Annotated in this window: 46 protein-coding genes and 4 pseudogenes (1 of these 50 only partly in view); 24 read left to right on the top strand and 26 right to left on the bottom strand. The window is 44.1% G+C overall.

Going from position 1 to position 46,937, the window contains the following annotated elements:
• Nucleotides 1-441: 441 nt before the first annotated feature.
• From ACERC7_RS00495 to ACERC7_RS00485, 3 genes are all read right to left on the bottom strand, one after another.
• Nucleotides 442-1,071: an ATP-binding cassette domain-containing protein gene (locus ACERC7_RS00495; protein ID WP_373658179.1), complete on the bottom strand. Its 630-nt coding sequence runs from the start codon at nucleotides 1,069-1,071 to the stop codon at nucleotides 442-444.
• On the bottom strand, nucleotides 1,064-3,052 hold the full coding sequence (locus tag ACERC7_RS00490; RefSeq protein WP_373665825.1) for a DUF1430 domain-containing protein: 1,989 nt from the start codon (nucleotides 3,050-3,052) through the stop codon (nucleotides 1,064-1,066). Before ACERC7_RS00490 ends, ACERC7_RS00495 begins: the two co-directional genes overlap by 8 nt.
• Nucleotides 3,053-3,115: 63 nt before the next feature.
• Nucleotides 3,116-3,439, bottom strand: a complete 324-nt coding sequence (locus ACERC7_RS00485) for a lactococcin 972 family bacteriocin (RefSeq protein WP_373665824.1) — start codon at nucleotides 3,437-3,439, stop codon at nucleotides 3,116-3,118.
• A 338-nt stretch (nucleotides 3,440-3,777) separates the two neighbouring features.
• Here ACERC7_RS00485 and nusG point away from each other — a divergent pair, with 338 nt between their 5' ends.
• The 8 genes and pseudogenes from nusG (at nucleotide 3,778) to ACERC7_RS00445 (ending at nucleotide 12,225) form a co-directional block, all read left to right on the top strand.
• Nucleotides 3,778-4,323, top strand: a complete 546-nt coding sequence (gene nusG / locus ACERC7_RS00480; protein WP_373658175.1) for a transcription termination/antitermination protein NusG — start codon at nucleotides 3,778-3,780, stop codon at nucleotides 4,321-4,323.
• Nucleotides 4,324-4,435: 112 nt separating this feature from the next.
• Nucleotides 4,436-4,849, top strand: coding sequence for an Ohr family peroxiredoxin (locus ACERC7_RS00475; protein WP_373658174.1), 414 nt, complete (start codon nucleotides 4,436-4,438; stop codon nucleotides 4,847-4,849).
• Between the two features lie 419 nt (nucleotides 4,850-5,268).
• The gene (gene rpoE / locus ACERC7_RS00470) at nucleotides 5,269-5,850 is read left to right on the top strand and encodes a DNA-directed RNA polymerase subunit delta (RefSeq protein WP_373658173.1); all 582 of its coding nucleotides are present in this window, start codon (nucleotides 5,269-5,271) and stop codon (nucleotides 5,848-5,850) included.
• A 445-nt stretch (nucleotides 5,851-6,295) separates the two neighbouring features.
• Entirely contained in the window at nucleotides 6,296-7,780 is a 1,485-nt protein-coding gene (thrC, locus tag ACERC7_RS00465; protein WP_373665823.1) for a threonine synthase, read from the top strand.
• 56 nt (nucleotides 7,781-7,836) lie between these two features.
• On the top strand, nucleotides 7,837-9,114 hold the full coding sequence (locus tag ACERC7_RS00460) for an MATE family efflux transporter (protein ID WP_373665822.1): 1,278 nt from the start codon (nucleotides 7,837-7,839) through the stop codon (nucleotides 9,112-9,114).
• A 25-nt stretch (nucleotides 9,115-9,139) separates the two neighbouring features.
• Nucleotides 9,140-9,512 (top strand): annotated as a pseudogene (locus tag ACERC7_RS00455) (peptide deformylase).
• A 121-nt stretch (nucleotides 9,513-9,633) separates the two neighbouring features.
• Nucleotides 9,634-10,515, top strand: coding sequence for a class II fructose-bisphosphate aldolase (locus ACERC7_RS00450; RefSeq protein ID WP_373658169.1), 882 nt, complete (start codon nucleotides 9,634-9,636; stop codon nucleotides 10,513-10,515).
• Between the two features lie 675 nt (nucleotides 10,516-11,190).
• Nucleotides 11,191-12,225, top strand: coding sequence for an aldose epimerase family protein (locus ACERC7_RS00445; protein WP_373665821.1), 1,035 nt, complete (start codon nucleotides 11,191-11,193; stop codon nucleotides 12,223-12,225).
• Nucleotides 12,226-12,271: 46 nt separating this feature from the next.
• On the opposite strand, the gene ACERC7_RS00440 is transcribed toward ACERC7_RS00445, so the two are convergent.
• The 9 genes from ACERC7_RS00440 to ACERC7_RS00400 form a co-directional block, all read right to left on the bottom strand.
• Entirely contained in the window at nucleotides 12,272-12,805 is a 534-nt protein-coding gene (locus tag ACERC7_RS00440; RefSeq protein ID WP_018368836.1) for a DUF402 domain-containing protein, read from the bottom strand.
• 63 nt (nucleotides 12,806-12,868) lie between these two features.
• Nucleotides 12,869-13,645 carry a recombination regulator RecX gene (recX, locus tag ACERC7_RS00435; RefSeq protein ID WP_373665820.1) on the bottom strand — a complete coding sequence of 259 codons (777 nt, stop codon included), beginning with the start codon at nucleotides 13,643-13,645 and terminating at the stop codon, nucleotides 12,869-12,871.
• Between the two features lie 145 nt (nucleotides 13,646-13,790).
• On the bottom strand, nucleotides 13,791-15,071 hold the full coding sequence (gene serS, locus ACERC7_RS00430) for a serine--tRNA ligase (protein ID WP_373665819.1): 1,281 nt from the start codon (nucleotides 15,069-15,071) through the stop codon (nucleotides 13,791-13,793).
• 211 nt (nucleotides 15,072-15,282) lie between these two features.
• Nucleotides 15,283-15,657: a DUF956 family protein gene (locus ACERC7_RS00425; RefSeq protein WP_373658163.1), complete on the bottom strand. Its 375-nt coding sequence runs from the start codon at nucleotides 15,655-15,657 to the stop codon at nucleotides 15,283-15,285.
• Between the two features lie 101 nt (nucleotides 15,658-15,758).
• The gene (locus ACERC7_RS00420; RefSeq protein WP_373665818.1) at nucleotides 15,759-16,469 is read right to left on the bottom strand and encodes an excalibur calcium-binding domain-containing protein; all 711 of its coding nucleotides are present in this window, start codon (nucleotides 16,467-16,469) and stop codon (nucleotides 15,759-15,761) included.
• A gap of 189 nt (nucleotides 16,470-16,658) precedes the next feature.
• Nucleotides 16,659-17,570, bottom strand: coding sequence for a PTS system mannose/fructose/sorbose family transporter subunit IID (locus tag ACERC7_RS00415; RefSeq protein ID WP_373665817.1), 912 nt, complete (start codon nucleotides 17,568-17,570; stop codon nucleotides 16,659-16,661).
• 16 nt (nucleotides 17,571-17,586) lie between these two features.
• Complete coding sequence (locus ACERC7_RS00410) at nucleotides 17,587-18,384, bottom strand: PTS mannose/fructose/sorbose transporter subunit IIC (protein ID WP_373658181.1); 798 nt, start codon at nucleotides 18,382-18,384, stop codon at nucleotides 17,587-17,589.
• 260 nt (nucleotides 18,385-18,644) lie between these two features.
• Complete coding sequence (locus tag ACERC7_RS00405; protein WP_373665816.1) at nucleotides 18,645-19,634, bottom strand: PTS sugar transporter subunit IIB; 990 nt, start codon at nucleotides 19,632-19,634, stop codon at nucleotides 18,645-18,647.
• Nucleotides 19,635-19,994: 360 nt separating this feature from the next.
• A complete protein-coding gene (locus ACERC7_RS00400) occupies nucleotides 19,995-20,807 on the bottom strand; it encodes a Cof-type HAD-IIB family hydrolase (protein ID WP_373665815.1) in 813 nt (270 codons plus the stop codon).
• Between the two features lie 280 nt (nucleotides 20,808-21,087).
• Between ACERC7_RS00400 and ACERC7_RS00395 the strand changes: the two genes are divergently transcribed.
• The 5 genes from ACERC7_RS00395 to ACERC7_RS00375 all read left to right on the top strand — a co-directional run bounded on the left by ACERC7_RS00395 (nucleotide 21,088) and on the right by ACERC7_RS00375 (nucleotide 24,183).
• Nucleotides 21,088-21,324: a hypothetical protein gene (locus ACERC7_RS00395; RefSeq protein ID WP_373665814.1), complete on the top strand. Its 237-nt coding sequence runs from the start codon at nucleotides 21,088-21,090 to the stop codon at nucleotides 21,322-21,324.
• On the top strand, nucleotides 21,321-21,611 hold the full coding sequence (locus ACERC7_RS00390) for a DUF2975 domain-containing protein (RefSeq protein ID WP_373665813.1): 291 nt from the start codon (nucleotides 21,321-21,323) through the stop codon (nucleotides 21,609-21,611). Before ACERC7_RS00395 ends, ACERC7_RS00390 begins: the two co-directional genes overlap by 4 nt.
• A gap of 11 nt (nucleotides 21,612-21,622) precedes the next feature.
• On the top strand, nucleotides 21,623-21,832 hold the full coding sequence (locus tag ACERC7_RS00385; protein WP_018368826.1) for a helix-turn-helix transcriptional regulator: 210 nt from the start codon (nucleotides 21,623-21,625) through the stop codon (nucleotides 21,830-21,832).
• Between the two features lie 66 nt (nucleotides 21,833-21,898).
• Nucleotides 21,899-22,843 (top strand): class I SAM-dependent methyltransferase, encoded by a 945-nt coding sequence (locus ACERC7_RS00380; RefSeq protein ID WP_373665812.1) that lies wholly within the window; start codon nucleotides 21,899-21,901, stop codon nucleotides 22,841-22,843.
• A gap of 149 nt (nucleotides 22,844-22,992) precedes the next feature.
• Nucleotides 22,993-24,183: an acetate kinase gene (locus ACERC7_RS00375; RefSeq protein WP_373658089.1), complete on the top strand. Its 1,191-nt coding sequence runs from the start codon at nucleotides 22,993-22,995 to the stop codon at nucleotides 24,181-24,183.
• A 57-nt stretch (nucleotides 24,184-24,240) separates the two neighbouring features.
• Here ACERC7_RS00375 and ACERC7_RS00370 read toward each other — a convergent pair.
• Nucleotides 24,241-24,603: pseudogene (locus ACERC7_RS00370) on the bottom strand (transposase); the annotation flags it as partial.
• 332 nt (nucleotides 24,604-24,935) lie between these two features.
• Between ACERC7_RS00370 and ACERC7_RS00365 the strand changes: the two are divergent.
• Nucleotides 24,936-25,598, top strand: a complete 663-nt coding sequence (locus tag ACERC7_RS00365) for a hypothetical protein (protein ID WP_373665811.1) — start codon at nucleotides 24,936-24,938, stop codon at nucleotides 25,596-25,598.
• A 439-nt stretch (nucleotides 25,599-26,037) separates the two neighbouring features.
• Nucleotides 26,038-26,214 (top strand): annotated as a pseudogene (locus tag ACERC7_RS00360) (glutamate--tRNA ligase family protein); the annotation flags it as partial.
• Here ACERC7_RS00360 and ACERC7_RS00355 read toward each other — a convergent pair.
• Together ACERC7_RS00355 and ACERC7_RS00350 are read right to left on the bottom strand one after the other, a co-directional pair.
• Nucleotides 26,156-26,401, bottom strand: a complete 246-nt coding sequence (locus tag ACERC7_RS00355; protein ID WP_373658087.1) for a recombinase family protein — start codon at nucleotides 26,399-26,401, stop codon at nucleotides 26,156-26,158. The pseudogene ACERC7_RS00360 and the gene ACERC7_RS00355 overlap by 59 nt on opposite strands.
• Nucleotides 26,402-26,580: 179 nt before the next feature.
• Entirely contained in the window at nucleotides 26,581-26,955 is a 375-nt protein-coding gene (locus tag ACERC7_RS00350; protein WP_373658086.1) for a VOC family protein, read from the bottom strand.
• Nucleotides 26,956-27,172: 217 nt separating this feature from the next.
• On the opposite strand from ACERC7_RS00350, the gene ACERC7_RS00345 reads away from it, so the two are divergent.
• The 4 genes from ACERC7_RS00345 to ACERC7_RS00330 all read left to right on the top strand — a co-directional run bounded on the left by ACERC7_RS00345 (nucleotide 27,173) and on the right by ACERC7_RS00330 (nucleotide 32,496).
• Nucleotides 27,173-28,834, top strand: a complete 1,662-nt coding sequence (locus ACERC7_RS00345; RefSeq protein ID WP_373665810.1) for an NFACT family protein — start codon at nucleotides 27,173-27,175, stop codon at nucleotides 28,832-28,834.
• 111 nt (nucleotides 28,835-28,945) lie between these two features.
• Complete coding sequence (gene murD / locus ACERC7_RS00340) at nucleotides 28,946-30,310, top strand: UDP-N-acetylmuramoyl-L-alanine--D-glutamate ligase (RefSeq protein ID WP_373660476.1); 1,365 nt, start codon at nucleotides 28,946-28,948, stop codon at nucleotides 30,308-30,310.
• Nucleotides 30,303-31,379 (top strand): UDP-N-acetylglucosamine--N-acetylmuramyl-(pentapeptide) pyrophosphoryl-undecaprenol N-acetylglucosamine transferase, encoded by a 1,077-nt coding sequence (locus ACERC7_RS00335; protein ID WP_373665809.1) that lies wholly within the window; start codon nucleotides 30,303-30,305, stop codon nucleotides 31,377-31,379. Before murD ends, ACERC7_RS00335 begins: the two co-directional genes overlap by 8 nt.
• The gene (locus tag ACERC7_RS00330) at nucleotides 31,366-32,496 is read left to right on the top strand and encodes a cell division protein FtsQ/DivIB (RefSeq protein ID WP_373665808.1); all 1,131 of its coding nucleotides are present in this window, start codon (nucleotides 31,366-31,368) and stop codon (nucleotides 32,494-32,496) included. Before ACERC7_RS00335 ends, ACERC7_RS00330 begins: the two co-directional genes overlap by 14 nt.
• 161 nt (nucleotides 32,497-32,657) lie before the next feature.
• Here ACERC7_RS00330 and ACERC7_RS00325 read toward each other — a convergent pair.
• The 5 genes and pseudogenes from ACERC7_RS00325 to ACERC7_RS00305 all read right to left on the bottom strand — a co-directional run.
• A pseudogene (locus tag ACERC7_RS00325) lies at nucleotides 32,658-33,025 on the bottom strand (transposase); the annotation flags it as partial.
• Nucleotides 33,026-33,421: 396 nt separating this feature from the next.
• Complete coding sequence (locus ACERC7_RS00320) at nucleotides 33,422-34,258, bottom strand: MetQ/NlpA family ABC transporter substrate-binding protein (protein WP_373665807.1); 837 nt, start codon at nucleotides 34,256-34,258, stop codon at nucleotides 33,422-33,424.
• Nucleotides 34,259-34,269: 11 nt separating this feature from the next.
• Nucleotides 34,270-34,929 carry a methionine ABC transporter permease gene (locus ACERC7_RS00315; protein ID WP_373665806.1) on the bottom strand — a complete coding sequence of 220 codons (660 nt, stop codon included), beginning with the start codon at nucleotides 34,927-34,929 and terminating at the stop codon, nucleotides 34,270-34,272.
• Nucleotides 34,919-35,656, bottom strand: coding sequence for an ATP-binding cassette domain-containing protein (locus ACERC7_RS00310; RefSeq protein ID WP_373659235.1), 738 nt, complete (start codon nucleotides 35,654-35,656; stop codon nucleotides 34,919-34,921). Before ACERC7_RS00310 ends, ACERC7_RS00315 begins: the two co-directional genes overlap by 11 nt.
• Nucleotides 35,657-35,986: 330 nt before the next feature.
• Complete coding sequence (locus ACERC7_RS00305) at nucleotides 35,987-36,748, bottom strand: peptidylprolyl isomerase (protein WP_373665805.1); 762 nt, start codon at nucleotides 36,746-36,748, stop codon at nucleotides 35,987-35,989.
• A gap of 86 nt (nucleotides 36,749-36,834) precedes the next feature.
• Between ACERC7_RS00305 and ACERC7_RS00300 the strand changes: the two genes are divergently transcribed.
• The 4 genes from ACERC7_RS00300 to ACERC7_RS00285 all read left to right on the top strand — a co-directional run bounded on the left by ACERC7_RS00300 (nucleotide 36,835) and on the right by ACERC7_RS00285 (nucleotide 41,765).
• Nucleotides 36,835-39,150: a DNA translocase FtsK gene (locus tag ACERC7_RS00300; protein WP_373665804.1), complete on the top strand. Its 2,316-nt coding sequence runs from the start codon at nucleotides 36,835-36,837 to the stop codon at nucleotides 39,148-39,150.
• 107 nt (nucleotides 39,151-39,257) lie between these two features.
• Entirely contained in the window at nucleotides 39,258-39,536 is a 279-nt protein-coding gene (locus ACERC7_RS00295) for an HU family DNA-binding protein (protein ID WP_018368746.1), read from the top strand.
• A 102-nt stretch (nucleotides 39,537-39,638) separates the two neighbouring features.
• Nucleotides 39,639-40,943 carry an HD domain-containing protein gene (locus tag ACERC7_RS00290; RefSeq protein WP_373659232.1) on the top strand — a complete coding sequence of 435 codons (1,305 nt, stop codon included), beginning with the start codon at nucleotides 39,639-39,641 and terminating at the stop codon, nucleotides 40,941-40,943.
• Between the two features lie 168 nt (nucleotides 40,944-41,111).
• Nucleotides 41,112-41,765, top strand: coding sequence for a hypothetical protein (locus ACERC7_RS00285; RefSeq protein WP_373665803.1), 654 nt, complete (start codon nucleotides 41,112-41,114; stop codon nucleotides 41,763-41,765).
• Nucleotides 41,766-41,924: 159 nt separating this feature from the next.
• Here ACERC7_RS00285 and ACERC7_RS00280 read toward each other — a convergent pair whose 3' ends face one another.
• The gene (locus tag ACERC7_RS00280; protein ID WP_373659230.1) at nucleotides 41,925-42,767 is read right to left on the bottom strand and encodes a DegV family protein; all 843 of its coding nucleotides are present in this window, start codon (nucleotides 42,765-42,767) and stop codon (nucleotides 41,925-41,927) included.
• A 120-nt stretch (nucleotides 42,768-42,887) separates the two neighbouring features.
• Between ACERC7_RS00280 and ACERC7_RS00275 the strand changes: the two genes are divergently transcribed.
• Complete coding sequence (locus ACERC7_RS00275) at nucleotides 42,888-43,448, top strand: TetR/AcrR family transcriptional regulator (protein ID WP_373659229.1); 561 nt, start codon at nucleotides 42,888-42,890, stop codon at nucleotides 43,446-43,448.
• Between the two features lie 29 nt (nucleotides 43,449-43,477).
• Here ACERC7_RS00275 and ACERC7_RS00270 read toward each other — a convergent pair whose 3' ends face one another.
• The 5 genes from ACERC7_RS00270 to ACERC7_RS00250 all read right to left on the bottom strand — a co-directional run.
• A complete protein-coding gene (locus ACERC7_RS00270; RefSeq protein WP_373659228.1) occupies nucleotides 43,478-43,885 on the bottom strand; it encodes a hypothetical protein in 408 nt (135 codons plus the stop codon).
• Nucleotides 43,886-44,061: 176 nt separating this feature from the next.
• A complete protein-coding gene (locus ACERC7_RS00265) occupies nucleotides 44,062-44,886 on the bottom strand; it encodes a Cof-type HAD-IIB family hydrolase (RefSeq protein ID WP_373659227.1) in 825 nt (274 codons plus the stop codon).
• Nucleotides 44,887-44,897: 11 nt separating this feature from the next.
• Entirely contained in the window at nucleotides 44,898-45,551 is a 654-nt protein-coding gene (locus tag ACERC7_RS00260) for a trimeric intracellular cation channel family protein (protein WP_373659226.1), read from the bottom strand.
• A gap of 159 nt (nucleotides 45,552-45,710) precedes the next feature.
• Entirely contained in the window at nucleotides 45,711-45,905 is a 195-nt protein-coding gene (locus ACERC7_RS00255) for a heavy-metal-associated domain-containing protein (RefSeq protein ID WP_373665802.1), read from the bottom strand.
• A gap of 75 nt (nucleotides 45,906-45,980) precedes the next feature.
• Nucleotides 45,981-46,937, bottom strand: partial view of a heavy metal translocating P-type ATPase gene (locus tag ACERC7_RS00250; protein WP_373665801.1) — the end only. The gene runs 1,272 nt beyond the window's last position; the window shows 957 of its 2,229 coding nt (coding positions 1,273-2,229); the start codon falls outside the window, past its right edge; the stop codon is at nucleotides 45,981-45,983.

Here is a 46,937-nt window from a genome sequence, read left to right as displayed (position 1 = left end):
GGTTTCAGAAACTTTGAAAAGACAAAACTCGCATTTTCATTGCCATAAACATAAAACGAGAGAAGACAAGAACTGTCCTCTCTCGGTGTTAAGTGGGTCAACCCACTACAGTTGACAAAGAGCCCTTTGTTTCATATGTGCCTTTTCCATTGTTCAAAAAGCTCTACAGTCTCTGTGGTGGTCTTATCCACTAGAGACTGTAGAGCTGAAATTTGTCTACACTTCTTTTGTCAACATAAGAGGTTTTTAGTCCTTATCTTCCTTAACATACTGGTATAAACTAATGAGCAAGGAAATGAAACTCCATAGAAGAATTAACAAAATAAATAACTTCGTCGGCTGTCTTATGGATGGAAATTGTGTTAAAACTAGAAAAAGTGATTGAATGAAAATTAAACTTTGAAGAAAAATGAAAAGCAATCCAAACTTCATAAAATTATTTTACCCCCTATCCATGTTAATCATAACATCCATTTTATTATAAACATTTGGGTCATGTGTAGCGATAATGATCAGACGATTAGTTGTCTTCAGACCGAGTATGAGTTTAATAATTTCCTGAGCGTTTTTTGCATCTAGCGAAGCTGTCGGTTCATCAGCTAATAGAATTGGGGAATCTTTTAAGATGGTTTTAGCAATCGCTACTCTCTGAGCCTCTCCACCAGATAATGAAAAAATTTTTCTACTTAAATCTAAAGATAGATTTACCTCTTGTAGCGCACGGAGCATTTGCTGCTTTTTCTCTGCTTCATCCAATTTTTTACCAATAAAGGCTAAGTCTAAATTTTCTTTAATTGTTCTATTATCCATTAACCCATAATTTTGAAAAAGGTAGCTAACATAATCCTTAAAATAAACTTTTTCTTTAATATTCTTTAACGGAGTGCCATCCACAAAAACCTCTCCTTCATCAACCGATTCTAGCTTACCAATAATATTGAGCAAAGTTGTTTTTCCAGTTCCAGACTCACCTACTATACCATATGTTTTCCCTCTCTCGAAATAATAATCTGATTTTGAAAATAAGATTTTTTCCTCAAAAGACTTACTTACTTGACGAAGTTCAATCATACTGACCTCCTTTTAAATAACGGACGTAAATTCCTTTTTCTTTTTGCATAACCACAAAAAATACAATGAGTGAACATAACAGATAAGCAATAGGTACCATGACAATAGTAATAGAGAATCCTATAAAGAATGCAATGAGTGACAGACACAAATGGATGATTAGCATTAACATCAGAGGTAAGCGATGTAAAGCCAGTAAAGAATAGCCAGCCAACCGTTTGATCAAAAATTCTCTACGCCCTTGATAAAAATAGATTGTTACTAACAATTTTATTAATAGTAGTGAGCTAATACCACCAACAAGCATAACTGTAAACAAACTATTACGTTTTATTTCTAACTGTTGTATTTTTTGTAAGATGGCATATTTCCCATTTGTTAAAGCTCCTAATGCCGATGTCATCTGATGTTTTTTGATTAATTCTAAAACCTTTTCAGGCGAAGCGACTAAAATATTTGAGGGTATAAAATTTTCAACTGAAATTTTTTCAATAACTATAATGGGATACTTAACAAAAACTTCATTCGACCAAAGTTGCCCAACGCTTGAAAACACAGGAAAGACAAAGACTTTTTCTCCCCCGTTATAGCTAGCAAAACTGAGGACTGAATCTGGATAAGGGTTTTCATAGGGGATATTATCAGGTAAGAAACCTCGCTCTAAAAAGGTCCGCCATGCCTTAGACAAATTATCAAATTGATTCACCTCTTGAGGTAATAAAACAAGTCGATCATGCTCTTTCAAGTTAGCGATCCTTGCTTTTGTCTCCTTATCTAAATTCAGGGAGACTTCTTCTATAAACTGTTCATTGACATAAATAACATTCGATACGTTCTCTGGTGTTGGGGAAAAGCTCCCTTTATTTGGGGTATCAATCATAGCCATATGATCTAAGGTTGTTTCCACCGATAATGTCGGAACTTCACTTAGCAAATCACTAATAAAGACTTCCCATTGTTGGCTGTTTACCATGCCCCCGTCATCTAAAGAAGTCAGTTGATAAAAATCTGATTTATTCGACCATTCTTGGTAACCAGCAGAAAGTGTGTTTAAGTCATTCTGAATTCCTGTCGCACCATAAACACTAGACATCACCGATACTAGGCTTAGTAGCTGTATGACCAAGACTAATATAGCCATCAATCGAACGGGAACTTTTCCCTTGATGGCATGAATAATTGGTTGTTGTTGAAGGATATGATAAAACAAGTGAGACAGAAAAAAATTAATCCCTAACAATAAAATCGTCCATACTATCAAAGGAGAAGAAACAATAAAGAAAGCTATCAGGGTTAACATGCCTGTAGCGGATAAGAAACTAATAACCCCCAAAATATGGAGAAGAAACAATAAAATAATAAATAGGCTTGAGGTAGTGACCTCTTGTAAAGCAATATCATATTTTCCTTGACCAGATAGTCGTTTAACACCAATATTTTTTAGTTCTGATATATAGTCCGATAATATTAGCGTTGCATAGACCACCAAAACAACTAAGGCAATCATTATACTCTGTGGTATTGTCAACATTAACCTTAGCAAAGCAAAATGCTGGTTTGTTGGAAAAACCACCACTTGATTGCCAAGTTCATTTAAGCGCTGGCTAAGTTGATCGGCACTTAAATGTCCATCGACAATAACATATAAAGTATTATGGGGACTATCACGAATGAATTGGGCATCGCTTTGTATCGGGAAAATATCAGGTAACCGTTCGCCTCCAATCGGCACATAAGTATTTTCCAATAAACCTGTGTCATTATTTTTCGGAGAAACAATTCTCCTTGCCAGAATTAGACCTTCTTCTTTACTAATTTTTTCTAACTGTTCTGGAAGATCAATCGTAGATTTTTCCACAAAAATAATCTCTGAGTACCCGTAAGAAATCTCATTTCCATAACGTTGAATAAAAACAAGACCTAGAACAGTTAACACTAAAAACGTGACGAGTAAAAGCAGTCTGTTCAATCGTTTATACATAGGTCACCTCAACTATAGGACTAAAATGGCTAAAAGAGAGGGCAAATGACCTCTCTTCCTCCGTTACCGAATAGCATTGCCATTAGAATCATAGTGATTAACCGGATGGTAATAAAATGAAGCAGGGGCCCAAACATTTCCTATAGAGGAGTACGCCCAAACACCTGAACCTGCATTAGCCCAGTTTTTTGCTCCATTATTACGATTGACCACTTTGGCACCGTTCTTATTGTGTGAGTGATAATAATTTGAATAGGTATAAAAAGTCCCGTAACCATAGTTCCATGTGCCACCGTCGACTTCAACTGCACTAGCAATCAAGCCACTAGAAATAACAATAGCACCAGCTAAGATACATGTATATAAGGCATTTTTAATCTTTTTCATAATATAATTCCTTTCTAAAATAAAGATATGGGATTTTGGCGTAGTTATTTTTCCTAAAACGCCTCTCTCTAACACTAAACCTAATTTGGATTCGCTTTCATGGTATCATGTTTTTTTTAAAATGTCAAATAAATCTACTCATTTTTTCGTTTTCATGTACAAATCTATACCATAAGATATGCGTTAAGATATGCGTTCTTGTGTCATGATGGATTGGCTTAAGATAAAATTATGGGGGTAAAAGGCTAGGACTTTTGCTGGTTTTATGATACAATAAAAGTAACCAGACAGCCGAAAGGCTTTTTTTCTAAACAATCAATTAACAAAGGAGATGTGACATGTCACTATTAGATAGTTTTGATAAGGGTTGGTTTGTGCTACAAACCTACTCAGGATATGAAAATAAGGTTAAAGAGAACCTCTTACAACGAGCGCAAACCTATAATATGCTTGAGAATATTTTGCGCGTGGAGATTCCGACACAGACGGTCAACGTTGAAAAAAATGGTGAAACAAAAGCTGTCGAAGAAAATCGTTTCCCAGGCTATGTCTTGGTTGAGATGGTCATGACTGATGAGGCTTGGTTCGTGGTGCGGAACACCCCAAACGTCACAGGGTTTGTCGGCTCTCACGGAAACCGTTCAAAACCGACCCCGCTCTTGGAAGAAGAAATCAGAGCCATTTTGGTATCAATGGGACAAAGTGTGGACATTATCGACACCAACATTAATCCAGGAGACATGGTTCAGATTATCGATGGCGCCTTTATGGGACAAGAAGGGCGTGTGGTTGACATTGACAATAACAAAGTCAAGATGATGATCAACATGTTTGGTACAGAAATCGCAGCAGAGTTGGAACTTTATCAGATTGCAGAGTTGTAAGGTCAGTGCTAACGGCTAGTTATCTCTGGTTCAGGCAAACTTAGAGATACCGTTAAACAAGGGTACGGACATCGTTCGGCGACTGATAAGAATAACGAAATGAGGAATATAAATGAAAAGCATCTATAGTACCAAAGTCTACAACACGGGAGGTCGTGTCGGACAAGCCTTTACAGAGGATAAGTCTTTTCAGGCAACGGTAGTCCAACCAGGCACTAAGCAAGAAGGCGCAACAAACCCAGAACAGTTATTTGCAGCAGGCTATGCGTCGTGTTTTAACGGTGCTTTGTATGCTGTTCTTAAACAAAAAGATATTGTGGCAGAGGCAACAGTTTCAGCCACTGTTACACTTTACGCTTTGCCAGCAGCGGATTTGCCAAATGTTCAGCTGGGTGTTGCGATTGAGGGTCATATCGAGGGACTTACTTTGTCCGAGAGTCAGGAACTACTAGATTTTGCTCATACGGTGTGCCCTTATTCAAAAGCTGTTGCGGGTAATATAGATGTGACGGTTACCGCTGTTTAAGAGCGATTCCCTTAGCTGATGAGCCGTTACACGACCTCTCGATGCCCTCGCCAGCCAGAGGAGTGATTTGGTGGAGGAGCAATTCTTGACATCAGGGAACGAGAGGCAGCCCAAAGATGCCTGTTTGAAGAGGCAGATTGAGCGCGCAGAGCTCGCTACAGTCGTGAGAGCTGTAAAAGTTGATAATATCAGCGCATTTTAGGGGCTAGTTGCTGTGCAGCTTGTGATTTCCCTCCTTCAAGGTCCGTACGCCTTGAAGCACTCAAACACTGTGTCTGGTTTAATTGACGATAAAAAGTGGAGCAATAAGCTGCCCTAGCCTTATCAGTTAACTAAAATCATTTGACGAAATATGCATTTTATCGTAAAATGAAAGAATGGATAAAACTGGCGACTGCCAAGACAGTAAGGAGCACACCTTGACATTAGACGTATTTGCAGGACAAGAAAAAACAGAACTTTCAATGATTGAAGTTGCCCGAGCCATTTTAGAAGAGCGTGGTCGTGATAACGAGATGTTTTTCAGTGACTTGGTCAATGACATTCAACGCTACCTAGAAAAAACCGATGCGGAGATTCGTTCAGCCTTACCTTATTTTTATGCTGATTTAAATACTGACGGTAGCTTTATTCCCCTCGGTGAAAACAAATGGGGTCTGCGTTCGTGGTATGCTATCGACGAAATTGATGAGGAAATCATCACGCTGGAAGACAATGATGACGACGAGGACGCGCCAAAACGTAAGAAAAAACGCGTTAATGCGCTTGCTGGTGATGATGACATCGACTACAGCGATGATGACCCAGAAGATGAAGACTATGGTCGTGGTGATGACCAAGAGTTAGAGTATGACGATGATAATGCTGACGATGAAAAATCTGAAGTTGACAGTTATGATAGCGAGCTAAACGAAATTGACATCGATGCCCCGCTTGATGATGACGACAGCAGTGTTGCCCTTGATGACGAGGATGATTTTTCAGAAGATGAAGAGGTTTAAGACTTCTCTTGTCTGCGTGGACAAGGCACTTTTGAACTAATCATAGCTTTAGCTTATGGCACCTTGTTCGGTAGTAGAGCATAGGGTAACGTCTCTCGTACCGAATGGTTTATTTTAGCATCGTGCTACGAGTCAGATAAGTCAGTCAAAACAGCCTAGTTAAGGACTTGGTTCTGGATGTTACAGGACTAAGTCTTTTTGCTTCTAGCCATAGCAATTGCTGTGGAAAGGTGCAGGTATCTTTCAGAAAATCAAGTTATCGCTAGAGAGTGTTACTTGGCAACAGAAACTAGTTGTTAACCATCTTATGCTAAGCTATCTAGTCAATTAGACTGAATTTGATTTATTCTTGTCAGCTATCTTGGGAGGGAAATCGGAGACGCGCCTTTTTGTGATTAGTTTTTAGGTATGGTATAATGGTAAAAAAGATATGTTGAGGACGAATATGCCATTACTTTACCAATCAACTCGTGATGCAAAAAACCGTGTCACTGCTAGTCAGGCCATTTTGCAAGGTTTGGCGACGGACGGTGGGCTCTTTACACCGACGGATTTGCCTGTTGTCCATCTGGACTGGGATCACCTGTCATCGGCCAGCTACCAAGAGGTGGCTCAGCTGATTTTGTCAGCTTTTTTGGATGATTTCACGCCAGAAGAGCTGGCGCACTGCATTCAATCTGCCTATGATGACAAGTTTACTAGCTCTGCCATTGCCCCCATTCGCAAGGAAGGCAATAGCTATATCCTTGAGCTGTTTCATGGGTCCACCATTGCGTTTAAGGATATGGCGCTGTCTATTTTGCCGTATCTGTTGACCACAGCGAGCCTCAAGCAGGGAACAGACAAGAAAATCGTTATTCTGACGGCGACTTCTGGTGACACGGGCAAGGCGGCTATGGCTGGCTTTGCAGATGTAGCAGGTACAGACATTATCGTCTTTTACCCTAAAGGTGGGGTTTCTAAGATTCAGGAATTGCAGATGACCATACAGGAAGGAGCGAACACTCACGTGGTGGCGATCGAGGGGAATTTTGACGATGCCCAGACAGCGGTCAAGAAAATGTTTAATGATGAGACGCTGCGGGAGCGTTTGGCGCAGGCGGGCTATCAGTTCTCTTCTGCCAATTCGATGAACATTGGTCGCTTGGTGCCACAGATTGTCTACTATGTCTATGCCTATGCTCAGCTGGTGTCGCAAGGAGAAATTGTAGCAGGTGATGCGATCAATATCGCTGTTCCGACGGGTAACTTTGGGAACATTCTCGCGACCTACTATGCTCGTCAGATTGGTCTGCCTGTCCACAAGCTGATTTGTGCGTCTAATGACAACAAGGTCTTGACCGACTTTTTTGCCAGCAAAACTTATGACAAGAAGCGAGACTTTCGTGTGACGACCAGCCCATCTATGGACATCTTGGTATCGTCTAACTTGGAGCGCTTGATTTTCCATTTGGTGGGCAATAGCACAGCTAAGACCAAGGAGCTGATGGAGCAGCTAGCGATAGCTGGGGAGTATAGCCTGACTGAGTTTGATCCTGCTATCTGGGACTTGTTTGAGGCGGGATTTGCCACAGAAGAGCAAACTGCAGCTGACATCAAACGCCTCTATGAGGAAACGGGCTATGTCCAAGACCCGCATACAGCAGTGGCGTCCAGCGTCTACCAAGCTTACCGTACACGGACAGGAGATGAGACCCCAACCGTGATTGCTTCGACAGCGAGTCCCTATAAATTCCCACGCGTAGCCGTCTCTGCCATCACAGGAGTAGACAGCGGGGACGACTTTGTTGCCGTAGAGGAGCTAATAGACATCTCTCAGGTGGCTTTGCCAAAAGCTGTTGATGGTTTGCAGACCGCTACCATCCGCCACGACAAGGTGGTGGCAGTCGCTGACATGCAAGCAGCGGTAGAGAGCTATCTGGGTTTGTGAGAATTATGACTTATAGAGGAGCGAGGATGGATGTCTGAGCTCTTTTTTGGAGAATTATGTATTATAAAAAATTGTTGCGCATCGCTCTTCCCGCCATGGGAGAGAATGTCCTGCAAATGTTGATGGGGACGGTGGATGCTTATTTGGTGGCTCAGCTGGGAATTGTCGCCGTTTCTGCTGTTTCGGTTGCCAACAATGTGCTCAGTATTTATCAGGCAGTTTTTGTCGGTTTAGCTACAGCAGCCAGCAGTCTTGTTGCAAGGCAGGCTAAAGCTGCTGACAAGGTTGCTTTCATCGGACAAACGGTCGTTTTGACAGCTCTCGTTGGAGTGTTGCTGGGATTGGGAACCTTACTTTTTGGCGGTTATTTTTTATCAGGCTTAGGATTATCAGGTCATGTCTTAAGGCTTGGTCAGTCCTACATTGGTGTTGTGGGTGGAGCAACTGTTTTATTGGGGCTGATGATGAGTTTGAGCAGCCTCATTCGTGCGCAAGGGCAGCCGAATCTTCCGTTCTGGGTTAGTATCTTTGTTAATCTGGTCAATCTAGTTTTATCCGGCTTATTTTTAAAGATGACGGATTTAGGAGTGGTCGGAGTAGCTCTAGGAACGGTTTTGTCACGAGCCCTCGGTGTGGGCTTGCTCTGGCATTCACTTGATTCGCGTCCGACAGTGCACCAGCTATTGCTCAAAAAAGAAAATCCTCTCTGGCACCAGTCACTGCCACTCGTCGGTGAGCGGTTGATGATGCGAGCTGGTGACGTGGTGCTGATTGGCGTGGTGGTGAAGCTAGGAACGGAAGCCGTGGCTGGGCATGCGATTGGCGAAACCTTAATCCAGTTTAGTTACCTGCCAGCCTTGGGGATGGCTGTGGCGACGGTGATTTTAGTGGCTAACGATCGTCATCAGCAGGAGAAGCTCAATGGCTTAGTCCATCAATCCTATTACCTCACTATTGCGATGATGGCGTTGACGAGCTTAATCGTTTGGGGCTTTGGAGATTATTGGCTTAGCTTCTTTACCAAAGAGGCTGTTATAACCAGCTACGCAAGGATTATTCTGCTTTTTTCCGTGCTGGAGTTTCCTGTGACGGCTGGAACACAGATTTTTACAGCGACTTGGCAAGGTTTGGGACGTCCTCAATTACCATTTGTAGCAACAAGCATCGTCATGTGGCTAGTTCGGGTACTGGGGGGCTATCTGATGGCGATTGAACTTGGTCTCGGGCTATGGGGGGTGTCGCTGGCTATTACCTTGGATAATCTTTGGCGCACCCTCTTTCTCTACTGCCGCTATCGTCGTTGGTTAAAAGGGCAGTCAGGGAAGGTTTCCTAAAATCATAAATAGAAAGAGAAATACAATGATGAAATCAATTGTGACAGATGTCTTTTTTCTTGGTCAGCCAAGCAAGCCTGCCACCAAGGCAGATCGTTTTATTGGTTAAGAATTGCAGGCGACGTTAGTTGCGAATAAGGACCGTTGTGTTGGCTTAGCGGCTAATTGGGTTTTCTAGTCTGGTCATGTACAACCCTGTTTTGCTAGGCAAGAGCCAGCCCTACGAGACCCAAGAGGGCTGTTTGTCCTTGTCAGGAAGTCGACAAACGACACGTTATCGTGAGAGAAGGGTACGCTTTTTCAATCAGCAATGGCAGGAGCAAACGCTGACCCTGACCGATTTTCCAGCTCAGATTTGTCAGCATGAATTGAATCATTTAGATGGTATTTTGATTTGAGGGTGTCGTTGGTTAAGGAGAAATTTCTACTCAGGGACTAGAAATTTTTACCAAAATGTGATAGAATGAACGAGTAAGGGTTTAGCTCTGCTATTGCCCAAAAAATAAAGGAGGCTATAACATGCCATTAGTTTCAGCAGCAGAATTTGTCAAAGCGGCGCGTGAGAACGGCTACGCTGTCGGCGGATTTAACACCAACAACCTTGAGTGGACTCAGGCTATCCTGCGTGGTGCAGAAGCCAAAAAAGCGCCAGTGCTTATCCAAACATCTATGGGTGCGGCTAAGTACATGGGTGGTTACAAGGTTGCTCGTAACTTGATTGCGAACTTGATTGAGTCTATGAACATCACTGTTCCTGTTGCCATCCACCTTGACCACGGTCACTACGAAGACTCTTTGGAGTGTATCGAGGTTGGTTACACCTCTATCATGTTTGACGGCTCTCACTTGCCAGTTGAGGAAAACCTTGCAAAAGCTCGCGAAGTGGTTGCTCTTGCACACTCAAAAGGGATCTCTGTTGAGGCTGAAGTTGGTACTATCGGTGGTGAGGAAGACGGTATCGTTGGTAAGGGTGAACTTGCTCCAATTGAAGATGCCATCGCTATGGTTGAAACTGGTATTGACTTCTTGGCAGCTGGTATCGGTAACATCCACGGCCCATACCCAGAAAACTGGGAGGGTCTTGACCTTGAACACTTGAAGAAATTGACAGAAGCTATCCCTGGCACGCCAATCGTTCTTCACGGTGGTTCAGGTATCCCTGATGAGCAAATCCAAGAAGCGATTCGTCTTGGTGTGGCTAAAGTTAACGTGAACACTGAAGGACAGATTGCCTTCACAGAAGCAACGCTTAAATTTGCGTCTGACTACTCTGCTAACAAAGCTGAGTACGACAAGAAAAAACTCTTCGACCCACGTAAATTCCTTGCAGACGGCGTGAAAGCTGTTCAAGGTATGGTAGAAGAGCGTATCGATGTCTTTGGTTCAGCCAATAAAGCGTAGTCATTTCAGAAAAAAGCAATTTTCGGATTGCTTTTTTTAATCTAGCAAACATGGCAGAAAATTATCTATGTTGGTGAGCAAGTAAGGCATCTGCTGACAAAGGAGCAACGAAAATCTATCCGACGACCATTGAGTTCTAAAGGATACAAGAAAAAATATGTTCAACAAGCTAAGTTTTATCATGAAAAAGGTTATCTGGTGCTAGTTGCGATTAACATGATGCCGTGGTTGCTGTTGGCCATGCGAACATGGTCGGATCAGACTTTTCATGTGGCGGTCCCGTCCTGGTGATTGAGGCAAGAATATAAACGGCGCTATCAAGATCGTGGCAATAACCGACGATTTATTACTGAAGTTATGCTGGTCTGGTATCCAACAACCTGGTTTTTCGGTCTTATGGCTATGATTTTTCCAAATCACGTGACCATTCTTCAATCAGGTGAGTACCTTGGGAAGGTTTGTTTAACAAAGGGTTATCTCTCCTCAGGCAAGATGACTTGACACCTTTTGTTTTTGGTACTTTTTAGTGATACGGTAAATAGCTGAGCTGATTTCTTATACTGCCTGTTAGGTTACTTCGTAAACGAGTTAATCGTTTTCAAATTTTCATTTGAAAAAAAACTTAAAAAGGGTTACAATAGATATATAAAATTTATTATGTCAAAAGGAGCATTTATGGCAGTTAGTACACGTCTTATCGAAACGATTGATGGGCAGGAGATTCATCAAATTACCTTGTCAAATCTCCGAGGAACTCGGGCGGATTTTCTGACCTTGGGAGCGACTTGGCAAAGTTTTTATTTCCCTCAACCTGATGGTCGATTGACTAATTTAGTCTTAGGACATGAGTTGCCTAGTGACTACCTTAAAAATGGCATCTGTGCTGGTCAGACAGTCGGTAGGGTGGCTGGTCGGATAAAGGCTGGTCAAGCCATAATCAATGGTGAGCTCTGCCATTTACCAACCAATAATAACGGGAATACCCTACATGGTGGACCTTATGGTCTTCACCGCCAAGTCTGGGATTACGGGATTATCGAAGAACCAGGTAAGTCTGGCGTTCGTTTCAGCTATCGGTCCTTGGCTGCCCTTGATGGCTTTCCTGGAGATATGACCATCACTGCAACTTATCTGCTGGATGATCACGACCGTCTCACTGTGACTTATGAGGGTAGTGAGGCGACCAGTGATACCCTCTTCAATCCGACTAATCATGTTTACTTTAACTTAGGTGAGCAGGATAATTTAGCGCGGCATACCTTGTTTATCGCTGCTAATGCCCGGCTTGAAACAGATGAGCATTTGATTCCGACAGGGCGACGTCTGGATGTCACAGGAACGCCTTATGATTTTCGGAAGAGCACATCAGTCATTGAGGCAATCAGCCTCACAGGTGGGTTAGATGATGCCTTTGAGGTCCTTGTTCCTGAGACCAATCCTATTGCTATCTTGACTGACCAGATGAGTGGTAATCAGGTCACCGTTTACTCTGAGCGTAATGGTCTGGTGGTTTACAGTTTTAACTTCCCTGAAGAAGGTGTCGTCTTCAGCCGAAGCAATGGGCGAGAAAACTTGAAACATGAAGGAATCGCTCTGGAAGCCCAAACCTTACCTGATGCGGTCAACCATGCTGATTTTGGGGATATTATTTTGAAAGCAGGTCAGACTGCCCGCTACACGATCACCTACGATTTTGACAGGATTGACTAATAAGTTCTAAAAAGCCACCAGCGAGACAGCTGGTGGCTTTTTAGGGTTAGCGACCTTTCAATTCCAGATAGCGATTGTACCAAATCTTAACGTATTCTTCTGAGAAGGGGCCTTTTTTTTGATTGATCCAGTCAACGAGGATTTTCACATTTTCCTTTAGAATCAAGTCCAAATCAGTAGGGTAGCCCATCTGACGACGATGCTGCTCATATTCTTCAATATCCAGCAGCTTTTTTGTCCCGTCAGTAAATACTTTGACATCGAGGTCATAGTCGATATACTTGAGCGCCTCTTGGTCGAGAATATACGGGCTAGCCATATTGCAATAATAAGAAATCCCCTCATCTCGAATCATGGCAACTACATTAAACCAAAATTTCTTATGGAAATAGACCAGAGCTGGTTCTCGTGTTACCCAGCGCCGCCCATCATTTTCCAAGACCAGAGTGTGGTCGTTGACCCCAATAACCGCATGCTCAGTGGTTTTTAGAATCATGGTATCTCGCCAAGTGCGATGGTGCTGGCCATTATGCTTATAACTCTGAATCGAAATAAAGTCGCCCTCTTTAGGTAACTTCATCCGCTTACCAACTTTCTAAAAAGTTTATCCACATCATTTTACCATAATCTGATTAAAAACGCACTAAAAATAATCCCGAAAAGCACGGTCGATGGCGGAAAACGAATAACCTTTCCGAGCTAAGGCCTGCTTTACCCGCTGTTTCAGTTCATAGCCATCGTATTTTCTGCTGTATTTTCGCTCTTGTTTCTCGAGTTCCGCCAGCAGGAGTTCGCCCTCTCTCTCTTCGTCGGTATCGATTGTTGCTGACGCAATGGCAGAGCTGGCGGTCTGATAGGAGAAACCCTTGTTGAGTAGGTGTTGGGTGAGCTTGTCTTTGAGCGCCTTTTGCGGTAGCTTACCACTGTACTTTCGGATGGCCTTGTTGACGAGCCGTTCAACAACCTCGGTAAAATCAGACTCCTCTAAGGCAGCCTCAATCACTCTCAGCGGAACTCCTTTTTGTATCAGTTTTTGTTTCAGTGCAAATGGCCCCTTGTCACCAGAATAGAGATTGCCTTGAATCAGTTGCTGGGCATAGCGGGCATCGTCCAGCCATTTATCGGCAGTCAGGCTGTCAATGACGGTCGAGATGATATCTTCGTCAATCTCATGTTTCATCAGGTAATCACGGACTTCCTTGCTTGTTCGTTGCTTGAAGGATAGGTGATAGAGGGCGAGATTTTTACCATAGGAAAATTGCGCAAACTGGCGAATGTCCTCTAGTTCCACATCGGTAATGTCCTTGCCCTTGGTCAACATGAACCGAACAATGGTATCCTCTGTGATATAAAGTCTTTCTGTGTCATCTAGTTCTAGTAGGTAAAGGCGTTTTTTCTTTTCAAGTTTAGTAATCTTCATGTCTTCCATTATAGCAAAAAAGCGGTGCAGCTAACAATCAGGGTAATCTTGTAGCCTTGTAAATCGCTTGTTAAACCGTTATCCAATAGGAAAAAACGCACAAGAACAGGCAATCAGGTTTCCTGTTCTTGTGCATTTTCTTGGGTTATGGTGCGGTAATTGTATCTGCCCCCCCCATGTAAGGGCGTAGGACTTCTGGGATAGTGACAGAACCGTCTTCATTTTGGTAGTTTTCAAGGATGACTGCTACGGTGCGACCGACTGCCAAGCCTGAACCGTTGAGGGTGTGGAGAAGCTTGACCTTGCCGTCTTCGTCACGGTAGCGGATTTGGGCACGACGGGCTTGGAAATCTTCGGTGTTGGAACAGCTGGAAATTTCACGGTAGGCATTTTGTGCTGGAATCCAGACTTCCAAGTCGTAGGTCTTAGCTGCTGAGAAGCCCATGTCGCCTGTGCAGAGGGCAAGGACGCGGTAAGGCAGCCCCAGTTTTTGCAGGATATTTTCTGCGTCAGCGGTCATTTTTTCCAGTTCGTCGTAAGACTCTTCTGGCTTGGCAAACTTGACCATCTCTACCTTGTGGAATTGGTGAAGGCGGATGAGACCACGGGTGTCACGACCAGCAGAGCCTGCTTCAGAGCGGAAAGACGGGCTCATAGCGGTGAAGTAAATCGGCAAGTCCTTGCCGTCGATAATCTCGTTGCGGTAGAAGTTGGTCAGAGGGACTTCGGCTGTCGGAATCAGTACCAGCGGACGTTCTTCGTCTGCGATTTCAAAGGTATCTTCCTTGAATTTTGGGTATTGACCAGTGCCAAACATGGAGTCACGGTTGACCAGATAAGGGGGCACGATTTCCTGATAGCCTTCTTTGGCGTGCTCGTCCAGCATGAAGTTGTAGAGGGCGCGCTCTAATCGCGCTCCTAATTTCTTGTAGAAGAGGAAGCGGCTGCCTGTGACTTTTGCCCCACGTTCCCAGTCTAGGATGTCGAGGTCTTCACCCAGATTCCAGTGAGCTTTGGGTTCAAAGTCAAAGGTGCGTGGTGTCCCCCAACGGCGGACCTCCACATTGTCTTCTTCATCTGCTCCCACAGGGACGCTATCGTGGGCAGTATTTGGCAGGATAGCGATGGTCTGGCTGATTTGCTCATCAATGCTGGTCAATTCAGCGTCAATCGCTTTGATGTTAGCCCCTAGCTCTTGCATGGCAGCGATTTGGCTGCTGGAATCTTCTTTGTTGCGTTTGGCAGTTGCAATGGCCTCGGAAGCCTTGTTGCGCTTGGCCTTAGCTTCTTCAGACTGGACCAAGAGCTCACGGCGCTTTTCGTCCAAGGTTTTGAGGGTTTCTAAGACCTTGCGGTCCACCCCACGTTGGGCGAGTTTGCTAGCGGTACCGTCAAAATCAGTACGTAGTCGTTTGATGTCTAACATAAGAGTCCTCCTTTGAAATAAAAACAGCACCAGTGTTTCTGCTGGAGCGTGTTCACGCGGTTCCATCCAGCTTCGCACAAGTGCCTTGATTGGTGATTGAGTTGTCTACACGGTAGAATTTCATCTGTCCTTTTCTATCTGCTCACAGCTACCGCAGACTTTCTGAAAGAAAAGGACACACTACTTATCCGTTGGTCTTATTATACCTGATTTAGGACGATTTGGCAAATACTTGCTTGATTTTTTTACCGATTGTCTGCAAGAGTGTTGGCAATTTAATCACCTTATCATTACCAAGCTTCTCTCGAGCGATTTTCAGAATCTTACCAGAGTCCTTGCTGGCAAAGAGGAATTTTCCGCTGTCAGTTTGGATTTCAAAATGTCGGCTAACGGTTTTTCCATGAACGTTCGCACCGATATGCTGAATGTTGCCCCAAGGAATCTGGATGTAGCGTTCGACATTGGTGTCTGGGTAAAATTCGATTGCTTTGTCGCCAATGAGAAATTTGCCGACCTTGCTACCGATGTCTGCGTAGGACACGCCAGTTGTTTGAAAAAGAACAGTTGTGTTGAGTGATTGTGCCATAGGCTCCTCCTTGTTTTGTTTCTTTGAAATTATGAGGTTTTAGCCTGCCTTACCAGAGTTAGCTGAATTGGGGAGGCACAGTTAGGTGGGAACAGTGACGATTATTCGCAAGCAATTCCGTCCCCGTCTCGGTCTAATTTTCGGCTGTAACCAGGCTCACCTAAATAAATCGGCGTGACCCCGGCAGCTCTGGCTTCAGAACAGTTTGCATATCTAACTGTAGCAGGAGCTTGAACAAATCCCTGTTGCTGAGAAACTATAGTTGCCTCTTGTTCCTCTGCTTGATGTTGAGCTTCTGCTAGTTCAGCAGCCAGTCGCTCCTCCTCAGCTTTTCTAGCCGCTTCTTCAGCCGCTTTTCTCTCAGCTTCCTCTTTTTCAGCGGCCAGTTTCTCTTTCTCAGCCTGTTTAGCAACTTCAGCAATCTGTTTCTGATTTTGTTCCGTTTCGGATACTGTAGTTGTGGTTGATTCAGGTATAAATGAGGAAGAATCTGTTTGCTTGTTGCCTATTTCTTTTTTTACCGCTGAAGAATTTGAAGATTGACTAGTTAATACCGTGCTGGTTGGTTTAGTCTGGTTTGGTGTATTTTCTGAGAAATATGAAGGAGCGAGTAGGAGTGTTCCTAGCCCTCCGATAGCCAGCAAAGAGATATATTTTTTTCGCTTATCAGGATTAGGTTGTCGTTTACTGTAGTACCAAGTTCCGATTACTCCCAAAAAGAATACTAAGGGGAGTAGAGCAATAATGAGACTGAGCAATAAGATTCCTCCCAAAAGATAGAGGAAGGCTTTCAGTGGTGTTATTTTTTTCATAAGAGACTCCTTTCGTTTTTTATATTATAACATTAAAATATATAAAACGAAAGAAATCATATAATCGGACGAACAAAAACTTAGTTAGAATTTGTTGCGTGCTCAGCATCTTCTCAAAAGAAAGGGAAAAGTAAGAGGCGACACGTCCCAAATGACGACAAAACCCTCACATAGTGAGGGTTTGCCATCTTACATGATACCTGCAACGCGTGCCAAGATACCAACGATGAAGAGACCTACAATAATGGTGATTGGAGATACTTTTTTCTTGAGCAACCACATACATAGGAAGGTCAAGAGCAAGTGCATAACACCTGGTAAGAGACCGTCCAAGTTTTGTTGGAAGCTAGTTATCTTAGTTGGTGTTTGAGAGAGACCTTGACCAACTTGGGCGAAGGCTTCACGAATTCCCTCGCTACCTTCTGGCAATTTATCCCAGTGGATAAATGCTTTATCATCTAATTGCACTTCTGAAACGTTAAAGGCAAACTTGATGGATACCCAGCGTTCTGCCAAAACAGCGATGATGAACATCCCAAGGATTGAGGCACCTTTGGTGATGTCTTGAAGGATACCACCTGACATGTCTTTGGTGATTTCACGACCAGATTTGTAACCGAACTCTTGGGTGTACCAGAGGAAAAGCATACGGATGGCGTTCCAAGCGATGAAGAAGAGCAGTGGACCAATGATGTTGCCTGATACGGCAAGGGAAGCACCGAGGGCCCCGAGGATTGGGCGAACGGTAAACCAGAAAACAGGGTCACCGATACCAGCGAGAGGTCCCATCATCCCGATTTTAACCCCTTGGATAGCGGCATCGTCTACTTGACCACCGTTAGCACGCTCTTCTTCAAGAGCGAGGGTAACACCGACGATTGGTGCTGCCACGTAAGGGTGTGTGTTGAAGAATTCCATGTGGCGTTTAAGTGCCGCCTGCTGGTCTTCCTTTTTAGTGTAAAGTTTTTTGATGGCTGGCACCATAGTGTAGGCCCAACCCAAGTTTTGCATCCGCTCGTAGTTCCAAGAAGCTTGAAGGAACTGAGAACGCCACCAGATGTTCTGACGGTCTTTCAGGGTTAATTGTACTTTTTCTGACATGTTTTTATCCCCCTTCTTAGTAGTCTTCTAAAATGTCGCCAATTGGGTCACCTGAACCAGCGTTACCGCCTTTTTTAGAGAGGTTGAGGTAGATGAAGGCAAGGGCTGTACCAATGGCACCAAGAGCAATTAAGGTCAAGTCGCTGACAGCAGCCAGAGCAAAACCAAGAGCAAAGAATGGCCAAACTTCGCGGGTTGCCATCATGTTGATAACCATGGCAAGACCAACCGCGATAACCATGCTACCGCCGACAGCCATACCACCTTGCAACCAATCAGGCATAGCTTCCAGCATGGCACGTACAGCATCAGCAGGAACGGCAATCAAGAGCGCCGCAGGAATAGCGATACGCAGACCTTGAAGAGAGAGAGCAACCAAGTGGTAGCGCTCAAGTGCCGCAAAGTCACCGCGCTCAGCAGCTGCGTCGGCACCGTGCACCAAACCAACGGAGATCGTGCGGACAATCATGGTCAAGAAAAGACCAGCAACAGCTAGAGGGATAGCAACGGCTTGTGCGACTTGGATACCATTGTTTGAGAAGTCGCCACCTTTGATCAAGATGATAGCAGAAGCTACAGAAGCCAGAGCCGCGTCAGGAGCTACCGCAGCACCGATGTTAGCCCAACCAAGAGCCAAAAACTGGAGGGTACCACCGAGCATGATACCGGCAGTTAGGTTACCACTCACCAGACCAATCAAGGTACAAGCTACGATGGGTTGGTGGAATTGGAATTGGTCAAGGACACCTTCCATACCAGCTAGGAAGGCGACCACGACGATTAAAATAGCAGAAATAATTGAAATATCCATTATTTTATCCTTTCAGTAAGATACAAAGGGTGTTAAAAATCCACAGTGAAAATAGGCAACTAGGCGAAGAAACTCTAGTTTCTAGGAGAGTTGGTCTTTTTCACACAGGATTTAACCCGTGTTCAATTTCATAAGATATAAGGACGTTAAGAAAATGCGATAAAATCCGTAGGCAGATCCGCCGATGGTGTCGCCATCTAGGAGCTGACTAAATTTTGGAGCATTTTTAGTCCGAATTCAGTTTTGAGTTTAACAAAGAAGAGTTAGTTCACATTTGCTTTTTTAATCAAGTCAAACAGGTTGCCAGGTTTATCATTTGGCACCTTGCGAACGTCAAAGCTGACACCGAGGTCGCGTAGCTCTTCAAACGTTGCCACATCGGCCTTATTCATCGACAAGGCGTTTGTGACCATGGTTTTACCTGTTGAGTGCGCCATTGAACCAACGTTGAGGACTTGAATTGGCACACCACCCTTGATAGCTTCGAGAGCTTCTTGAGGTGTTTCAAACAAGATCAATGCCTTCGTATCACCAAAGCGAGGGTCTTTAGCCGCTTCAATGAGTTTTCTAATCGGCACAACGTTTGCCTTCACCCCGTTTGGTGCAGCTTGCTTGATAAGTTGCTTACGCAGTTCATCTTGGGCGACAGTATCTGAGGCAACGATGATACGGTTGGCTTTAGAGTCCGGTGTCCAAGCAGTTGCCACTTGACCGTGCAAAAGACGGGTGTCGATACGCGCCAAGTTGATTTTGAGCTTGCCGTCTCCGATGACTGTGCCCTCAGGAATAGCTCTTTGACGAACTGGTGCTGCAACTGGTGCTGCAGTTGTTGATGCAGGCTCGAGTGATTCAGGTAGAACCTTAATCCCTTCGCGTGCTTCTTTGAGAATATTAGCTGCCACCTGTTCAACACCAGCACTAGCGTCCATTAGACGTTCAGTGTAGGCTTGGATTAACATTGGCAGGTTGAGACCTGTGATGATAGCTACCTTGCGTTCAGGATTTTCACCTGCGACACGGCTGGCTTGGTTAAATGGCGAACCACTCCACAAGTCAGCGAGGACAAGGATTTCATCATCGGCGTCAAATTGAGCGATAGCTGCACTGATTTTTGCGTGCAAGTCATCTGGACCTTCGTTTGGCATAAAGGTCACGACTTGTACTTTTTCTTGTTCGCCAAAAATCATTGCACCTGACTGGTGAATGCCAGCAGCAAACTCACCATGGCTGGCAATAACAATACCGATACCCATTCTTGAATTTCCTCCTTTAAATTATTTTTCATTGACATGACTAAAATAGCCTCTTATTGTGTTAAAAGTCCTTTTTAACCATGTCAAAGAAAGTCAAGAACGTCATTATTGTAAAACGATTTCAATTTCTTGTCAATAGGTAGAAATTATAATAATTAATCAAGTTAACCTATAAGTGAGCGAGTAAACAAAAACGAAAAAATAAGCTAGATAGCCTGTTTTTAGGAGTTTTTGGGTAGTTCAGTTTGTTAAAATACGAACAAAAGTAATATAACAAGTGTTCCTGCTTGTTCGAAAAAATTTTTATTTTTTCAATTCCCTGAAAATGCTTACTTGTTTCTTTTAGTATTTTTCTGAAACTTACAAAAATAATTCACGGAGTTGATGGGCGACCCCGTCTTCATCGCAAGTATATGAAATCTGTTGATCAGCATATTCAAGGAGCATGGGATTGGCATTTTTTATGGCATAGCCAACGTTTGCAAAAGCTAGCATCTCCGTGTCATTTTGCTCATCGCCAAAAGCAATCAAGTCCTCTCTGGACCGTCCTAAACTGGTCAATAATCGCTCTAAAGCATAGGCTTTGTTGATGCCTTTGGGTGAAAACTCTAACAGATTTAATGGTCCGCCCCAAGAATCAACTTCAATCTCATGCCTGAAATAGGCTTTAATCTCTTTTGCCAGCTGGTACTTATCCTCGTGACGGGTTTGCACTAACAATGCAAGAGGATCTGCGAGTAGCTGATTTGGGTTAAGCAAGAGGTCATCGCTCAGCTCATTGAGCCCAAAAAGTTTTGGATCAATCTTATCCCTCTGATCTAAAGTGACGAGGAAATGGTCGCGGTATTCGCTAGCGACGAAGTCTAGTTCGAATCGATGGGTTTCCTGCAATAGCTCAAGGAGGTAAGAGCGATCGATGGTAATGGCATGTTCACCTGCCCAAGCTTTTTCAGGGATATGTAACATTGCTCCGTTAAAGTTAATCATCGGAGAGGTCAGTCCAAGCTGTTTATAGTAGGCTTTTGCCATACGATAAGGGCGCCCTGTAGCAATGACAACTGTATGCCCCTTGGCGATAACCTGTTGAATCGTCTTAACACTGTTTTCTGAAATGGTGTGGTCACGGCGAAGGAGTGTGCCGTCTAAATCAATAGCAATTACTTTTTTTGTCATAAGAGGTATTATAGCAAAAAACTGGGAAAAGTTCAGCTGCAAAGCTATCAAATCAACAGTCAAAGGTTGAAAATTTTGAATAAGGTTAAAAAATTATTGTTTTTTAATAAGGAAATGTTGCAAAAGAATTTTCTTGTGGTATACTAAAGATGTCGACAACATATTGATAAACAATAAAAAAGAGTTGAAAATAATGATTTAATCAGTTCCAAAAACGATTTATTGGCTTTGTAACTATTCTTAATATCTAACTAACAAATATATCAAAAGGAGTTTCATCATGAAAAAAGAATTATCATACCTAAAATACCTTGTCCCTGTTCTTAACATTGCCCTTGGTCTCCAGCTTTTCGGCTTTGTGATTGGCTTAATCTTGTTGCTCATCATTAGTGTGGTCGGACTTGATCAAATTGTCTCTTGGGGAATGACGTTTGCTCAACAACATTTGCTCAACAACATGGCGGTCAGGTACAAGGCGAATTGTCTAGTCTACCTAGCCTCTGGTTACTCTGGTTGAGTTTACTTGACGTTTTACCTCATATTGCCCTTACCTGGTTTATCCGTAAATTCTGTAAAAACCTCCTCGAAGACCGTATTTTCATCGCTGAAAATGCCACCTTGGCACGTCATGCGGCAATCGCTCTGCTATTTTCTTGGGTGCTTAGCATTTCAGTTGGTCCTGTAAGCAATTTAGAGATTGGTTTCGATGGATTTCCTATCATTGCGGCGATTTTAGTTTGGACTATTTCCAAAGTTTTGGAGCAAGCGAACGCCATCGCTGAAGAAAATGATTTTACCATTTAGGAGGTCAGTCGATGATTATAGTGAACCTCGATGTGGAATTAGCAAAGAAAAAAATGAAATCACAGGATTTGGCTGAAAAGATAGGCATCACCACCGCTAATTTGTCTATCTTGAAAACAGGAAAGGCGAAAGCCGTTCGTTTCTCTACTTTAGAAGCCATCTGCCGTGAGCTCAACTGCCAACCAGGCGATATTTTAGCCTATCAACCAGATCAAGACTAAACCTAAAACCAGCCAATGGGCTGGTTTTTTGGTATAATGAGACCAAAAACGTTGGAAAGGCAACCCATGACATTAACTAAAATCGAACAGGCCTACCAGCTGGTGCTGGACAATACCCATGATCTGCAAACGGCCTTATCAACCCATTTCTTTGATGCCTTGATTGAGCAAAATGCGTCCTATCTTGGGGAAGAAACAGCAAGCGAGCACCTAGCCAAGCGCCATCAAGTCCTACGTGACCTTAAACTGAGTGCTGAGGACTGGCGACGTGTTTATCAGTTCCTACTCATCAAGGGTAGTCAGACAGATAAGCTCCAGCCTAATCATCAATTCACCCCAGATTCACTGGGCTTTATCCTCTTGTTCTTGATTGAAGTCCTGACGGATAAACCTCAGCTGGATGTTCTGGAAATCGGTTCAGGTACGGGCAATCTGGCCTTAACGTTGCTCAGCCAAACCAGCAAGCAGCTAACTTATACAGGCATTGAGCTGGATGACTTGCTGATTGATTTATCGGCTAGCATGGCTGAGATTGCTGGTTTACCGTTGACTTTGGTACAAGGCGACGCTGTTCGTCCGCAGCATTTGCCAGAGAGCGATGTGATTTTGTCTGATTTGCCAGTTGGATATTACCCTGATGAAGAGATTGCTAGCCGCTATCAGGTGGCCTCAACAGGGCAAAAAACCTATGCGCATCATCTCCTCATGGAACAATCGCTCAAGTACTTAAAACCTGGAGGACTAGCGATTTTTCTAGAGCCAAATAACTTGTTAACAAGCCCGCAGGCAGATTTATTGAAACAATGGCTAAGCGACTATGCCAATATCCTTGGTGTGATTACCTTGCCTGATAACCTTTTTGCTGGTCAGCAACTGACCAAATCGATTTTTATCTTGCAAAAGCAAGCAGAAAAGAGCAAGGAGAGCTTCATCTATCCCTTAACTGATTTAAAAGACCCCGATGCCTTAAGAGCATTTATGAAAGCTCTTAGGACCTGGAAAAGTAGCTAATAATGATTATGAATCGTTTATAGTCTATCATGTCTGGGAAACAACTGTTAAAAACGTCACAAACTCACAAAAAAATATAGTCCAAAGGCGTGCCATTTTGATAAGAATTTGCTATAATGTAAGGGATAACAAAAAAATAGAGGTGTATGATGTCAAAAACAATTGCAATCAACGCAGGTAGTTCAAGCCTAAAGTGGCAACTTTACCGCATGCCAGAAGAAGAAGTCTTGGCAGCTGGTATTGTTGAGCGTATCGGTTTGAAAGATTCGATTTCAACTGTAAAGTTTGATGGGAAAAAGGAATCTCAAACCCTTGATATTGCTGACCATAACCAAGCTGTAAAGCTTTTGCTAGATGATTTGATTCGCTACGAGATTATCAGTAGCTATGATGAGATTACAGGCGTCGGTCACCGCGTTGTTGCTGGTGGTGAAGACTTTAAAGAATCAGTTCTCTTGGACGAGGAAGCTATCGCTCGTATTGAGAAGTTATCTAGCTTAGCGCCACTTCACAACCCAGCTAACGTGGCTGGTATCCGTGCCTTTAAGGAAATCTTACCAGACATCACTAGCGTCGCGGTCTTTGATACAGCGTTCCATACGACCATGCCAGAAGTTGCTTACCGCTACCCCGTACCAAATAAGTTCTATACAGATCATCAAGTACGTAAATACGGTGCTCATGGAACAAGCCACTACTACGTGTCTCGTCGGGCAGCTGAGTTGCTTGGAAAACCATTGGAAGAAACAAAATTGATTACCGCTCACATCGGTAATGGGATCTCAATCTCAGCGATTGATGGTGGTAAATCTGTCGACACATCCATGGGCTTCACACCGCTTGCTGGTCCGATGATGGGGACACGTTCAGGGGATATTGACCCAGCAATCATTCCTTATCTAATCGAGCAGGTGGAAGAGCTAAAAGATGCTGCAGATGTCGTCAACGTCCTCAACAAGCAATCCGGTCTCCTCGGTATTGCCGAAGTATCCAGTGATATGCGCGAGATTGAAGCAGGTGTTGCGGCAGGAGATGAAAAATGTACCCTAGCCTTCAATATGCTGGTTAATCGTTTGCAGAAGTTTATTGGTCAATACCTAGCGGTACTTAATGGTGCAGATGCTTTGGTCTTCACCGCAGGTATCGGTGAGAACTCCGCTCTGGTGCGTCAATCAATCGTCAATGGTTTGACATGGTTTGGTCTTGACATTGACCCTGAGAAGAATGTTTTTGGTAACTCAGGTGATATCTCAACACCAGCTGCCAAAGTGCGTGTCCTCGTGGTTCCAACAGATGAAGAGTTGGTTATCGCGCGAGATGTTGAAAAGTTGAAAAACTAATTGAGGGAGTGGTATGTGAACGGTACCCTGTCAAGTGGACAATGAAATAATAAAAGATTAAGCAACGGCCTTGTTCCTCATTTCAAGAGGGGCAAGGTCGTTGTACTTTTCTTGAAATCGTTCGTTATTGTAAAAATAGATATAGTCATCAATATCAGTAACCAATTCCTCAAAGGTCTTGTAACTATTCAAATTATAGCACTCGGTTTTAAAGTGACCAAAGAAACTCTCAATTGGCGCATTGTCAATGCATTTGCCAACTCGTGACATAGATTGTGTCATCTGATATTGTGTCGTTATCATCCGATATTTCCGTGAAGTGTATTGGGAGTCACGCTCACTAGGGATAAGTGGCGTGGCATCTGAATTAGCTTCCATAGCATTTCTTAGGCTCTCCATAACAAGAGGATTGTCATTATGCTTGCTGATAATAATCTCTAGTTTTTCCTCTACTGATTTTGGACTTCTTTTTGACATACGAAAACTCCCCTTTTAGTTTCTAGTGAATTTTTGTTTTTTCACTGTCCACTATAAGGGGAGTAGATCACTTTTTTATGTATTTTATTTTCAAAGTGAAGTGTGGGACTTTTTAACAGGTTTTGTATTCGTTTTCTAATTTCTTGCTTTTTTTTATTTTATATGATAAAATGAGAAAAAAGGCACAAGTGCTTTGTCAATAAATTGAAAGGAGGTTAGTCGTACTTAAAGGCAAGGTGTTAGATACCAGCATCTTATGTCAAAGGAGAATAAAGATGTCTAAGAAATTTTCTGCTTTTTATCTATTTTTGATGGCGTTGAGCATATTTATACAACCTATCTCTATTGTTAAAGCTTTAGAGTTTTCGGGAACAGATTCTGTTAGACATTCGTCATTATTTACGGAGATTAAAGCGGCTAATCCAGATAAAGTGGAGCAATCCTATTTTGAAAATAACTATATCATCACAATGCTTGTAGGAGAAAACGGTATTGTATTAGCGACGGATATTTATAATTTAGAAACGCATGATATGATTTCTTCTACGTCGGTTAATAACCGTTCTATTATTGAAACGACAGATAATACGGGGCTTGTTAGCCGACAGGAGTTTGTAAAAGAGAGTGTTGGCAGAACAGGTTTTCGTCATGTATATGATGATTGGCAATATACAGGGCTCGCGGTACCAGCTGGAGCAGTTGCTAATTTAGCAAATGCGGGATTTACAGCTACGACAGCTTTTTTGGCAGGTTGGTTTGGAGTAGCGGTCTCAGTAATACATGGAATTTTGGCCTTTATGGGCATTGGTTGGAGTATTGGTGAGATGCTCGCTACTTCACTTGACACTGATGGAAATGGCTGGATAGCTCTCCACAAACGTGCTAGAAGAGCTTATCGAGGGGGTTCAATCGTTAGTTATGATCATAAAACAACCTAATCATTGGCGTATTTATGTGAAACGATTGGCATTCACTGCTATGGTGCTCGGAGCTGTTTTCCTTTTGTTGCCAAGTCGTTTTTTAGAAAACTTTCCAAAGTTGGTTCAGATGTTGGTCGTTCTACCTCTGTCGCTACCGTTTTTAGGTGTTCGTTGGACAAAAGAAGAGGAGAGGATTTTCGGTTTATTCCCTTGTTTGGGGCTTTCATTTGTCATAAAAACTCTCCTAGATAGTTTGGCAATCCCTTTACCATTGCTTGCTAGGAACCAGCTTTTGACTTATTTTCTCTTCTCGGTAATGTTGTTTATGTTTTGCAATTATCGAAAACACTAAATCAGACGCTCGTTCATCGGGCGTTTTTTAAGTTGTTCAAAGGATAATCTCATCATCTAGCTATGCTTTAATACTAGGGATTGACTAAATAAATGAGGAGAAACGATGTCACAACCAATTTGCGTGCGTTACCCACCAAGTCCAACAGGCATACTCCATATCGGAAACGCTCGTACAGCTCTTTTTAACTACATTTATGCTCGTCATCATGGTGGTACTTTTATCATTCGTATTGAGGACACAGACCGTGAACTCCATGTCGAAGACAATGAACGGTCTCAAGGGCTTTATCCAGTTTGGGACGATGGTTGTAAGCTCCTGAGTCTTTCTCGGCAAAGATAAGGTCGCAAAAGCTGAGGGCCTCCCTTTGAACCGCTAGTCCTAGCGCTTGATGCTGGTCAGCAGAGCTGACGCGGGCGTAGCCGATCGTGATGCTGGGCTGATGGTGATATTTTTTCAAGTAATACATACAGTCTCCTTTACCAACCATTGCAGCAGGGACAGTATTGTATCAAAATTCTTATGATAAAAACCGTCGCCACCTTTCACAGCAACTTAGTTGCGTACTAAAAAAGCCGACCCTCCTGTTAGTGAATACAGAGATGATCAGCTTGGTTAATAATTGCCTAGCAGTAGGTTGCTCTGCGATTAATGCAGGCGAATGACTTCGATTTTGTAGCCATCAGGATCTTTGACAAAGTAGTAGTGGGGTTCTTGACCAGGGAGACCCTTGAGGTCGGTCACCTCATAACCCGCAACGATATGGCTAGCGTGGTTGGCTTCCAAATCCTCCACACCTACAGCCAAGTGACCATAGCCGTCGCCCAAGTCATAGCCTGGGTGGTCATAGTTATAGGTCAACTCTAGTTCGAAATCTTCCCCTTCGGTTTTCATAAACACAAGGGTGAACTTGTGGTCAGGAAAGTCCTTGCGGCGAACTTCCTTAAAGGGAAAGGCTGAGCTGTAAAAGTTAATTGAGGCATCCAAATCCTTGACACGGATACAGGTATGTAATAGCTTCATCGCTGTTCTCCTATCTATATGATACTTCTATGATAACGAAAAAACGTTTTTATTTCAAGAAAGAGAACTTCTCATGGTGATTTAGAAGGGCTGACGGTGACGCATTTCAGTCGGACTTAGCAGCTGTTCACAGGACGATAAAGCTAGATTTTCCTCATGCGTTTGCGCATGTCCTGTGCTATAATAAAAGAAAGAGAACCATAGAAAGAGGTGACCCATGTCCTTTGACGGCTTTTTTTTGCACCATTTGACGAAAGAGTTGCAAGAAGATCTGCTAGGTGGTCGTATCCAGAAGGTCAACCAGCCCTTCGAGCGCGAATTAGTACTGGGCATTCGCAACCATCGCACCAACTATAAACTGCTCCTGTCTGCCCACCCAGTTTTTGGTCGGATTCAGCTGACAAGAGCTGACTTTGACAACCCAAAGGTACCAAATACCTTTACCATGCTGATGAGAAAGTACCTGCAGGGGGCGGTGATTGAGGCGATTGACCAGCTGGATAATGACCGCATTCTGGAAATCAGCGTCTCTAACAAAACTGAGATTGGCGACCAGCTCAAGGTAACCCTGGTCATCGAAATCATGGGCAAGCATTCCAACATTCTCTTGGTTGATAAGAGCCAAGGTAAAATCATCGAGTCCATCAAGCATGTCGGTTTCTCGCAGAACTCTTATCGGACGATTCTGCCTGGAAGTCACTACCTCAGACCACCTGAAACAGGTAAGGGCAACCCCTTTACCATTGGGGATGAAAAGCTCTTTGACCTCTTGCAAACGCAGGAGCTGACAGGCAAAAACCTGCAGACCCTCTTTCAGGGGTTGGGGCGGGATACTGCGGAAAAGTTGTCTGAGGAGCTGATGACCAGCAGCCAGAAGCTCAAAACCTTCCGTCAATTTTTTGCCCAACCGTCTCAACCCAGCTTAACGGCAAAAGGTTTTGCTGCTCTGCCATGGGGCGATAGCCCAAAACCCTATGACAACCTGTCGGAGCTTTTGGATGTCTTTTTCATGGACAAGGCAGAGCGGGATCGTGTGGCTCAGCAGGCCAGTGATTTGGTGCAGAAAGTTGATAATGAACTGGCCAAGAACCGTAAGAAATTGGGCAAACAGGAGGACGAGCTACTGGCGACCGAGAATGCGGAGGACTTCCGTCAAAAAGGGGAGCTCTTGACCACTTTTTTGCATCAGGTGCCAAACGACAAAGATAGCGTGGTGCTGGATAATTATTACACGGGTGAGCCGATGACGATTGCCCTTGATAAGGCCTTGACGCCCAATCAGAATGCCCAGCGCTACTTCAAGAAATACCAGAAACTAAAGGAGGCGGTGAAGCACTTGACAGGTTTGATTGCTGAAACCAAGGCGACCATCGCTTACCTGGAGACGGTGGAACTGGCGCTCAGTCAAGCCAGTCGTGAGGACATCAGTGACATTCGTGACGAACTGGTACAGACAGGTTTTATCCGTCGTCGCAGTCAGGATAAGCTTCACAAACGGAAAAAACCTGAGAGCTATCTGGCGTCAGATGGTCAAACCATCATCATGGTTGGACGTAACAACCTGCAAAACGAAGAGCTGACCTTCAAGCTGGCCAAGAAAAACGAGCTCTGGTTTCACGCCAAGGATATTCCAGGGAGCCACGTGGTTATCAGGGATAATCTTGATCCATCAGATGAAGTCAAGACCGATGCCGCCGAGCTTGCGGCCTATTATTCGAAGGCACGCTTGTCAAACTTGGTTCAAGTCGATATGATTGAGGTCAGAAAGCTCCACAAGCCGACTGCCGCTAAGCCAGGTTTTGTTACCTATACAGGACAAAAGACTTTACGCGTGACCCCTGATGAGGGCAAAATTAAACAGATGAAACAAACCAACTAGGAACGTCCTTAGTTGGTTTTTCAGGCAATCTGCCAGCTTATTTAGCCTTTTTCTGCCCTTTTATGGTAAAATAAGCAGGTAGCAAATTAATATCTAAGAAAGACGATTAGTATGAAAGACATTCGGTCATTTAACAACAAAAAAGTGTTGGTTCTCGGTTTAGCAAAATCTGGTGAAGCCGCGGCACGTCTGCTGGACCGCCTAGGGGCTATCGTTACGGTCAATGATGGCAAGCCGTTTGAGGACAACCCAGCTGCCCAAAACTTGCTAGAAGCAGGCATCAAGGTTATCTGTGGCAGTCACCCACTGGACTTACTCGATGAAAATTTTGAGCTCATCGTCAAAAACCCAGGGATTCCGTATACAAACGACATGATACAAAAGGCTCAGGAGAAAAGGATTCCGATTTATACGGAGATTGAGCTGGCTTACTTGAACTCAGAAGCACCAATCATTGCGATTACAGGATCCAATGGTAAAACAACAACCACGACGATGATTGCAGATGTTTTTGAACAGGCAGGTCGTTCAGGGCTCTTGTCTGGCAATATCGGTTTCCCAGCTAGTGAAGTTGCCGCTCATGCGACAGCAACAGATACACTTATCATGGAGCTTTCTTCCTTTCAGCTGATGGGAATAGAGCAGTTTCACCCTAAAATTGCAGTGATCACCAACTTTTTTGAGGGCCACCTTGATTATCATGGGACCTTCGAAGACTATGTGTCAGCCAAGTGGCGCATTCAAGACAATATGACACCGGTAGATTATCTGGTGATCAATCATGATCAGGCGATGGCAAGAGAACTAGCTCAGCAGACAAGCGCGACAGTTGTTCCCATCTCGACGACTGGACTTGTTGATGGGGCTTATCTTTTAGATGGTCAGCTCTACTTCCGAGAAGAGGCCATCATGCCGGCTCATCTTATCGGCGTTCCTGGTAGCCACAACGTTGAAAATGCACTAGCAACGATTGCTGTTGCTAAACTCTCAGGGATTGAGAATCAAGCCATTATCGCTGCTCTGAGTCAATTTGGTGGCGTTAAGCACCGATTGCAAAAGGTAGCAACGATTGCTGGCGTGACCTTTTATAATGATAGCAAGTCAACCAACACTTTAGCCACTCAGAAAGCCCTGTCTGGCTTTGATAATCACCAGTTGTTGTTGATTGCTGGTGGGCTTGATCGTGGCAACGATTTTGATGATCTTCTGCCTCATGTAGAAGGTCTAAAAGGCATGATTGTGTTAGGCGAAACAGCACCTAAGCTGATTGCCCTCTGTGAGAAAGCTGGGATTAACTATCAAGAGGCCAAAGATGTCAAGGAAGCTGTTCACCTTGCGTTTGCCAAGGCTCAAGCAGGAGATGTGATTTTACTTAGCCCAGCCAATGCCAGTTGGGATATGTACAAAAACTTTGAAGTCAGAGGCGATGAGTTTCTTGCTGCCGTTGACCAACTACAAGGAGATTATCATGGCTAAGTCAATTGTTTTAACAGGTGGTGGCACGGTTGGTCATGTGACCCTCAACCTGATTTTAATCCCGAAACTTCTTCACGATGGTTGGGAGGTTCACTACATTGGGGATAAAAAAGGTGTTGAGTACCAGCAAATCCAGCAATCAGGGTATGCAGTGACTTTTCATGGCATCATGACGGGCAAGTTGCGTCGTTATTTTAGCCTGCAAAATGTTCTGGACCTTTTCAAGGTTGCCTTTGGGATTCTACAATCCTTAGTGATTATCACTGGTCTTCGCCCCAAAGCTCTCTTTTCAAAGGGGGGATTTGTGTCTGTTCCGCCTGTGATTGCTTGCCGAGTGCTGGGGGTTCCTGTTTTTATCCACGAGTCAGACTTGACCATGGGGTTAGCTAACAGGATTGCCAGCAAATTTGCGACCAAGATGTATACGACTTTTGCACCAACACTAAAGAGTGCCAAGGTTCAGCAAGTCGGTGCAGTGACCAAGGTTGATCAATCAACGACTGGTTCTGCTACTGACTTGGGACCAATTCTTGAGCAATTTGACCCCAATCTCAAAACACTGCTTTTTGTCGGAGGGTCTGCTGGAGCCAAGGTCTTTAACGATTTTATCACAGCTCACCCAGAGCTCTGTCAGCACTATAATATCATCAACATCACAGGCGATGAAAAACTGAACCAGCTCTCACGCAACTGTTATCGGTTAGCTTATGCCACCGACCTCTACCAGCCGTTATTAGAGCAGGCTGATGTGGTCATCACGCGCGGGGGGGCTAACACTTTGTTTGAATTATTGGTAATGGCAAAGCTACATGTGATTGTACCGCTTGGGAAACAAGCCAGCCGTGGGGATCAGTTGGAGAATGCAGCCTATTTTGTCAAGAAAGGCTATGCCGAGCAGCTTTTGGAAGAGGAACTGACCGTTGAGCGTCTGCTTGACAAGGTCAACCAACTCTTAAGATATGCAGACAGTTACCGTTCTGCCATGTCCCGAAGTACTGACATCACCTCTGTTGACAGCTTTTATCAGTTGCTCTTGTCAGAGATAGGAGGGTTATGTGGCGACATTTAAGAAACGAGAATCGACAAAAAAGAAACCTCAGCCAGAGTTGACCGAGTGGCAGAAACGTAACTTAGAATTTCAACAGCGAAAAAAGGAGCGTCAGGCGGAAAAAGAGCGTTTGGAAGCTGAAGCGTTACAAAAAAATGAATCAGCGAGTTCCTCACTTGACGGTGAAGCTACTGAGACAGACAAAACTGTTGACAGCTCTGATTCGTCGAACGCTTTAGAGACACCCGTATCACCTGACTCGATAGCGGTTGAACCACCTAAGGTTAAGCGAGTGAGAAAAAAAGGGCTATCACAGAAATGGCCAAAAGCCTTGCCGATTATCTTTACTGCTCTGATTGTTTTGTTATTGGCTCTCTTTACCATCAGCCCTTTTAGCAAACAGAAAATAGTCACTGTGTCAGGACTTCAACATGCCGTTGAGCAAGAAATCATCAAGGCAACAGGAATCGCATCGGATGACTACATCACGCATACGTTTTTCAACTTAAAAAGCTATGAGAAAGCTCTTGTAAAAAAGAATCCTTGGGTAAAAAAAGCCAATCTGACCTATCAATTTCCTAACAAATTTGCTATCGCTGTGGAAGAAAATGCCATCGTTGCTTACAATGAAACCGCGGATGGTTTTCGACCAATTTTAGAAAATGGTGAGCAAGTCGCTCCACTAGGTGATGGTCAACTTCCCGAGGGTAGCCTACCTTTAAAGTTTGACAAACAAGAAGACACCGCTAGTTTTATCAAACAGTTTATCAGTCTTGATCCGAGCATTCGCCAGTCTGTCAAGCAAGTTATCTTTGCTAATTCAGCGTCAACGCCTGACTTGCTTTTGCTCACGATGGCAGAAGGGCACACGGTTCGTATTCCCCTATCGGAAATCAGCCTAAAGCTCCCTTACTACAAAACCATTAAAGACAAGCTGACCTATCCACAAATTATCGATATGGAGGTTGGCATTTACACGACAACGCCTGAACTGGAAGCTTCAGCTGCTGAAACCAAAGCCAGTAAAGAACAAGAGTCCAGAGAACTTGCAGCTCTTAACAACAACAGCAGCTCAAGTGACACTAAGCCATCAACGCTTACAGAAACCAGCAGCACCTCATCGTCAAACAGTAACTAAAAAGCTTTTACTCCGTTTGCTGATGTGTTGGGAAAGAAATAGGGCACTACACTCCAATAATGGTACCGAAGAAAAGCCCATTTTATGCGACTCGTTGTCTGTATTGGACAGGAGACGGGTTGTTTAATCAGCTCTTTGTCAACTGTAGTGGGTTGACCCATTTAACACCGAGAGAGGACAAAGTTTGTCTTCTCTCGTTTTATATTTAGTGCAATGAAAATGCGAGTTTTGAAGTTTTTATCTTCCGAAACCCAAAGGCATTACGTTTAATGACCTTAATAAGGTTGTTTATCGCCTCAAGTTTAGCGTTTGAGTAAGGCAGTTCTAGAGCATTGCCAATCTTCTCCTTGTCTTTCAAAAAGGTCTGGAAAACCGTTTGAAAGATAGGATTTACAGAGGACTGGTCTTCTTCAATAAGACCAAAAAACTGGTCAGCTTGCTTTTCTTGGAAGTGAAACAGGAGGAGTTGATAAAGATCGTAGTGTTCTTTAATCTCTTGGGAATAGCCGAGCAGTTTAGCGACAATCTCATCCGTTGTTTGAGCTTGTTTGACTGCTGTTCCTTGTAGTCTTCCACCAGATTGATAGATTTTAGCAGTTCCACCTGTCATTTCAGTTGTTCAAGTTCATACAGCTCTGTTATTCTCTTGCCATAGATGTACTGGTTGATAGAAACGGTGCAGTTCATTATTCCGATACCATCGCACTAGGTCTTTAACTGACTGATGCTTTGGATACCAAAGACATCCGTGATGACCTTAGGAGATTTCCCTGCTTTCTTCTTAATGCAGGCTAGTTTAACCACTAACGAATAACAGAAGAAAACACTCCTTATTTCTAGTGTACTAGATATCAACAGGAGTGTTTTTCTTCAGTTTCGTTTTAAAGAGCTAGTGCCGAGGGTTGTCTCAGTTTTTGTGTGGCTCTTAGAATGCTGGTTGAGCATGGCCTGCTAGCTTGTCTTTGATGAATGATTTAACCTCATCGCTAGTCAATGCTTTTTGAACAGCTTTGACGGCATCACTATCTTTGTTGTCTTCACGAGCGACAAGAGACACGGCAAAGGTGTTGTCTGATTCCTCTTCTAAAATCAAGCCATTATCTGTTGGGTTAAGACCCAGTTTGGCGATATAAGTTGGGTAGTTAAAGACCATGTCTTTTTCTTGGTAGGCTTCATTCAGATTAAGTAGACCAATTGGGCTGAAGGTCAGATTTTTAGGGTTTTCTGTGATGTTATCAACCGTTACAGTGTAGCTATCTGGCTGATCAAGGGTGATGATGTTGTGTGTAGCCAAAAGACGCAAGGCGCGTGCCATATTGGTCGGGTCGCTTGGGATAGCCACGTCTGCTCCTTCAGGTAAGTTTTCAATGTTATCAAAATCTTTAGCATAGAAGGACACGTTAGCGTTATAAATAGGCTGAATTTGAACGAGGTTTGCCCCATTACCGCTATTATACATTTCCATGAACGGCTTGTGCTGGAAGAAATTGGCATCAACTTCTTTATTGTGCAAGGCAACGTTCGCTTGAACATTGTCAGAAACTCTGACGATTTCAAGCGTGTAGCCAGCTTCTGCCAAGTCATCTGTAATCATCTCTAGCATGTCTGTCATAGGAGAGGTGTGAGAAGCTACTTTAACGACCACTGGTTCAGCAGTTGATGTCGAGCTTTTGGTCGTTTCTTCAGCAGCCTTTTGACTAGAGCAGGCGGCCAATGCAAAAGCAGAGAAGAGGGTTAAGCTGGAAAGCAATAGTTTTTTCATGAGAAAACTCCTTATTTTGTGATTAGTTTGGCAATGAGATAGCCAATATTTTGAATGACGAAGACATGGACCACAAAGATGATGACAATGAGGTACATGAGGGGGTAGTTGTACTCCTGATAGCCGTAGCGATAAGCGTATTCTCCGAGCCCTCCAGCCCCGATAACGCCCATAACTGTTGAATAAGAGAGGGCAGAAATGGCTGTTGAGGTGAACGATAAGACCAAATCTTGCTTGCTGGCAGGCAAGAGAAAGTAGCGAATCATCTGACTTGGCGTTGCTCCCATACTGATGCTACGGTCGATGATCCCTTTTGGGACATTCAGCAAGGCCTGCTCGACAAAACGAGCATAGAGGCTGACGGATACCAGAGTCAAGGGCAAGGTCGCCGCCAAATTGCCAAAAGAAGTCTGGAAAAGAAACCGACTAACAGGGATTAAAATAAAGATAAAGATGAGGTAAGGGATACTGCGCAGCGTATTTAACAAAATACTGAGCACCTGATAGAGCAGGGGCTGCTTTAAGAGAACAGGCGTATCCAAAGCGTAGAGAAGAATACCTAGTGGGAGAGCGATGACCAAGCAAAACACCAAGGACAGCCCCACCATAAAGTTGGTCTCCCAAAAAGCTTCGATAATGCCTGGGATATGGCTGGTCAAGTCACTTAGCATGGGTCAAGAACTCCTTTACGTGAGTGAGGTAGTGCTTATTGGGGTCGTCTGTTGCGTGCTTAACCGGTCGAACGGTGTCAACAAGTCGCCCCTTGTCAAGAATCATCACCTCATCACAAAATTGTTTCAAGAGGCTTAAATTGTGTGAAATCATCACAATGGCAATGTCACTGGTTTCTCTTAGTTTTTTGAGGAGGTCAAAAATCTCCTGTTCACTATTAGCATCAAGGGCCGAGCTGATTTCATCGCAAAGCAATACCTGAGGTTCCTGCAAGATTGCCATGGCAATGGCAACTTTTTGCTTTTGTCCGCCAGAGAGGTCACGGCAGGGCACGTTTTTGAGATGGCTAAGGGTCATAAAGGCGAGGGTGTCATCGATTTTTTGTCGATTCGGCTTCTTTTTGGCCAAAAAGTAGACAAGGTTGAGGTGATAGAGTACTGTTTCGCCTTCCAAAAGGTTGCCTTGTTGAAAAATATAAGCGACTGTTTTTCGCATGGCTCGCAGTTGCTCAGGAGGGAGGGTCTTAAGCTCTTGTCCATGGTAGAAAATCTGACCATAGTCAGGCTCAACCAAGCCGTTCATCATCTTGAGAATGGTTGATTTACCTGTTCCGTTTTGCCCAATCAGCCCTAGACAATCTCCCTTTTTAACAGAAAATGTTAGATGTTCCAACTTAAAATTTGCTTGGGGATAAGATTTTCCCACATCTTTTAGTTGAATAATCATGTCTCACCTCCTCCACAGACCACTATAGCATAGTTCATTTTCCAGAGCAAGTTCAAGAAATCGATTCTTTTATATAATAACTGAAAACGTGTACCAGTACAGATATATCTTGCCAGCGACGCAGAGATAATGAAAAGATAGAGTGGATGACAGTTGGTCATTCGTTAGAACTCGAGAAATTGTTAGCTGACTAGCCCTGAGCTTTGGCTAATTAACGACCATAAACTGAAAAGACCAGGACGTTTGTCCCAGTCTTGCCATGATTGATTTGACAGGTCGTTGGCTATTGCAAAGAAGAATTAGACTATTCTTAGCTTGCTCGCTTCTTTATTACTTGAAGGTGTAGTCTTTGATAATATCAATTTTTTCGATAAGAATAGGTTCAACAGGTTTGTCCTGATCATCGGTTTTTGTTGATGCGATGTCATCAACAACTGCCATTCCATCGATGACTTGACCAAAGACCGTGTAGCCGCCATCTAGGCTCGGATTTCCTCCTTGAGCGTAGGCGTTATAAATTTTTTCAGGATAGTAAAGAGGATGGAGCTGGCTGGTTTGGTCAGCCTTATTCTGGTTGATGAAAAATTGACTGCCGTTCGTGTTTGGACCGGCATTGGCCATCGCAAGAGCACCGCGGATATTGTAGAGCAAGTCGGAGGACTCGTTAGCGAAGCCTGTTCCATCGTCGATGGATTTATCCTTACCAGCCCAAATTGATTGTCCGCCACGCCCAGTACCCTCAGGATCTCCGCCCTGAATCATAAAGTCATCAATCACACGGTGGAAGCTCACCCCATTATAGTAGCCGTTCTTCGCATGAGTGAGAAAATTTTCGACCGCTAGAGGAGCCAACTCAGGGAAGAGTTTGATGGTGATGTCACCCTTGTTGGTGGTCAATTTGACAGCTGCTTCATTGTCAGCAATCTCAGTTGACAGCTGCGGGAAATCTTTCTTGTTGAGTTCCGTCAAGCGCTCTTTTAGAGCCGTTTGCAATTCGCTTGATGACAAGGTTTCTGATGTGTTTGTTGATTTGGTTTGACAGGCAGTTAGTAGCGCCATAGACACAACCGTCAGCGCAAGAAATTTTTTCATGAGTCCTCCAAAGGCTATTATTCCCTTTATTTTACCATAATTTCTCAAAAAAGACTTAAAGTAAAAAATTCTGATATAATAGTAGCATGACAGCAAAACGAAGTAAAAAAACAACCAGACGCCCTGCTAATAGCAAACGTCGGCTAAATCAAGCTGAACTCGCTAAATGTCAGCGGACCAAACGCCTGATTTGGCGAATCCTTATTGTTCTGATAATCCTTATCGGTCTGATCCGCTTAGGGATTTTTGGTGTGACGGTTTACAACATTTTTCGGTTTGCCTTTGGGTCATTGACCTATCTGGTGCTTATCGGCGTCTTACTCCAAATGCTACTGAACAAATGGCTGGCTCGCTATGATGGCGTGACTATTGGGTTTTGGACAGTGGTGGCTGGCTTACTCCTCAACTGGCATGCTTACCTTTTTACCCAGCCTCAACTCAAACAAGCTGAGGTTTTCAGCGCTACTATCCAGCTCGTCTTTAAGGATTTATCCACCTTTAAGGTAGAACAATTTTTAGGTGGAGGTATGCTAGGGGCAGTTCTCTATAAACCCATCAGTTTTCTTTTTTCAAACATTGGGTCATTTTTTATCGGTGGTCTCATCATACTCCTAGGTCTCTTCTTGATGACTCCTTGGGATATTTACGAGGTCATTGATTTTGTCAAAAATAGCTGGGCGGCATATCAAGTCCGATCAGAACAACGTCGCCAAGCACAATTCCTCAAAAAAGAGGAACGTCGTTTCCAACAAGAAGCTGCCATGGCACAAGCAAGTCAGGAAGAAAATGAGCAGAATCTGGATGACCAGACACCTGATACCCAACTGACACGTGATGAAAGAGATGTTGACATCTACTTGCCATCAGACTCAGAGGACGTGTACGATTTGGACGAGGACTGGTTTGCACAAGAGCAGTCAGTTGATTCAGCGCTAGCATTGCCTGAACTACCAAAAACAAGCCCTTCGCTCAAGCAGCGCTTGCTCTATAAACTGCCCAGCATAGACCTTTTTGCTCCAGACAAACCAAAGAACCAATCCAAGGAAAAGAAAATTGTCCGAGAGAACATCGCTGTTTTGGAACAAACCTTTGCTAGCTTTGGCATCAAAGTCACAGTAGAGCGGGCGGAAATCGGTCCATCAGTGACCAAGTATGAGGTCAAACCAGCTGTTGGCGTTCGGGTCAACCGGATTGCTAACTTGGCAGATGACTTAGCTCTCGCCCTCGCGGCCAAAGATGTCCGTATCGAAGCGCCGATTCCAGGCAAATCGGTCGTCGGTATCGAAGTCCCCAATTCTCAGATTGCAACGGTATCTTTCCGTGAACTTTGGGAGCAATCTAAAACCAACCCAGACAACCTGCTCGAAGTCCCGCTTGGTAAGGCGGTCAATGGCACCAGTCGTTCGTTTGATTTGGCACGGATGCCCCACATTTTGGTGGCAGGTTCAACAGGTTCAGGGAAATCTGTAGCAGTCAACGGCATCATCTCCAGTATCCTGATGAAAGCCCGACCGGATCAGGTCAAATTCATGATGATTGATCCTAAAATGGTGGAGCTATCTGTTTACAACGATATTCCCCACCTCCTCATTCCAGTTGTGACCAATCCCCGCAAGGCCAGTCGTGCCCTGCAAAAGGTGGTTGATGAGATGGAGAATCGCTACGAGTTTTTCAGTCAGGTCGGTGTCCGCAACATCGCTGGCTATAATGCCAAGGTGGAAGAGTGGAACAAAACAGCTGATGACAAACATATTCCCTTGCCACTTCTGGTCGTTATCGTGGACGAGCTGGCTGACCTGATGATGGTCGCCAGCAAGGAAGTCGAGGATGCCATTATCCGACTTGGGCAAAAGGCCAGGGCAGCTGGGATTCACATGATTTTAGCCACCCAACGTCCGTCTGTTGATGTCATCAGCGGTCTGATTAAGGCGAACGTCCCTAGTCGTATTGCCTTTGCTGTCTCCAGCGGTACGGATAGCCGTACCATACTGGATACCAATGGTGCAGAGAAACTCCTTGGTCGTGGGGACATGCTCTTCAAACCGATTGACGAGAACCATCCTGTTCGTCTCCAAGGCTCTTTTATCTCCGATGACGATGTCGAGCGCATTGTCAGCTTTATCAAAGCACAGGCCGATGCCGAGTACGACGACAACTTTGATCCAGGTGAGGTCGCAGATGGTGACGACCTTTCGGGTAATAGCGGAGCTTCTCAGGGCGATCCCCTCTTTGAAGAGGCCAAGAGCCTCATTATCGAGACCCAGAAGGCTTCTGCCTCCATGCTTCAGCGTCGCCTGTCTATCGGTTTCAATCGAGCCACAGACCTCATGGATGAATTGGAAAAAGCAGGCATTATCGGTCCAGCAGAAGGAACAAAACCACGAAAAGTCCTGCAACAATAGCTAAAATCGCTCAAATTAAACAAAAAGCTTGACCATATGAGGATTTTTAGATATGATATAGGGTGTTGGGGTATCTTGCCCACAAAATATTTGGAGGATTTAGCACAATGGCTAATAAACAAGATTTGATCGCAAAAGTTGCAGAAGCAACTTCATTGACAAAGAAAGACTCAGCAGCAGCAGTTGATGCAGTATTTGCAGCAGTGACTGATTACCTCGCCGCTGGTGAAAAATTGCAATTGATCGGTTTTGGTAACTTTGAAGTTCGTGAGCGTGCTGCCCGTACAGGTCGCAACCCTCAAACTGGTAAAGAAATTACTATCGCAGCTTCTAAAGTACCTGCTTTCAAAGCTGGTAAAGCTCTTAAAGACGCTGTTAACAAATAAGCAGTATCTCAAACAGCCCTTATCCACTAAGGATAAGGCTGTTTTTTTGCTGTTCACCAGCATTTTTAGTTGATTTATCACATTTTTTGATATAATAGCTCTATGAGAGAAAAGATTTTTCGTGACCCTGTTCATAATGATATCGTTATCACTGAGCGGGTCATCTATGAGTTGATCAATACAAAGGAATTTCAACGTTTACGTCGCATCAAACAGTTGGGGACAACAGGCTATACCTTTCACGGAGGTGAACATAGCCGTTTTTCCCATTGTTTAGGGGTCTATGACATTACACGTCGTATAGTGCAACGATTTAACACGACGTACCCTCATATCTGGAAGAGTGAGGACAGCCTCCTTGCCATGACCGCAGCCCTGCTCCACGATATTGGGCACGGGGCTTATTCCCATACTTTTGAGCGCTTGTTTGATACGGACCATGAGCAGGTTACTCGGCAAATCATTACCAGTCCTGAAACAGACATTCACCAGGTGCTTTGTAAAGTGTCTCTTGATTTTCCAGAAAAAGTCGCTTCGGTTATCGGTCATACCTACCCTAATAAACAGGTTGAGGAATTGATTTCGAGCCAGATTGATGCTGATCGCATGGATTATTTACTGAGAGATTCCTACTTTACAGGTGTTAGCTATGGGCAGTTTGATCTGACTCGCATCCTTAGTATTATTCAGCCCTTGGAAAACGGCATCGCCTTTGCTCATAGTGGTCTTCATGCGGTGGAAGATTACCTGATCAGGCGCTATCAGATGTACATGCAGGTCTATTTTCACCCTGCCAGCCGTGCGATGGAAGTTCTCCTCCAAAATTTATTCAAGCGAGCCAAGGTACTCTATCCTGAACATAAAGACTATTTTCGGATGACCTCGCCCAATCTCATTCCATTCTTTGAGAGACGGTACGACCTTAACGATTACCTCCGCTTGGATGATGGGGTGATGAATGCTTATTTTCAACTGTGGATGACGAGCTCTGATAAGATATTAGCCGATTTGGCCAGCCGATTCATCAATCGCAAGGTCTTTAAGTCCGTTACTTTTGATGAAGAACACAAAGATCGTTTAGATGACTTACGAGAATGCCTTACTGCTGTTGGCTTTGATGCTGACTATTACAGTGCTGTGCACTACAACTTTGATTTGCCTTACGACATCTACCGTCCGACCGCGAAAAAACCTCGAACGGCGATTAGTATTATTGAGAAAAATGGGGCAATAGCAGAGCTGTCGACCTTGTCACCCTTGGTGTCTAGTTTAACGGGCTCAACACACGGCGATCGCCGATTCTATTTTCCAAAAGAGATGCTCAACACAGGTGATTTATTTAACCTTGATAAACAAGCCTTTCAACAGCAAATAAAAAACGGCCATTTCAATCCCAAAGACCGTTGACCACTGAGACTTTTGTGGTATAATAGAAAAGATAGTTATATTTTAATGTTCGCGGTAAACGCCTTACTCTAATCACTTTTTTGGTGCTGAGGCTTTAGCGCAACCCAACCGTTAACTGAACATTTTTCTTATCACTACAAAATCCTAGAAAGAGCCAAAAGTCATCTCATGAAAAAAACGTCCTTGTCTGAAATTTTTTATTTCATTTTAAGCCTCGTCCTCATCGGTTTATTTGTCTTGATTTATCTTTTCCATCATCAAAAGCAAGCACAGACAGCATCCAGCCGTCCAAAAACAGTGCAAACTTCTAAAGCAGCATCTAAAAAAGTTCCTAAAACAGATGCAGCCTTGGATGAATGGATAAAGCGCCTTGAAGCGCTCGAAAAAACGCCTAAGGCTGATCTGCTTGAGAAGTTGAAGGAGGATTATCGAACTCTGGAAAATAGCGAGAAGAAGACCGCCCTGGCTCAACGGTTAACAGAGCTAGAAGCTGAGATTACTCGTATTTCTGAGGCTGAAGAAGCAGTTGTTTTAGCTGAAACTTACGGTTATCAGTCTTACATTGCGGAAGCTCGTGCTCTGGTTGGTACGATAAAAACAGTAAGCAAGAAGGAAGAATTACAAGCAAGACTGAATGTTTTGTATGTTCCTCCGGTTCAGTCGGAGACGATAGCTGAAACGGCTACCGTCCCAATTCAGCCAGAACCAAGAACTGAGGCGGTCATTGTTCCCACTCAGCCAGTGGCACCGGCGGTTGAATCACCAACCAGTTCAGTTCAATCCACTGGGGCTCAAAGCAATGAAACGGCGACTTCAGAATAAGAGATAAAACTTTTGCCCAACAAGTGATTGCTGGGTGAGGTTAGGGCTTTCTCACCACAGTAAAAAACACTCCATGTTGCTAGTTTACTAGATGCAACAGGAGTGTTTTTTGAGCTTTGTTTTAAGGGGTAACTGTTAAGTTTTTTATTGTCAGATAAACTAAATCTCGTATCCCAACAAAATGCCGCCTTCTTCTGCATAAAAACTGCAGAGACCGCTGGTTGGAATAGACTGGATGGTTGCGTTAGGGAACTTTGCTGTCAGTCCTTCTGTGATTTGTTCACAAATTTTGTCGTTATTACGGTGGGAAATCATAACTCTGCCACCTTTGTAGCCAGCTTTAACCATTTCCTCAATAACTGCTGTAACAGCTTTCTTTTGCCCGCGAGCTTTTTGGAGCAATTCCAAGGTCCCTTCGTCGCTGGCTTGACCGACCATGCGGATATTGAGCAAACCCACGACTGTTCCAACGAGTTTGCTCAAGCGCCCGTTTTTAACGAGATTATCAACTTTAGCAAGAGCAAAAGCCAGTTTGGTGCTACGGTGATAGGTTTTTAGTTCAGCTACAACGTCTTCAAAACCAAGACCGCTTGCAATCAAATCGTTTAGCTTTAGGGCTAGCAGATCTTGCTCACCACCAGCCGATAAGGAATCAAAAATGTGAACCTGTGCCTCTGGGTGCTCTTCAAGGTACATCTCCGAACCTAGGCGAGCACTGTTATTGCTTCCAGACAAGGTTCCTGTGATAGTAATAATGATGGCTTTGCTGGCCCCCTCAAGCGCTTGACGGTAAGCCTCAGGGCTAGGGCAGGCTGATTTTGAAGCTGTTGGTGTGGCATACATCAATGCCATCATCTGATCAGTATCAAGCCCAGCATCATCCACAAAAATTTGCTCACCAACCTGGATGGTCAGCGGAACATTGACAAATTGGACTCCTGTCGCTAAATTTGGCAATTCTCTAAAGTTACATCCTGAATCAACAATGATTTTCCATGTCATCACTTTTCCTCCAACTGTTCATAACTTGACAAATGTTGTCGTCTTTACTACAATTATACCATAAGAGAGAGCGGTTTTCTGGCTTAGAAAATCGGCTGTCACACAAAGAAAGAAACTGTCATGCCTGAAAAAATTCTGTCCCAAAATTCCTTGAATAATCTCAAGCAAGCAAATTTAGAGGCCAAGCAAGTCACCAGAGAAGCACTGGAGACGGCTTTATTGTGCTTATTGGAGAAAAAACCGATTGCACAAATCACCGTCTCAGAGCTCGTTGTTAGGGCGGGTGTGTCGCGCAATGCCTTCTACCGCCATTACAAGAATAAAGAGGAGATTTTTTCAAAGCTGCTTTCCAGAACCCTGCATGGGATTTTTCGGGGGCTGAGTCAGTTTGATCTTAAAACACAGGTTGTTCAAGCCTGGTCTTATCTACTCAATGAAGCCAAGAGTCATGTCCAGATTTTTCACTTAGCCTTCCAGCAGCAGTTTCAACAGTTGCTGACTAGTGCAGTTGCCAAACGCTTCAGAGCCTACCAACGCCTGTGTCGGAAAAAGTGTTCCAGTTACACCACATCATTTTTCAGCAATGCCATTATCGCGATGCTGGGTAAATGGATTGCTGATGGCATGGTTGTTTCAGTTGAAGAAATGGCTAATATGGGACTACCTCTTTTGCCACAATAAGAAAAATCAGCTCTTTGGCTGATTTTTTCTTATATTGATTGATAAAGTCGACGAAGTAGGAAACCTCCTGCCAAAGCATGAATAAAATATCCCACCCTAATAGAACTGAAACTGTAATAGCGAAAGAGTGCCAAGTAGTCTAATGGCGTGACATTAAGCAAGTCACCAAATGTAACGACCCAAAGCAAGAGAATAACAAAGACAATCGAGGCGACTAGAAGCAGAAAGCGCCGTTTCAGGTAGTCAGCTAAGGCCAAAAGTACGAGGAAAGCCACAAAGACATACCAATAGCGCAGGGCTAGCTCCCAGCCAGCAAAAACTCTGTCGCGTTCTTCCTCGCCGAAAGGACCACCTAAGGTTAGAAAGTCATAAACCTGCAACCAAGGGAGAAGAAAGCTCAGTAGGTAACAGAGGAGAGGGAAATGAGCCTTTGTCATCATATTTTCCTTTCTTAATAAACGGCAAAAAATGACTCTAACCACAGGATAAAGTTGTCCATCGGAACCACCTCCTACGACTCGTTGTATTCGCTTTCGCTTTATCGAATTTTCTTTTTTTGTAAAGCAAAAGCGATAAACGTTTATCAGGTTTATCGCCATCTCCAATCAGTGATTTAATAACCTTTTTTTAGTGCCCAGCGGTCAATGGCTTGGGCCACACCAGCCTCATCGTTTGTTCCAGTCACATATTTTGCCAGCGCCTTAACATGGTCTGGGCTATTGCCCATGGCGACACTGTAGCCGGCATAACTAAGCATTTCGAGGTCGTTGTTGGCATCGCCTAAGGCCATAACTTCTTCGGGAGCATAGCCGAGCTTGTCAGCTAGTTTGGCTAGGGCAGTTGCCTTGGTTGCTCCTTTAGGCATGGTTTCAAAGATATAGTGTTGACTACGAACGGTGCTAAATCGTTCTGACAAGACAGCTTCGTAAGTTTCTTGGAAAGGATCTAAATCAGCTGCCTCACCAACAATCATAGCTTCAAAGTAGGTCACATCCTTGCTCAGCAATTCCTCCAAACTAACACAAACTGGCTCTGTAAACACCAAGCCAGCATCCCAAGTGATAATCGGTAAGGGCTCGTCTGCTACGACGTAATAGTTATCCGTATCAAAGGCAGTCAATTGAACTCCTGGAACGTCCTGCTGAAGACGATAGAGGTAGGTTAGCTCCTCAGGAGTTAAATGAAAGTCATCAACCAGTTCCCAGTCTTGTCGTTTATGGGTGGAACAGCCGTTGTTGACAATGACATAGTCGTCTGGAGAAACGTCAAGCTGTTCAAAGAAAGGCTTAACCCCAACCAAAGGGCGTCCTGTACAGATAACGACCTTGATGCCAGCTTCGGTTGCCTCTTTTAGTGCTCGGATGTTTTCTTGTGGCAGTTGCTTTTGGCTATCGAGCAAGGTGCCATCCATGTCAATAGCAATCAGTTTAACAGTCATATCAATCTCCTTTATACTATGTCATCAGTTGAGGGGGTGTCAACGTAGTAAGACGAGCTGTCGGCTTGCCATTTGGATTTTGGCAGATGCCAACCTCGTTTATAACCAAGCATCCGTAAGGTCACAATTAATACCGCTAAAAGGTAGTAACCGAAGTCGTTGTTAACAACTCTGAAATGAATCAAGATAGCAGCTAAAATTGACCAGCCAGCATAGACCTCAGCTTGCAATACGGCTGGTTTACGTCCAGCTAACATATCGCGGATAATACCGCCTCCTGCTCCTGTTAAAACAGCCGCCACGATAACCGCACTCAATGACCACCCTTGATTTTGGGCATGCAAGGCGCCTTTTATCGAAAACGCTGCTAGACCAATCGCATCTGCAACTACATCTGCCCGCTTCCAATGCTTGTCGACCAGATGAGGCAGGAAAAAAAGAAGCAGGATCACGATCATGGCAATGTGAAATTCGACATCCTGCCCCCAGAGCGTAGACATTGGCAAACCGATGAGCAAGTTTCTGACAGCACCTCCCCCAAAAGCTGTAACAAATCCGAGAATAAACACGCCAAGAATATCAAATTCTTCTTCCATAGCCACGATAGCCCCTGAGATGGCAAAAGCTACCGTCCCGATAATGTTTAAGATGCCCCAAACGTCCATAGACTCTCCTTGTCTTCGTTTTCTCTAGTTTACCATGAAACTACTGAAAACGCTACATTGAAATCAGTTTTTTCGAAACTATCGCCAAATAGTTAAAAAGCCGTCCCTGCATTTCAGACAAGTTAACAGAGAGACGGCTTTTAAGATGAACAAAACGACCTAGTCAATCCTGAACTTAGTGCCTTTTAAGGCGCGGTTGAGGGTCATTTTCCAGGCTGTTCCTGTAACGGTAATTTGCTTATCCTCCAAATTAACCTGAACAGCATCGACAGTTTTCAACGCCAGCAGTTTTTCGGTGACGGTATTGACACAGCCTTGGCATTTGAGACCTGAGATGGGATATGTTTTTTCCATAATTTCCTCCTTGTGTCTGTATTAGCAGACTATCTTTTGAATGATCAGTATTAACAGTTTAGGTAAGGTTGTGTCTTAACTAGCTTGTCGCCTGAGCCGTAGTGTATTTGTCAGAACAGATACCGAGCTCAAGCTCATGGCAAGACCTGCCAGCATTGGATTAAGAAGCGGTCCACCAAAGAAGTGGAGCACGCCCATCGCTACTGGAATGGCTAAAATATTATAAATAAAGGCTAGAAAGAGATTTTGTTTGATGGCTCGCAGGGTCAAACGACTGATGGCAAAGACTTTGAGCAAGCCCGCTAAATCAGCGGTCATCAAGACGATATCTGCTGCTTCAATGGCAATATCTGCCCCAGCTCCGATGGCGATACCGACATCGGCTAGGGTTAAAGCAGGGGCATCATTGATTCCATCGCCCACCATAGCAACCCGTCGCCCTTTTGCTTGTAAACTGGCCACAACACTGGCTTTATCCTGAGGTAGCACCTGACTAATGACATCCGTTATGCCCAGTTTTTTGGCAATAGCTGACGCTGTTTTCTCGTGGTCACCGGTCAGCATGACAACAGCGTAGCCTGCGGATTGGAGTTGCTTGACGGTGGATAAGGCTTCTGGACGGATGGGATCTGCGACTGTTAGTAATCCCCACAAGATTCCGTCAACTGTTAGAAAAATCGGTGTTTGCCCTGCTTCAGTTGCCTGCGATAGGTCATTTAAGGCTGCTGTTATCGCGACCCCTCTTTCCGTCATCAATCGCTCATTTCCCAACAATATCTCCTGCTCTGCGATTTTACCAGATAACCCATAGCCTGATAGGGTCTCTAACTCATCTACTGGTAATAGGTCAAGCCCCTGAGTCTCTGCTTCAGCAAGTACTGCCTGGCTCAAGGGGTGCTGGGAGAGTCTCTCTAAAGATGCAGCCAGTTGTAAGATTTCTTCCTGAGTGTTATGATAGGTCCTAGTCGCCATGAGGTGAGGGCTGCCGAGGGTCAGAGTTCCTGTCTTGTCGAACACAATCGTGTCGACCTG

This window comes from Streptococcus sp. E17BB, from assembly GCF_041807725.1.
GTDB classification, from domain to species: domain Bacteria; phylum Bacillota; class Bacilli; order Lactobacillales; family Streptococcaceae; genus Streptococcus; species Streptococcus entericus.
This window is presented reverse-complemented; position numbering and strand designations above follow the sequence as displayed.

Coding starts and splice junctions, on each gene's coding strand:
- ACERC7_RS00495 (WP_373658179.1), bottom strand. CDS start 1,071: ATGATTGAACTTCGTCAAGTAAGTAAGTCTTTTGAGGAAAAAATCTTA.
- ACERC7_RS00490 (WP_373665825.1), bottom strand. CDS start 3,052: ATGTATAAACGATTGAACAGACTGCTTTTACTCGTCACGTTTTTAGTG.
- ACERC7_RS00485 (WP_373665824.1), bottom strand. CDS start 3,439: ATGAAAAAGATTAAAAATGCCTTATATACATGTATCTTAGCTGGTGCT.
- nusG (WP_373658175.1), top strand. CDS start 3,778: ATGTCACTATTAGATAGTTTTGATAAGGGTTGGTTTGTGCTACAAACC.
- ACERC7_RS00475 (WP_373658174.1), top strand. CDS start 4,436: ATGAAAAGCATCTATAGTACCAAAGTCTACAACACGGGAGGTCGTGTC.
- thrC (WP_373665823.1), top strand. CDS start 6,296: ATGCCATTACTTTACCAATCAACTCGTGATGCAAAAAACCGTGTCACT.
- ACERC7_RS00460 (WP_373665822.1), top strand. CDS start 7,837: ATGTATTATAAAAAATTGTTGCGCATCGCTCTTCCCGCCATGGGAGAG.
- ACERC7_RS00450 (WP_373658169.1), top strand. CDS start 9,634: ATGCCATTAGTTTCAGCAGCAGAATTTGTCAAAGCGGCGCGTGAGAAC.
- ACERC7_RS00445 (WP_373665821.1), top strand. CDS start 11,191: ATGGCAGTTAGTACACGTCTTATCGAAACGATTGATGGGCAGGAGATT.
- ACERC7_RS00440 (WP_018368836.1), bottom strand. CDS start 12,805: ATGAAGTTACCTAAAGAGGGCGACTTTATTTCGATTCAGAGTTATAAG.
- recX (WP_373665820.1), bottom strand. CDS start 13,645: ATGAAGATTACTAAACTTGAAAAGAAAAAACGCCTTTACCTACTAGAA.
- serS (WP_373665819.1), bottom strand. CDS start 15,071: ATGTTAGACATCAAACGACTACGTACTGATTTTGACGGTACCGCTAGC.
- ACERC7_RS00425 (WP_373658163.1), bottom strand. CDS start 15,657: ATGGCACAATCACTCAACACAACTGTTCTTTTTCAAACAACTGGCGTG.
- ACERC7_RS00420 (WP_373665818.1), bottom strand. CDS start 16,469: ATGAAAAAAATAACACCACTGAAAGCCTTCCTCTATCTTTTGGGAGGA.
- ACERC7_RS00415 (WP_373665817.1), bottom strand. CDS start 17,570: ATGTCAGAAAAAGTACAATTAACCCTGAAAGACCGTCAGAACATCTGG.
- ACERC7_RS00405 (WP_373665816.1), bottom strand. CDS start 19,634: ATGGGTATCGGTATTGTTATTGCCAGCCATGGTGAGTTTGCTGCTGGC.
- ACERC7_RS00400 (WP_373665815.1), bottom strand. CDS start 20,807: ATGACAAAAAAAGTAATTGCTATTGATTTAGACGGCACACTCCTTCGC.
- ACERC7_RS00395 (WP_373665814.1), top strand. CDS start 21,088: ATGAAAAAAGAATTATCATACCTAAAATACCTTGTCCCTGTTCTTAAC.
- ACERC7_RS00385 (WP_018368826.1), top strand. CDS start 21,623: ATGATTATAGTGAACCTCGATGTGGAATTAGCAAAGAAAAAAATGAAA.
- ACERC7_RS00380 (WP_373665812.1), top strand. CDS start 21,899: ATGACATTAACTAAAATCGAACAGGCCTACCAGCTGGTGCTGGACAAT.
- ACERC7_RS00375 (WP_373658089.1), top strand. CDS start 22,993: ATGTCAAAAACAATTGCAATCAACGCAGGTAGTTCAAGCCTAAAGTGG.
- ACERC7_RS00365 (WP_373665811.1), top strand. CDS start 24,936: ATGTCTAAGAAATTTTCTGCTTTTTATCTATTTTTGATGGCGTTGAGC.
- ACERC7_RS00355 (WP_373658087.1), bottom strand. CDS start 26,401: ATGTATTACTTGAAAAAATATCACCATCAGCCCAGCATCACGATCGGC.
- ACERC7_RS00350 (WP_373658086.1), bottom strand. CDS start 26,955: ATGAAGCTATTACATACCTGTATCCGTGTCAAGGATTTGGATGCCTCA.
- ACERC7_RS00345 (WP_373665810.1), top strand. CDS start 27,173: ATGTCCTTTGACGGCTTTTTTTTGCACCATTTGACGAAAGAGTTGCAA.
- murD (WP_373660476.1), top strand. CDS start 28,946: ATGAAAGACATTCGGTCATTTAACAACAAAAAAGTGTTGGTTCTCGGT.
- ACERC7_RS00335 (WP_373665809.1), top strand. CDS start 30,303: ATGGCTAAGTCAATTGTTTTAACAGGTGGTGGCACGGTTGGTCATGTG.
- ACERC7_RS00320 (WP_373665807.1), bottom strand. CDS start 34,258: ATGAAAAAACTATTGCTTTCCAGCTTAACCCTCTTCTCTGCTTTTGCA.
- ACERC7_RS00315 (WP_373665806.1), bottom strand. CDS start 34,929: ATGCTAAGTGACTTGACCAGCCATATCCCAGGCATTATCGAAGCTTTT.
- ACERC7_RS00310 (WP_373659235.1), bottom strand. CDS start 35,656: ATGATTATTCAACTAAAAGATGTGGGAAAATCTTATCCCCAAGCAAAT.
- ACERC7_RS00305 (WP_373665805.1), bottom strand. CDS start 36,748: ATGAAAAAATTTCTTGCGCTGACGGTTGTGTCTATGGCGCTACTAACT.
- ACERC7_RS00300 (WP_373665804.1), top strand. CDS start 36,835: ATGACAGCAAAACGAAGTAAAAAAACAACCAGACGCCCTGCTAATAGC.
- ACERC7_RS00295 (WP_018368746.1), top strand. CDS start 39,258: ATGGCTAATAAACAAGATTTGATCGCAAAAGTTGCAGAAGCAACTTCA.
- ACERC7_RS00290 (WP_373659232.1), top strand. CDS start 39,639: ATGAGAGAAAAGATTTTTCGTGACCCTGTTCATAATGATATCGTTATC.
- ACERC7_RS00285 (WP_373665803.1), top strand. CDS start 41,112: ATGAAAAAAACGTCCTTGTCTGAAATTTTTTATTTCATTTTAAGCCTC.
- ACERC7_RS00280 (WP_373659230.1), bottom strand. CDS start 42,767: ATGACATGGAAAATCATTGTTGATTCAGGATGTAACTTTAGAGAATTG.
- ACERC7_RS00275 (WP_373659229.1), top strand. CDS start 42,888: ATGCCTGAAAAAATTCTGTCCCAAAATTCCTTGAATAATCTCAAGCAA.
- ACERC7_RS00270 (WP_373659228.1), bottom strand. CDS start 43,885: ATGACAAAGGCTCATTTCCCTCTCCTCTGTTACCTACTGAGCTTTCTT.
- ACERC7_RS00265 (WP_373659227.1), bottom strand. CDS start 44,886: ATGACTGTTAAACTGATTGCTATTGACATGGATGGCACCTTGCTCGAT.
- ACERC7_RS00260 (WP_373659226.1), bottom strand. CDS start 45,551: ATGGACGTTTGGGGCATCTTAAACATTATCGGGACGGTAGCTTTTGCC.
- ACERC7_RS00255 (WP_373665802.1), bottom strand. CDS start 45,905: ATGGAAAAAACATATCCCATCTCAGGTCTCAAATGCCAAGGCTGTGTC.